Source organism: Oligoflexus sp., from assembly GCF_035712445.1.
In the GTDB taxonomy this organism is placed as follows: Bacteria; Bdellovibrionota_B; Oligoflexia; order Oligoflexales; family Oligoflexaceae; genus Oligoflexus.
The window spans coordinates 57,672-115,342 of the sequence record NZ_DASTAT010000126.1 but is presented as its reverse complement, the minus strand read 5'-3'; the positions used below and the strand labels follow the sequence as shown (position 1 = coordinate 115,342).

Sequence of the window (57,671 nt, the reverse complement as noted above, 5' to 3'; positions counted from 1 at the left end):
GGCCCAGTGCGTCGCGAGCATCGGCATCCACGCATCGGTGTTGGGATGCAACGTGACGAGCGACATATCATTGTCATCGAGGAGCGTCCGAAATGAACTGGGCGAATCCGGCCCCACCTGCCGCAGTGTTAACGGAAAGGCATCAATCGAAGCGACAATACGGCCGCCCGTTACGGCCTCAGGACTTGCAATCAGCGGAGGATTGGCATTGGTTTCCCAGCGCAGCGCAAGGGGAGGCTCAGCCGCCAGCAGGGGATTCATCCCGCTCGCGAACGCGAAGCTGAACGCGAGTGCATGGCAAAAGGCGACCCACTGGAGCATCATGATCTCACCGAGAGTTTTGTGTTTGCCTGGGATTCTGCTTGTTTCGGATAGCTTCGCCGATCACTGTCACTGCTGTCAAGACAACAAATAGCCCAAGCAGGACAGGCGCAGCGATCCACCATGCGTGAGGTCTGTCAAGAGCCTGCTGCAAAAGATCGCCCCAACTGGGTTCGGGCGGCGGCAGGCCAAAGCCCAGAAAATCAAGTGATGTAAGCGTGACCAATGAACCCGCCAGAAAAAAAGGCAGAAACGATAAAAGGAACGGCCAGATTTCCGGCAGTATGTGGAAACACACAATGCGATGCCGCGCGAGTCCGAGGATGCGTGCGGCCTGAATATAATCCTGTTCCTTCACCTGCAGAATCCGGGCTCTCAGATAAAGACTGAGGGTGGGCCAGGAAAAGAAACTTAATATCAGTATCAGTAAAAATTTATCGAGGGCCACAAGACTGACCAGAGCGATCGCGACATAAAGAAAGGGAATCATCACCCAGATCTCCATAAGCCGCTGCAGAAGAAGATCGACCCAGGTAGGCCCCAACGCTGACATGAGAGCAAGAATCAAAGCCAGAATGAAAGTGAGCGTGAGATAGGCCAACGACATGAAAATCGCCGTGCGAAATCCGTAAACGAAGCGTGCGAGCACATCACGCCCCGAACTATCTGTGCCGAGCCAGTGCAAGGCATCCGGCGCGGCAGGCGGACTCTGACTCAGGTCGATGGTCAAAGGGCCTACGGGAATCAGTGGCATGACGAGCCAGTTGTCGGATGATGCGGCCTCCCACTTTTTCTGAAGCTTCAGGTAATCCGTTTCCCAGGCGTAATCCTCGCCGAAGAATTTGCCGGGCCGCATAGCGGAAAAAACCGGCGCATAATAGGTGTTTTCAAAACGAAGCAGGAGCGGACGTGATCCTATCCAAAGTTCGGCTCCGAGGCTCAGCAGCAGAAAAAGGCCCAGCGTGCCGATCCAGAATTTCTTCATCGGCGCTCTCCATACAGCCGAATTCGCGGCTCGGCCCAACCAAGGCAAAGATCGGACAGTAGATTGCCCAGGATATGCAGAAGGCCGGCCACCGTCAAAAGCCCGATGACCAGAGGATAATCGCGCTCATGCAAGGCTTCAAAACTGAGAAGGCCAAATCCATTCAGGTTGAAAATCCGCTCAATCAAAAACGAGCCGGCCAGAACCAGACTGATTTGATGACCGATCTGACTGATGATCGGAATGATCGCCAGTGGCAGCGCGTGGAAAACCAAGGCCTCACCCGTGCTCGCGCCCTTGGCCCTTGCCATGCGCACGGCCTCGCCGGCGAGTTCATCCTGCAGTCCATCCCTTAAAATAAAGGTGAGAATGGCAAGATGATGCGCGCAGTAGGCGACAAGGGGAAGGGTGGCATGGGCCAGCAGGTCCTGAAATTTTTCCCAGGCATTCAGGTCCGAAAAATTTTCGCTGGTCAGTCCACCCAGGGGAAAATAGCCTTTCGTAGCCACCAGGAAAAAAAGCAGCATGGCCATGATCGAAGAGGGTATGGCATTGAAGAGAAGCAAAAGCCCCTGCAGGCCACGCACTAAAATATGTCCGGGCTTATAAGCGCAGATCAAGCCAAGGACGATGCAAAGCCCATAGCTGGAAAAAAGACTCGCCAGCCCAAAGAGCAGCGACACCGGAAGGCGGTCCCGCATCAGCTGCCAGACAGGTTCCTGATAGCGAAGGGAGGTGCCGAGATCCCCTTTTACAAGCGCAAGGAGCCATAAGCCATAGGCTTTGAGCAGGGGCTCATCCATTCCATAGTAGCGTTTCAAACCGAGCAGCTGATCCTCGCTGAGCGAGGGCATGGGCATTTTACTGGCCTGGGCCGCTTCCTGGGCCAGATGCCGATCCAAAGGGCCGCCGGGCAGAAAGCGCGTGATGGAAAAGATCAGAAGAGTGAGACCCAGCACGGTCACAGGCACCAGAAGGAGCCGGCGAAGCAGGTAACCATACATAAGGAGTCCTTGGCTTTTTATACCATGATCCCTGTTTTCCCGGCATCCGACAAGAGCTTTCACCGCGTCTTCATCTTTTCTTTCCATTCGCGCTTTACTCTGCTGCTTGAAATGTCAAGTTCGATAAAAAAGGAAAGGAGTTTCCATGCATACCTGGATTCGCTGGGCTTTGCCTCTGCTGCTTATCCCCGCCGCGACCCTGCACGCCGACATCCGTATCGCTTTTGGATCCTGCGCGAAGCAGGATCGTGAGCAGACGATTTGGACAGCCATCGAAGCACAGAGTCCTGATACGTTTCTTTTCATCGGCGATAACATTTACGGAGACACCGAAGATCCGGCCGTGCTGCGGGAAAAATATAAACAGCTGGGAGCGCAGCCCGGTTTCGAGCGCTTCCGTCGCCGCGTTCCCATCCTCGCCACATGGGACGACCATGATTACGGCCGCAACGATGCCGGACGTGAATACCCGATGAAAGTTCAGTCGCAGGATATCTTCCTCGATTTCTTCGAAGTGCCGGAAGATTCTCCACGGCGTCAGCGCGAAGGGGTTTATCATGCTGATCTGCGGACGATAGACGGCCTGCGGATTCAGACGATCCTTCTCGATACACGCTATTTCCGAAGTCCCTTGGATTCGGGGGGAAGCGGAACCATCCTCGGCGCTGCGCAGTGGGATTGGCTGGAATACCAGCTGAAGCAAAGCGCCGACCTTCGCATCATCGCGAGCAGCATTCAATTCCTCGCGTCCGATCATCCTTATGAAAAATGGCAGAATTTTCCGCAGGAATCCCAGCGCCTGCTGCAGCTGATCGCGCAAACCAGAGCCGAAGGCGTGGTCTTTGTCAGCGGTGATCGTCACCTTGGGGAAATCTCGGTGCTGCCCAGCTCAGCTGTGCCCTATCCCATTCATGATCTGACATCGAGCGGCATGACTGATCCCTTGGGTGATGACGCCGTGAGTGAACGCAATCGCTTGCGCTATCCCGGAACCCATGCGCATACCACGCAGCAGTTTGGAATGATCGAACTCGTTCGCAGCAAAAATCCGACGGATCCCTGGGAGATTTCGCTGCAGCTGCGGGATGGCCGCGGGCAGATGCTCGAACGGCTTCAGTTTCCTTTGTCGCGTTTGCGTGCGCCCGCGCGCTGACGCTTCACGTTAATTGTGTTGACAGCGGATGGAACGTCCCGCTATTCAAGTGGAAACAAATTTAACAAACTGATGATGAAGGACATCCCCGATGCTACGAATCCTTGCGGCGACGTTTCTCGCTTTCACCGCTGCGTCCTCAGCTTATGCCGCCCAGACCTGGGAAGTTGTGACCTTGAATCTTCGCCTGCCCTTTGGCAGCTCGTATTATGACTATCAACTGCCGAAACCGCAGAATATCAGCCCCTTTCAAATCTTCTACACCCCGACGCTCAACTGTCGCAATTTCAGCATGAACGTGGCCGTGTGGTATCCCGGAGGTTCGGCCTGGGATCCGGCTGCCTATGATGGTTCGGTTTTCACAACCAAGGACCGCGAGACCTACAGCATCAAGTTCAATTTTGAGACGGCGTCCCCTGGACAGGTTTGCGAAATCTCGCTCGTGACTCTGCGTGATCCCGCCACGCCCGCGCCGCAGCCGGAACCGAAACCTCAGCCCGAGCCTGAGCCACAGCCCGAGCCCGAACCGGAGCTGCCCGGGGTCTGGATGGATGCCGGAACTTTGAACTTTCCGGGTGGCGCGAACAAGCAGGGCAACCTGCAGCTGAATTCCGCTTACTATGCCCGCGACCTCTCGATCAGCATTCCAGACGACTGCAAGGACGTGCGTGTGGATGAGGCCGGTATCTTGCGTCAGGGCGTCTTCACCAAGGCGCGCCCTTTGCCGAACAAGCCCGGCATCTTCCGTCTTGATGAGATTTCGTCCTTCCGCCAGGCCCGTGTTGTTTTAAGTGGTCCGGAAGGAAAGAGCTGCCTTATTCATGTGCAGGTCTACGATCACACGTAAAACCTCACGCGCGTTCTTCCTTCCAACTCAAGGTAAGCCGTGGCTCGCCGATATGAGCCACGCCTACAGTATGTGGGTCCTGGTCTCCGCGGCTGATTTTGCTGGCAAAATGAGCAGCGCGAACCTTGGGAAACGGAAGGGATTTCAAATTTCCGCCCATCCCGAGTGGCAAACTGAAATCCCTTCAGATCCTAGGAAGGGAGTTCCTTGTGGTTCATGTTCTGAACGCAAAAACGTGCCGATTCCTTGTGCTTCTTCCTCTCCTCCACCTGTCCGCCTGCGGTGACAGAAAATTTCGGGGCTCCACTCCCGAAGGTCAAACGCCTATTTTTGAAGCAGATGCCTCGGTCGCGCCTCTGGAAGGTCGGGAAGGTACACTTCCAACGCAGGTGGGCATGGAAACAGGAACGCTGATGGGCGTCTTTCCCGCAGCGGATGTTGTGCCTGATTCGTTTCGCTTTACGATAAATACGCAGTTGATCAGCACGGAATTTGAGCTGAAGGATATTTTTCAGGAGCAGAGGCAGGTCTATCAGCAGGTGCCGCGCGATGATCGCACGGAAAACTTTCAGCAGGGACGCCCCATCCAGGGACGGCAGGATGTCTTCGATCAGCAGGCTAAAAAGGGTTCGGTCGATATACTCGTCGTGATCGACAACAGCATCTCGATGACCGAAGAACAGAGGAACCTGAGCGACAAGATGCACGAGCTCGTGGCCTCGCTTGGGAACAGCGACTGGCAGATCGGTGTGATTTCAACGACGGCGGTGATGGAGAACGGCGAACCGCAGTGCGATATGAAAGTGATTCGCTCCACAGAAGCCGATGCCGCCGAAAAATTCCGCCTTGCGGTGCTCGCCGGTACATCGGGTGATTCCAATGAGCAGGGCATCCTGCAATCGGTGGTGGGGCTTTCGTGTCCCGCGCGTCCCTGGCTCCGGTCTTATGCATCGGTTGCCGTCCTGATCGTATCGGATGAAGACAACTGCAGCGCGGACGGTGCGGACTGCCGGGGCAGCGTGGCGGAAAACGAAAACTATCTGATTCAGTATGTCGAAGGCACGCTCGGCCGCGAAATTGGCAAAAATGCCGGTTTTTACGGCATTTTCTCACCCCCATCCAGTCCCTGTCAGACCTCGCCCAACGTCGGTCTTCAGTATCAGCGCCTCGTCGATTACAAAGCCCAGGGCATGGTGAACCATGGAAATATCTGTGACGCGAGTTACAAGACGACCTTGAATCGAATCTCGGATAACATTGCCATTCTTTTAGGCAGCGAATTCGAACTGAAAGAAAAACCCTTGCCTGGCAGTCTGAGGCTGAAGCTCGTTTTGAGCAACGCCAGCGAGCGCGTCCTTGATGCGAGTGAATACAGCCTGGATGAAAGAACGATACGCTTTTCCGCAGGGCACGAGCCGCCTGCCGGAGCCAGGCTGATTGCGGATTATCAGGTGGCCGGTCAGGCGCTTTGGAAGACTGTGACACTGACGGAAAAACCCGCGGCGGGCACCGTCGAGGTTCGCATCAATGGCGAAATCCTTCCCGCACGGCATTACCGTGAGAATGGCAAAGTCCTCGAATTCGAAGACATGCCGCCTGCCGATGCTCAGGTGCGCGTGAACTATGCCGCGGATAGACCTTTGACGCGAACGTTCAGCCTTGCGTCCCCGGCCGTGGATGATTCTCTGGAAGTCACCGTCAATGGCCAGCCTACTGAAGCCTATGCCGTGGACGCGCGCGGCCTTGAAATTACGATGGATCCCGCGCCTTCCTATGGTGCCGTCATTCAAATGAGCTGGACGCGCCGTGTGGGGCCGCAGCTGAGCTATGCACTGCCGCTGACTGCGGACGGAAGTGATTATCAGATCATGGATGGAACTTTACCTTTGCCCTTCACCGAAAACGCCGGTGTCTTTACAATCCCGGCCGCCGTGCATCGGCCCGGTAAAACCCTGACGCTTCGCTATCAGGTGCCTGATGCCCGCATGCGCACATTCTCGCTCGGTCATGTGCCGATTCCCGGGAGTGCTCAGCTGGATTGGGAAGGCAGTCCTTGCCTTTTCGGGGCCGGGCTTGAGGTCGAAGGTGATCAGCTGATCAGCCGCTGCGGAGTCAGGACTCGAACGGAATTCGTGGTTCATTACCAATATTACGAGCCTCGCAGCGAATTTACCCTGGCTGCTGTGAAAAATCCCGAAGCTGGTCAATGGACAGTGTGGATCAACGGGGTTCCCACCGTGATCTATAAACGCGAAGGCGCGACCTTCACCTTTCCCACGCCTTTGGACCCAACAGCCCAGGTCGGACTTGAGTACAAAGGAAGCGTGCCATGAAGCGCCTGCTTTTGAGCACTTTCATCCTTGTGCCGCTGCCGGCCTGTCAGGACAGAAAGCAGCCTCATGTGCCGGATGAAAAGGCTTTGGCTCCTGTGCATGAGGCCGAGGCTGAGGCGGCGCTGCCTGCTTATGAAGCACCCGAGGCTCCGGCGCAGGAGATTTTTTATCCGAGGGATTGTCTGGCTTTGAAAAAAGCGGATCCTGCTCTGCCCAGCGCTATTTACAGTATTTATCCCTTGGGCGCGGATGCTGACAAAGCCGTTGCGGCCTCGTGTGACATGGACACAGACGGCGGCGGCTGGACCTTGATTTTGAACTATAATCACCGGGCCGCCACGAATCCGGAATTGGTCGTGCGTCTAGATAGTCTGCCTTTATTGGGCAGCGATAGCCTCGGTCGTGATGAGTCCCTTGAGCCGGAATTCTGGGGGCATGCAGGGAATGAACTGCTGCGCTCGCTTACGGGTTTCCGTGAGCTGCGCTTTCAGTGCCGCTCGTCAGAAAACACGCGCATCATGCATTTTAAAACGGCGGATGCCGACTGCATATCCGCGGTTCAGCTGGGGCGCGGCAGTTGCGCGAATATTGGCAATGCCTTTGTTCCGATGAGCGATCACACCGCCCTTCTGCCTGCTGCCATGGATAGGGCGGAAGTGGATCGACTTGATGTTACGCTCACCTACAATACCTTCGGCAAGACTGAGGTCGATACGCCGGCGCGTATGTGGAGCGTGCGCGCGGAGCCGAGTCAGCAGGCCTGGGAATGTGATTACGGAACGAACGATTTCATGTTTGATACGCTGCATCGTGTCTGGATACGGTGACAGCAGAATGCATCAGACTGAGTTCTGCTGAGATCAGAGACCCGCGCAGGGTCTCCCGCCTCGCTTAAACCCCTTATTTTCCCTTGCAACCTGAGTTTTTCGGCGACGCATACTGCGGCGCATTTTCCTGTCACATTGGAAATTTTCATTTGTTTTTATTTGCTGTACGATGGCTCCCTAACCTTACCTGGAGTTTGAAGTGAAAGTACTTTCGTACACTTTCGTGTCCGTACTTATGTTTTGCAGTCTCGGATCCTCAGCTCTTGCTGAAGGCAACAGCGTGCGCACCTATCCTGGACCTCCCGGTCCGCAGGGGCCCAAAGGCGATAAAGGCGATCCGGGTGAAAAGGGTCCCAAAGGTGACAAGGGTGATAAAGGCGATAGCGGTTGGCAAGGAGCACCAGGTCCGAAAGGTGACAAAGGCGACAAGGGTGAAGCAGGTCCTGCCGGTCCTGCTGGTCCTGCCGGTGCAAAAGGTGAGAAGGGCGATAAAGGCGACAAGGGCGAAACAGGTCCCGCAGGCCCTGCCGGTACAAAAGGTGAGAAGGGTGATAAAGGCGATAAAGGCGAAGTGGGTGCCAAAGGTCCTTCAGGTCCCGCGGGTCCTGCCGGTCCTAAAGGCGACATAGGCCCCATGGGATATCCCGGTTACGCTGGCCCTGCCGGTCCTAAAGGTGACAAGGGTGATAAGGGCGACGTGGGTCCGCGCGGACTTCCTGGTCCCGCCGGTGATGAAGGACCCCGTGGACCTGCTGGCGCTCCTGGACCTGCGGGTGATGAAGGACCCCGCGGAGCGCAAGGGGAACGCGGGCCTGCGGGACCTGCCGGAATCAGCTGCACGCTGGTTGATATTGGCAATGGGACAGGCAAGATTACCTGCGGTGATATCACCCTGCATGTTGTGCTGGCGTCCATTACGGATCTTGCGCCTGAGGCTGTATCCGAACCTGCGCCCGCTTCCGAAGACGAATAAGGGAACCCGGCCGGCGTGATTTTGAAAAGGGAGTTTTCCAATCCTGTGCTATGTTAGGAAGCATGTGAACTGAGGTTGGAGGCCCCCTGGATGAATCATCGCAAATCAACATTCCCCGATGCCGCGGCTCTGGGCGAAGCCATCGCCTATGCCCGGGGCGAAAAAAAAGTCCCGCTTGTCATCCGTAACGCCCAGTGGCTGGATGTTTTTTCCGGACAATTCCGCACCGGCGACCTTGCGATTGCCGGGGGCATGATCGTGGGTGTGGGCGAGGATTATGAAGGGGACAAAGTCCTGGACGCCCAGGGCCTTTATGCGGTGCCGGGCTTTATCGATAGTCATGTGCACGTCGAAAGCAGTCTCATGACTCCTGCGCGTTTTCAGGAAGCCGCCCTTCCAAGCGGGACCACGACGGCGATCTGGGATCCGCATGAGATCGCCAATGTCCTGGGAATGGAGGGCATTCATTGGGCGCTCGACGCAGTGAATGATCTTCTGATCGATATTCACGTGATGGTCCCGAGCTGCGTCCCCAGCACCAATCCCGAACTCGAATTCGAATCCAGCGGCGCGACCTTGAAAGCGGCGGATATTCGCAGTCTCGTGGGGCATCCGCGCGTTCTGGGCCTTGCGGAAATGATGAACTTTCCCGGTCTTCTGCATCGCGATGCGGACATCATGCAAAAGATCATGGATTATCACGCGCTCCGTTTGGATGGCCACTGTCCAGGACTCAGCGGCAAGGATCTGAACGCCTATGCCGTCGCGGGGATTCATAGCTGCCATGAAAGCACGAGCCTCGCGGAAGCCCGTGAAAAACTGAGCAAGGGCATTCATGTCCTGATTCGTGAAGGCTCCTGCGCAAAGGATGCCGATGCCCTTCTGCCTTTGCTCGATGCCTACTCCTCATCCACCGTGGGTCTTTGCAGCGACGATCGCAACCCGCTCGATATCCTCGAAGAAGGCCACATCAGTTTCATCATCAATAAAGCCCTGCAAAGCGAAAAGCATCCCGCGGATATTTTCCGCGCGGCCAGTTACGCGACCGCAAGGCTCTATGGTCTGCATGATAGGGGAGCCCTTGCTCCCGGATATCTGGCCGATATCTGTTTAATCGAACCCAAGGGCGAGCACTGGCGTGACGGCATGCGTTTGAAAACGGTGATCAAACGCGGTCACACCGTGAACGCGGCCGAGCTGAAAAAACAGCGTTCCCCGCTGCCCACGGGCGCGCGCAAAAATTTGAATCTGCCCGCGCCGCGGCTCCAGGATCTTGTGATCCCGGCCTCTGGATCGGAAGCGCGGGTTCGCATCATCGAAGTGATTCCGCAGCAGATCCTGACCCGGGAAACGCAGGCGACGCTGAACGTTTCGCAGGGGAAGGTGCAGGCCGATCCCGCTCGCGACATTCTTAAGATCACCGTTCTGGAACGCCATCATCAGCGCGGTTACAGGTCTACTGCGCTGGTCCAGGGCTTTGGCATCAAACGCGGTGCGATCGCGACCAGCATCAATCACGATTCGCATAACATCATTGCGGTCGGGTCTCATGATGAGCTGATCCTGGCGGCCATCGAGGACCTGATCCGCATCGACGGTGGCATCGTGGTGCGTTCGGACCGGGGCGAAGAGGCTCGGCTCGCGCTGCCGATTGCCGGCCTCATGACTGATAGCAGTCCGGACGCGGTGGCCCATGCGCTCCGCGGGCTCAAGGCCCTGGCGCGAAGCATCGGCTGCGTTCTGAGCGAACCCTTCCTCCAGCTTTCATTTTTGGCGCTTCCGGTTATCCCCAGTCTGAAGATCACCGATCGGGGATTGATTGATGTGCAGGCCTTTTGTAAGGTGCCCGTGGTTTTTGAGAGTCCCTGAGTGCGAAAGGTCCACGCATGAATATACTTGTGATTAACTGCGGCAGCTCGTCGCTTAAATTCCAGCTGATTGATATGGAAGAAAAAAGTGAACAGGCCCTGGCCCAGGGCGTGGTCGAGCGCATCGGTGGTGAAGCTCTCCTGACTCTGCGATCCGGTGCCCGTCGCATACGCAAGACGGCTCCGGTTCGGAAACAGCGTGATGCCCTGGCCCTGGTCCTGGAATGGCTGGTCAGTCCGGAAGCGGGCGGGCCTGTCATACCAAGCCTTGCGTCGATTCACGCGGTGGGGCATCGGGTGGTGCACGGTGGTGAAAAATTTCGCGCATCGGTGCGCATCAACGCCAAAGTCATGACCGGGCTCGAGGACTGCATCGACCTTGCGCCTATTCATAATCCGGCCAATATCAATGGCATTCGTGCGGTTCAGGAAATTCTGGGAACCGAGATTCCGCAGATCGCTGTCTTCGATACCTCCTTTCATCTGACCATGCCGGAGCCGGCGTGGATGTATGCGATTCCTTATTCGCTTTATCGTCGGCACAAAGTCCGGCGCTATGGTTTTCATGGAACCTCGTGCCGCTTCGTGGCCCAGCGTTATCGAGAGATAACAGGTCGCACCGAAGCGCAAACCAATCTGATCCTCTTTCATCTCGGCAATGGCTGTTCCGTGACGGCGATCATCGGCGGCTTGTCTGTGGATACATCCATGGGCATGACGCCTTTGGAAGGCCTGATGATGGGCACGCGTTCGGGTGATATTGATCCTGCGGTGCTGGAACTGATCGCCGATAAGGAAGGGATGAACATTCACGAAATGGAAGCCCTTTTGAATAAGCAGTCGGGGCTGCTCGGCGTTTCGGGTTTGACTCATGACATGCGGGATCTTTTGGAAGAGGTGCAGGATAACGGCGATCGTCGCGCGCAGCTGGCGATTGATATGTTCTGCTACAGGGCCCGGAAATACCTGGGGGCCTATCTGGTCGCGACCGGCGGTGTGGATGCGATCGTTTTCACCGGCGGTATCGGCGAGAATGCCGATGTCGTGCGCGAGCAGATCCTGCGTGGTCTTCACCGTTTTGGTATCGAGGTCGATCCGGAAAAAAATAAGGAAACCGTGGGAAGTCGGGAGGGGAGGATCAGCAAGGATGGGCTCTCACCGGAAGTCTGGGTGATCCCGACCAACGAGGAACTCATGATCGCCCGCGATGTCCTGCAGCTGGTTAGCGGCTGATGGACAAGGGTTTCCCCGTCCTTTATGAGGACGACGCGATGATCGTCATCCATAAGCCCGCGGGCATCCTCGTGCATCGCGGGGAAGCCACCTCGCGTCGTGAGCCGGCTGTTTTGCAGATCATGCGGGATGCGTGCGGTCAGCATCTTTATCCTGTGCATCGACTGGATCGACCGACATCAGGGGTCCTGGTCCTGGCGCGGAGTTCCGAGATGGCTTCGATTTTAAGCAGACAGTGGATGCAGAAGCTCTGTCGGAAGACGTATCTTGCGCTCGTGCGGGGTTGGGCTCCTGAAAGCATGACCATTGATCTTCCCCTGAGCGATCTGGATGATCCCACGGCCCCAGCCCAGGATGCTGTGACGCAGATCAAACGCCTCGCGACGGTCGAACTCGATCAGAGCGTCGATCGTTATCCAAAGGCCCGCTACAGTCTTTGTGAACTGCAGCCGGAAACAGGCCGTAGGCATCAGCTGCGACGTCACATGAAGTCCATTTTTCATCCCATTATCGGGGATACCGTTTATGGGCATGGCGTGCACAATCGTTTCTTCCGCGAGCATTTTGCGGTGAGTCGGCTGATGCTGCATCATCTTCGATTGGAACTTACGCATCCCGTGACGGATGCTCCCCTGCATCTGGAAGCCCCGTGCGATGAAGCCTGGCAAGGCTTAATGGTGCAGCTGGGGACCGAGCTTCGGGCCTGGAAGGGGTGATTGCGACGTATTGACAGTGCGAGAAAGAGTCGCCTTTACCCTGCGGCCTGAACTGTGGTACATCCCGAACCTGGTTAATTTCGCTCGTTCCACCTTGAGATGCTGATGAAAGTCTTTATCGTTCTGCCTACTTATAATGAGAAAGCCAATATCGGCAGAATGATTGCCAGCCTCGATCAGGTCTTCGCGACCCTGAAACACGACATGAATATTCTCGTCGTCGATGACAATTCTCCCGACGGCACGCAGGACGTGGTGCGGGCCTGTCAGGCCACGCGTCCGCATCTTCATATGATAACGGGTCAGAAGCAGGGACTTGGCAAGGCTTACATTCGCGGGATGGAAGAGGCCCTGCGCCTCGGCGCTGATGCTGTCTTTGAGATGGATTCGGATTTTTCGCATGATCCGTGGGATGTGCCGCGGCTTCTTTCCGCTTTGGAACAGGGCGCGGATTTTGTGATCGGCAGCCGCTATGTTCCGGGTGGCTCCATTCCTTCGGAGTGGAGTTTCTATCGGAAGATGAATTCCAAGTTTGGCAATATCGTCGCGCGTTACGTCGCCGGGATCTATCCTGTTCGTGATTGCACGGCCGGTTTTCGCTGCATTCGTGCCAAGGTTTTGCAGGATGTGGATCTCTCCACGATCCGCACGCAGGGCTATGGCTTTCAGGTTTCCCTTTTGCATGCCGCCTACGTAAGCGGAGCAGTGATCAAGGAAATCCCCGTGAAGTTCACCGATCGCGTCGAGGGTGAGTCCAAGCTTGGGTTCAAAGACATCGTGGAATTCATCCTGAACGCCTGGGCCATCCGCCTGCGTGGAATGGAAACCTTTGCCAAGTTCGCGGTTGTGGGGCTGTCCGGTGTGGTCGTGAACCTGGGTGTGTTCTCGGCGCTTCACGCCCTGGGACTGTCCAAATACATTGCCTCACCTTTGGCCATCGAAACGTCCATCATCTGGAATTTCAGCCTGAATCATAAATGGACCTTCGCCCAGCGGCAGAACCAGCGGCGCACGGCGATCAAGGGTCTGCAGTTCAATCTTGTCTCGCTGGTCGCTCTTGCGATCAGCTTTGGAACCTTCGTTCTGCTTTCCCATCTTTATCCTGAAGGCAGCCCGCATCTATTTCAGGTGATTGGAATTATTCCGGCCACGGCTGTGAATTACTTTTTGAATTCCTATTGGACCTTTGCCAGGGCGCGTTAACTACAGCCAGTCATCTATTACGGCCGCAAGGGCGAGTTCCGCTGAACGACGGACGGGACGGCTTTGGAAGCCGCCCCGCCTTTGAGTATCATTCTCCACTTTTTCCGTAGTTTTTCAGAACGCGTGCACTCGGATCATTCACCGCGCAGCCTTCCCAGGATGCATTCGGCATCCAGTAAGCGGGGATAAGGTCGGCGCGGCCTGGATAATGTTTTTCAAAGATGCGGCGGTAGAGGAGCGCTTCTTTTGTGAAGGGGGTATGAAGGGGGAACTCGCGGGCGGCAAGAGTCAGCTCAGCGGAGCTGATGACTTTATCGGCGAAGTCCTTCAGAGTATCGACCATGCTGTGACCGACGGCATCCGAGAAAGCGGCTTTTTCCCGATACAGTATGCTGTCGGGAAGCAGGCCGGTGCCGGCGAAGGCTTCGCGCAGAAGGGACTTGCCCACGCCGGTTTTATTCAATTTCATTTCCGGATCAATCGACATCACAGTATCCACAAAGGCCAGATCACCGAAAGGCACACGGGCTTCGAGTCCATGCGAACTGATACTGCGATCCGCGCGCAATACATCATAGTAATGAATCTCTTGAATGCGCTTCTGAGCCTCGGCCTGGAACGCAGCGGCATCCGGTGCGAAGTCGGTGTATTTATAACCGAAGAGCTCATCACTGACTTCACCCGTCAGAAGCACTTTCACGGAAGACTGCTTCCGAATCGCACGGCACACGATATACATCCCGATCGCCGCCCGCACGGTGGTGATATCCCAGGTCTCCAGCTGACGAATCACCTCCTCCAGGATCGCGACGGCTTCATCCAGCTCAAAATAAATCTCGTGATGATCTGAATCTATATGCCTTGCAACCTCGGCCGCATATTTCATATCAATCGGACCGACCGTACAGCCCACCGCAAAGGTCTGAATCCTATGCCCTGCAAGTTTTGTAGCGAGTGCAGCCACCAACGAGGAATCCAAACCGCCACTCAAAAGACAGCCAAGCTCCCGATCGGAATGCAGCCGCTTCCGCACCGCTTCCGTGAGCGTTTCCCGAATCATCGGCAGAGCATCCTCACGCTTCGCATGGAAGCGGGGCGCCTGATCAGTCATCGAGCGATAAGGCCGGAAGGTGTAACCATCAAAGTAATGCCCAGGAGGCACAGGCTTCACGTCCGTGCAGATGCCATGAAGCGCCTTGACTTCCGAGGCAAACGCGATTTCACCAGGAACCTCGGTCGTGCCGTAGAACAAAGGCCGAATTCCAATCGGATCCCGCGCCGCCCAAAGCGTCTGCCGGTCGCTGTCGTAATAAACAAGGGCAAACTCGGCATCAAGCTCCCTCATGGCCTTCGCGAAACCATCGGCGCGAATCAAAGGCAGAAGGACCTCACAGTCGGAATGCGAATGGAAGGGGAAAGAGCCTTCCAGACGGGCCCTCAGATCGTCCGCATTATAGATCTCGCCATTACAAATCAGCGCATCCTTGTTCTCTGGATGGTGGAAGGGCTGCTGGCCGGCCTCGGACAGGTCCATGATGGCGAGGCGGTGAAAGCCAAACCAGACCCCGGGGCGGATATTCTCCACGCTGGATTTGTCGGGCCCGCGATGCTGCAGGGTGGCGAAAGCAGTTTCCAGTTCCTGAGGCGAGCGACTATGGCCGAAAAAGGCGAAAATTCCACACATACACGTTATTCCTTGCTGCAGTTCCTGAGTGTGACCCGCATCGCTGGGCATCGGGCGTCCTACAGGTGTAAGAAATGTGGTCTCTTTCTGCAAATCCAATCAAGTTAGAGGCTTATATTTTGAAAATGACTTCAACCCATGGCTATAAAAATGAATGAAACTATAAAAAATATGCGGTAAATTGAATCCTATTATGATGTGAACCCGGCTTTCAGGCGCGATTTTGCCCTTGCCGCCTGCCTCCTGGCTGCTTCACAATACAAAAACCTTCACAAAGGAGTTCTTTGTGACTTTGCGTGATGAACTTGATGCCACCGATCGACAGATCCTCATGGCTTTGCAGCATGATGTAAAGACCCCTTACCAGGATATTGCCGAGCGTCTGAGTATTTCCACGGGTACTGTCCACAATCGCATCAAACGGTTGACGCAGCTCGGCGTGCTCGGAGATGCGCGGGCCGAGATCCATATTGATAAATTGGGTTATTCCCTTTTTGCCTTCATTGGTATTTCCTTGAAGGAAGCCTCGAAGATGGAGGCGGTCCAAAAGCGTTTGGCGGCGATTCCTGAAGTGCTGGAGAGTTACTTCACCACTGGGGAATTTTCACTGATCGTGAAGCTGGTCGTGAGACAGACTTCGGAGCTGTATCACATCCTGACCGAAAAAATTCAGCGAATCCCTGATATCCAGTCCACCTATACCTATGTTGTGCTCGAAACTCTGATGCGGCGTGATCTGAATCTGACGCGCGTGGATAAAACCTGAGGGGGTCCTTTGGAAGATCAGGTGTTCGAATGGATCTTGAATTACTGGCCCTACGTCTTCACAGTGGTGACCTCGGCACTTTCCCTTTGGGCGGCGATCCATGCCGTCCTTTGGAAGCGCGATGTGCGGTCGGCCCTGGGCTGGGCTGGTTTGATCATCCTGTCCCCCGGGGTCGGGGCTGTTCTCTACTTCCTGTTCGGCATCAATCGCGTGCGGCGAAAAGCGATGGCACTGCGGGCCACGCGCGAAAAATTCCGCCTGAGCCTCTCCGCTTTCACAACACCAGTCGAACAGATCGAGAAGAAATTCCAGCCGGAAGGGGAGGCCCTCAGACAGATTGCGACCGCGATCAGCTGCGTCGTGAACCGGCCGCTTCTGGGCGGCAATCAGATCGAGATTCTGGAAAACGGCGAAGAAGCGTTTCCCGCCATGCTGGAGGCGATTCGGCAGGCGCAGCATTCCGTCACGCTCGTGTCTTATATTTTTTCCTACGATGCCCTGGGACGCGCGTTCGTCGATGAACTGGCCTTGGCCGTTCAACGCGGGGTTGCAGTCCGGGTTCTGATCGATGCGGTGGGCGTGCGCTATCACTTCCCTTCGGTTTATCGCGTCCTGAAAAAACGCGGCGTGCCGGCCTCGCTCTTCATTCCCATTCATCACATCAGTGTCTTCAACCTGCGAACGCACAGAAAAATCTGCGTCGTGGATGGCGAGGTCGGCTTCACGGGCGGCATGAATATCCGCCTGAATCATGTGCTTTCCGCGCCGAGCGCCTTGCCCACGGCCGACGTTCACTTTCGCCTGGTCGGACCCGTGGTCGGCCAGCTGCAGGAGGTCTTCGCCGAAGACTGGCTCTTCAGCACGGGGGAAAGCCTGCAGGGAGACCGCTGGTTCCGGCCTTTGCGTGTGTTCGGTGATGTCATCTGCCGTGGAATTGCGGATGGTCCTGATGAAACGAGTCATGCGCTCGCCTGGGCTCTGCAGGCGGCTATCTCATCGGCGAAAAAACGCGTGCGCATCGTTACACCTTATTTCCTTCCCGATATGGCTTTGGCGACAGCCCTGGGTGTGGCGGCGACGCGCGGCATCGAAATCGATATCATCATCCCCGGAAAGAGCAACCTCAGGCTCGTGCAGTGGGCGTCGGTGGCTCAGCTGTGGCAGGTCGTGAGCTTTGGCTGCCGGGTCTGGGTCACGTCCCCACCATTCGATCATGCAAAACTCATGACTGTGGATGGACAGTGGAGCCTGATCGGATCCACGAACTGGGATCCGCGTTCGCTCCGTTTGAATTTTGAATTCAACTGTGAAGCCTATGATGCGTATTTCACGGAAAAGCTGGATGCGCTGATCGAAGAACGCCTCGCCCGCGCCAGGCGACTGAACCTGGATGAGCTCAGCGCCCGGCCCCTGCCGGTGAAAGTGCGGGATGGACTGGCAAGACTCGTCTCGCCTTACCTTTGATTTTGCGTTAAACTGCCTGCATCGTGGAACTGATTCAATAGGTGATGGTTATGACCCTCAAGCTCGCAAGCACCAAAACTGCTCAGAAAGCCTATGGCCTTGTGCAGGATCTTCAAAATAAACTCGTTCAAAGGCTCGATGCCTTGCCTCCTCACGCGGGACGCACGCGCTTTCGTCCGGTGGAATGGCTGCGCGCTCAGGGTGAATTTGGGGGCGGCCTGCGTTATATGGCGACCGATGAGGCGCTTTTCAATCGCGCCTCGGTGAATATCTCGCAGGTTCAGTATGAAAGCGATCCCACGAAAAAGCTGGGCTCGGCCACGGCGATCTCCACCATCGTTCACCCGCGCAATCCCTATGCTCCGTCGATGCACATGCATATCAGCTGGACCGAAATGAAATCCGGCCATGGCTACTGGCGTATCATGGGGGATCTGAATCCCAGCATTCCCAATGCGGCCGATACGGCGACTTTTAAGCAGATGCTCCAGAATGCATCGGGTCCGCTCTTTCCAAGTGGACAGGAGCAAGGCGAACAGTATTTTCATATACCGGCTCTCGGACGGCATCGAGGGGTCGCCCATTTTTATTTGGAAGAGTATAACAGCGGCAACCCGGATGCCGACTATGCTCTCGCCAAGAATTTTGGCGAGCGGCTGATTGAAACCTATGGGTCCATCATCGACGCGGCCATAAAAAATCAGAATTCGATCAGCGACGCGGCGCGCCGGCAACAGCTGGAATACCACACGCTCTATTTTCTGCAGGTGCTGACGCTGGATCGCGGTACCACATCGGGGCTGCTGGTGCATGATGAAAACGACACCGGCATCCTGGGTTCCTTGCCGTCGCACGTCGATCGACAGCTTCTGGATTCCTGGATACCCAAGCATCCTCCCTTGCAGCAAAAACTCATGAGGGCTTTGGTTTCCGTGCTTCCGGATCAGGCGCCGAGTGAGGTGGACGATGCGGTCAAGGTGATGATTGCGAAGGTGACCCGGAATTTCTATCAGCAGCATCCAGAAGCCCAGGAACTCCTGGCCAAGGGTAAGACCGTTCCGCCTACGGTGACGAATCATCAGTCCTAGTCGTCAGGTTCCGTCGGTCTGGAGTTCCGTCTTGCGCAGGGCCAGGAATTTGGAAATGCTGTTGAAAAGGTCGCTCACGTTCAGAGGTTTCTTCAAGAAATCATTCATGCCCGAGTCAAGGCAAAGATTCATGTCGCCTTTCATGGCATCAGCGGTCAGGGCCACGACGTAAGGTTGCCGATCACGGGGGCACTCGGCCCTTATTCTTTTCGTCGCATCATAGCCGTCCATTACGGGCATGTGAACATCCATGAAGATAAGTTCATGGAAATCGCGCTTCACAGCTTCGACGGCAGCCAGGCCGTTATCCACGATATCCGCGGTGAGGTTGAACTTCCGAAGGAATTGAAGGGCGATCGCCTGATTGACTTCGTTATCCTCAGCAACCAGGATGCGGATGGGTTCCAAGCCGGATAGCGGGAGCGGCTCCCGCCATGGCAAAGCATGGGTATGGACAGGGGCCAGCCCATCGCCGACAGCCGCCGCGATTCGAAAAGAAAACGTCGAGCCTTTCCCCAACTCGCTCTGCACTTCGATGCTTCCTCCAAGCAGGGTGCAGAGCTGCTTGCAGATGGCAAGACCGAGTCCAGTCCCTCCATGTTTTCGGGTCGTGGAGCCATCGACCTGCGTGAAGTCTTTGAATAGCTTCTGCTGCTGCTCGGCAGTCAGTCCAATGCCCGTGTCCGCAACGGAAACAATAATTTGCGTCTGTGATTCCGAGACGAAAACCGGGCTGACCTCCACTCTTATCGTGCCGGCCTCTGTGAATTTCACGGCGTTGCTCAGAAGGTTCAGGAGTATCTGCCGTAAGCGGAACTGGTCACTGATGATGATGTCGGGTGTTGTCTCGTTCATGTGAAGTTCGAGCGTGAGCCCCTTGTCCGCTATGGGACCTGAAATCACTTTAACCGCATCCATCACGGCTCCTTTCAGGTCAAAAGCTTGCAGTTCGATATCCAGCTTGCCGGCTTCGATCTTGGAAAAATCAAGGATGTCGTCAATGAGCTTCAGGAGATCCTCACTGCTGCTTTTGATGACTTCGGTCATCTCCCTCTGCTCAGCTGTCAGGCTTGTATCCATAAGCAGAACCGTGTTGCCGACAATACCATTCAAAGGAGTTCGGATCTCATGGCTCATGGTAGCCAGGAACCGGGATTTTGTCTTGGTCGCGGATATCGCTTCTTCACGGCTTTGGACCAAAGACATCTCCATCAATTTAAGACTGGTGATGTCCTGAACAGTTCCTGATGCAGAAACCGCCTGCCCGACCTCGTAGTGAACCGTCCCGTTTGCTTTCACATAGCGGATTTCCCCGGACTTCATGAGCACCCCATAGTCCGTTTCGAAGACAGATATCGCGCCCGTCACCATCTGCCGGTGGATTTCCGCCATCTTCTCGCGATCCCCGGGGGCGAGGCGGGACAGGAATGTTTCGAATGTGGGAGCATCATCCTCGGCGTCGAAGTCAAGGATGAGATGCAGACCCCGTGACCAATGGCATTCACCCGTTTTCAGATTCAGGCTCCAGCTTCCAAAACGTCCCGCGACTTCCGCTTCTTCGAGTCGTCGCCTGGCTTCCTGCAATTCAATTTTCCTTCTTTCATGAGCCGTGATATCCAGATGCGTCCCGGTAAATCGAATGGGTTTGCCATCGTGATCCCAGGCGGAAATTCGACCGCGATCCAGAATATAGACCCATGTGCCGTTTGCATGCTGCAGCCTATGAATGCTTTCGTACCAGGCTGTTTCGCCTCTTATATAGGCGTGGATCTCTTCATACGTCCGCTTGAGGTCGTCTGGATGAACCAGCTGCTCCCAGGTCTTGAGTTCCATCCGGGTCTGCTTATGGTCCAGTCCCACCATTTCGCACCAGCGATGGTCGAAGTTCACAAGATCTGTTCGCAGATCCCAGTCCCAAACTCCGACCGAGGCACCTTCCAAGGCCAGGTCCATGGTTCGTGCTCTATTCTCCGCTTTCAGGAGGGCATCATAGAGCTGCTTTTCAGACTCGGTAGGCTCGATCGTGCCTCGCCTGGCCTGTGGCGCCGTCCTGAGCTGAAGGCGGTTTGCAATCTGTCGGGATAGGCAGAGGAGGGCTTGATTCTGGTCCTGACTCAGATGACGAGGAGCATCATCCAAAACATTCAGCGTACCCAGGCATGGATTGTCCGCGGTCGTCAGACGAATGCCAGCGTAAAATCGAATATAGGGCCGGCGGGTCACCCAGGGATGGATATGAAACCTCGCGTCCTGACTCATATCGGCAACGACCAAAACGTCAGTTTGGGAAAGAGCAGGCGCACCCAAGGAGATCATCCTTCGCCGGTTGTCCATAGTCATTCCATAGGAGGCATGGGACCATTGTCCATTTCCGTCGAGAAAGGAAAGAATAGCCGCTGAAGCGCCGCAGATCTGCGTGGCAAGGAAGACAAAGTCATCCAGGTCGGAAGTGGTATGCGTCTGAACGATGCCGCCGTGATGGAAATGCTTCAGTCTGGTAGCTTCTCGACCGAATATGGAAGCCATGTTCATGAAACTCCTAATGCCAGAGTAGGTGGATCCCTTCGCTGCAACTTGGCTGCAGAATCCCAGGTCTATCAACAAAAATCAAGAATGAGCCGTTGCGGAAAGAATCTTTATTCCGGGGATAATTTCTGGCCTTTGGAATTCCAAACACGCGTCAAAGGTTTTGATATCCGCCTCTTCTTTTTTCGAAATGCATCCCATCCTTGTGTGGGGCTTCATGGCCGTGTGGGCACATTCATGTATCGCTGTCTCATCCGTCTCGGAAAGTTTGCGGCCTTGCGACACCTGGTGGACAGAGGGCCGAGAGGGCGAAGCCCTCTCTCCGTTCACCAATAAAGGCGTTGGTTGTCGCCGAAATACCAGTAGTAACTATCCGTGTTATAGGTAAGCGGTTCCCGTGAACCGTCGATAATGATAAATCCGTTTTCCACAGGATAGCGCGAGCCCTCGAAGATCGCGTAGCCTGGATCGAAGATGATGAGCCTGATGTCGGTGCCTGCGCATTGACTGCGAATGAATCCTCCGCAGATAAAGCACTCGGAAAGGTGAAAGGCCCGCCGGGCAAACTTACGACGGTAGTATTCCCGATTCAAGCCTCCTGTCCAGGCTTGATCAAACTGCTGCTCGTAAGGTCGATAGGTTTGCCGGCCCTGATTGATGTAATGAGATAATAGGTCGTCGGCATAGGTTTGGTCACTGCCAGAATCATAGCTGGTGTGGTCGTTAAAGACATCCGCAACGTTTCCATAGACATCGTTGACGTCGTATTCAGGAATCGCGCCGACGTTGCTGGCTGTGATGTTTGAGATGGATTCCTGAGCATAATCCTTCACATCATCCGCATTCAAGGTCAGCTGTTCGGCTCGGCTGCGGCCGGCGATAAAGAGAAGAGGGCTGGCAGCCGCACCCAGCAGAAGCGAGCGTCGGTTGACATCCCATGACCCTGATCGGGGCAAACGATTGGAAATGTGGCATTTTTGAGTGATGACTTCCAGGTTCATAGTGTGACTCCTTACAAAACTTTGTAAATTTGGTTTACAAGGAACAACGTTAAAAACGGCCTGGGACAGTCGGGAGGTCTTGCCCATTTTTTACCCGATGCCAAACGCCTTGGAAATCGGAGAGTTTATTGCCGCGCTTTTCCCCATCTGCTAGAGTCTGCTGATGAAGTCTAACACATGCTTGCGGTTGGCTCCGGAAGCTTGTTTTTAGGCAAAAATCTTCACGGAAAGCGCGCACGCAGTGAAAGGATGAATGCGTCGCGTTGGATTCGAAGGGGGACCCTGTTGGTTTTGACTGTTGATTTCCATCTGGCCTGCACAGACATGCATGAACAATCAGCACAGCAAGAAAAATCCGCGATTATCAATTCCCTGACCGAGCGCTACCTTGAGCCTTCTCTCAAGGACAGGGAGCCGATAGCGGGAATATCGTTAGCTGTGTACTACTATCTCCTGGGAATGGTCATTGAAAAAGTATCGGGTGAACGATACGAATACCCGCTATTGCCCACCCGAGCAGAATTATCCACTGGCTGCCCAGGGCTATAGGAACGATGAACAAGGTCATATGACCCTGGCCGAACCTTTGATCATGGACCACGCATTCGCATCGGTTGCGCTATGCTCCACGGCTCTGGACCTTGTGCAGTGGACAAAGCCTTGTCATGGCGGCAGCAGCAACGGTTTTGCTAGCCTCACGCGTAGGTCTTGGATGGGATGCTGCCGGGAAAAATTAATTTTTCCCTCTCATCGGTATTTTCATGGGCTTTATTTTCTCTCCTTTCTTTGATATCCCTCACCCTGAGTGAAGAACGACCATTCAACGCATAACCTTCTTGGAAAAGCCAGCCACCCGAAAGTGAACCTCATCAACGTCAGAATCATTCATTCCGAAGTTCAGGATTGCACCGAGCTATGGCCTCTACAGCTTAGCATTTTCATACTTCGGCTCGTCGCCCTTCATCGCCATTGGCTAGTAAACGGCGATGGAGAACGAACATGCGTTTTCGGCCAATCCACTTGTTCCCGTAGCGGCTGAAGACCTCGTGATCATCGACGAAGACCAAGACGCAACGGTTGACCCGACAGATGATTCGAATGATGAGTTCCGACATTACGGAGGTTATTGGGACTACTACGGTGGCCGCCACGGCTATTATGGTGGTCACCACGGCCAGTTGGTGGCGCGTTATCGTTATCAAGTTTCTGGTGTGAGTCTGATATTCGCTGGTGTCTGGGGAAAAATCTCAGGACAAACACTCCAATTTTCAAGGCATATTTCATCAGGTAGAAAGAAGGAAAGTGAGTGCGTAGATGGGGAAGCAAAATTACAGAGCAAGGAAGAGAGCATGAAAGCGGGCGCGCGTCGGACAGCCAGTCGTCGCTTCAAGGTCCGAATGAGTCCCTGGATTTCTTTGGAAAGACTGAGGAAACCCAATAAGTCTCCTGATCAGGTGTATCATGGATGCACCTGATCAATTCGATTGAAATACGCTCCACTCACAGAGTTTTCCGTTAGTAGGTAAAAGTCTTTTCCACAGATGATTGATTCGTTATGAGGCGAACTTGCAATCAACTTGATCTCAAAGGCATGGTGCATGAGCCCTGTGCCTTTTTTCTTCATGCCTCCAAGCGAATAGCAGACCATGGAGGTCTGTCACTTGCAAGCTTATCCCTATGCATACGAAAGAGAGGTTTTTTAAACGCATAAGAAGCATGTTCAAGAAAATGGAGCGCGCGTGGTTTGGATTTTGCTTGGACGAGCCGCAAGACCGAAGGGTCTTGAAAAACTTTATCTCATGATTAAGGAGAACCAAAATGATGACGCAAACAAAATGCCTTTCTGCTGTCGCTGTTGCTTCTGCGCTGCTGCTTTCAGGTTCCGCTTGGGCTGAAACTTTGACCGGCAAACTCGTTTACAAGAGCGCGGATGAGAGCCTTCAGGTCAAAGAGGGTTCCTTGGAAGTTGACATGGAGAACGTCTCCAAAATCAAAATCGCCCTGAAGGGACAGGCTGAGCAACTGGCTCTCAAGGCTCGTGTCAAGCGCTTCGAAACCGAGGAGCGCACGGTCGTCATCGCGGCCTTCCGGAACGTCGGCAATCTGCCCGAAGACACGTCACTGATCATCAAAGCCAACGTTCTTGAAGGGAACAATGGGAAGGTCATGTACGGGGATGTCTTCACCCGGTCCTGCGAGACTGGCCTTGCTTCCGAGCTCAGTGATCAGGACAGCGCCCTGGAGCGTCTGCTCTACGGTATTCGTGAGCGTCGCGGTTGTGATTTGAAGTATCGAGGCGGCATCCTTCTTTCTACAGTGCAGGCGGAAGGGCAAGAGGAATCCAAGCCATAAGCCTGGAAACTTACACTCCATGACAAGATAGGGGTCGGTGCTATCCAGCACCGACTTTTCTTTTGGGTGAAGAATGGTGGAAGATTCGGAAAATACCCTTGAAGCATTTTAAAACAGTGGAGCCATTTTCATACGGCTCTTGGTTCAAGCGCATCATCCTCGCGCGCAGCGGCCTGCCCTTCGCGGCTAATGATTAGGAAGGCGACATCATCCTCGGGAGCCCTGTTTTGCCAGAGTATCTTCACGCGATCCAGAATCACGTCTTTGACTTCGCCGGGCGTTTCGGTCCTGGATAAAACTTTCTTCAATTCCCGGGATGCAAACTGTTCACCATTGGGGCCCTGATTTTCTATCAGACCATCTGTGAAGAGAAAGAGAAACTCATTCTCTTCCACGCGGAATTGCCTCGTGCCGAATTCAGGCTCCGCGCTCATACCTAAGGGTGTTCCTGGAGCCAGTATGGCCTGAGCGCTATGGTCGGCGCGAACGAGGTAAATCGGGTTGTGGCCCGCGTTTAAGTAACTGGCCTGGCCAGTGACTCGATTCAGGCTGACTAGCGCCAGCGTCATGGATTTTTGCAGAGTATTGGAAATACGCAGCATCATTTTGTTCAGGGTGTCCGCGACAAAGCAGAGTTCGCCATCCTGCGAATAACGATCCCCATCCTGACTCAATGTCTCAATGATGCCACGCACGGCACCGGAAATCACCAGAGTTGCCAGCGCCGATGTCGTGCCATGGCCGGTCACATCACCAAGCAGGATGTACATGCGGTCGTTTTTGGCATTTTGGAACACACCAAACCAATCGCCGCCGGTTAGCTCGGCGCTCTGGTAGTGATGAATGATGGAGATATCACGCAGGTCGCGACCTTGCGCTTCGTTCTTAATGCTCATTTCCTGCAGCTGAGCCAGCGAAGCTTCAATCAATTCCCGCTCCAGAGCCGCTTGGGTCAGTCGCGTGCGTTGTATCATATTCCGCACCCGCAGAAGCAGCTCTTCGGCAACGATGGGCTTCGCCAGATAGTCATCGGCACCGAGGTTCAAACCGAAGATCTTATCATCATCCGAAGCGCGCGCTGTAATCAGAATCACAGGAATGCTGGCCTTCTTCATGTCCTGGCGCAGAAAGCGCAGCACTTCTTCGCCCGACATCTCGGGCATCATAAGATCGAGCAGGATCACATCGGGACGATAGCCTTTGTTCAAAAGCTCCAGTGCCGAACTGCCCCGCAGGCAGGTCTTCACCTGATAGCCATCCTGCTCCAGAATATGCTGGAAGACCTCGCAGTTGGTCCCGTTGTCGTCAATGACCAGAATATGTTCCTGGCGGCTTTCGGCGGAAGCAAAGTCCGCTTGAGCAGGCGAGGCTGCGAGACTATTCTGTGCAGCAGCGGGGAAGGCCAATTCAGGAGCCCGCTGCGCGCTCACGGAAGCCGCCGCGCCCGCCGGCAGGGTCACGCGGAATACACTGCCCACGTTAGGCTGGGATTCGACGTCGATTGCGCCACCCCATTGTTCGACGAATTTTTTCACAATCGCCATGCCAAGCCCTGTGCCTTCATACTGGCGACGGGCATCGGCCTGCACCTGATAGAATTCTTCAAAAATGCGGGGGATCTGTTCGGCGGAAAGCCCGATCCCCTGGTCACGGACGGTCAGCACCAGATTCTGCCCGTCGGTGAAATCCATGGACACCTCCACAGCGTTGCCCGCGCCGGGTCTTTCGAACTTGAAGGCATTGCCGACGAGGTTTCTCATGATGGTCAGAAGCTTTTCCCGATCGGCTATATAGCTTGGAGTCCTGGCATGGTCGCGTGACCACGAGGTATCAAGGCTCCAGCTGGTGGCGGGGTATTTAAAGCTCAAACCTTCCATCAGATAGCGGATTTCTGAGGAGACGCTATCAAGGTCTATATATTGCCAGTTGATATCCTGCTGACCCTTTTTGCTTTTGGCGAGTTCCAGGATCGTGTTCACCTGATGCAAAAGGGAGAGGCCTATGCCATGGACTTTTCGCAGCTGCTGACCCACGTCCTGGCTGATCTCACCAAAGCGATTTTGTATGATGAGCTGCACGAAACCAAGGATGCCGTTGATCGGCGTCCTGAGCTCGTGCGAAGTATTGTGGAAGAAAGCCGTGCGGGCCTTTTCCTTTTCAATCAGCTCCGCGTTCAGCTTTTGCACCTCATTCAGGGATTCTTCCAGCGACTCGTTCAGGCCCTGGATTTTCCGCCCTGCTGCCAGCTGCTCATGACGAATCTTATGACCCAGGGCCATGCTCAGAAGGATGACCTCCAGAGCCGAACCGATTTGAATCGCATACTCGGAAAAGAAGGTCTGGGGCAGAACGCCAAGCTGTTTCAGGGCGTTGACGACTATTCCAAAAAGAAACATGGAAAAGGCCAGCATATAGAAATAGGCCGGCTTATAGGAACGCTTCAGAAGATAGATACTGCAGCCCAGAAGATAAAGGCCGGAGACGAGAGCCGCGACCGTACCGAGCCGCACAGCCACGGCGTAGCCGACGAAAAGGGCCAGCAGCATGACGGTCAGCGAGATCATCATCAGCACCAGGATCACCCGATCCCCGCGTGGCAGCTGGGTTTTGGTTTCCAGGAAATCACGGGTGAAGACGCACATCCAGAAAAGGGAAAGCCCCAGGAAAAAGGCCACGCAGAGGTTGGCCCAGCCCGGAGAATTCGGCCAGAGCAGCGGGAAAGTGAAGCCATGCAGCGAGGCCTGGAACATCACAAAGCCGCCGATATAAAGGCAGTAGTAAAGATAGAAGCGGCGCCGTGTCGTGATCAGGAGAAAGAAGTTATAGGAGAGCATGGCCAGGAGAAGGCCATAGTAATAACCTGCGAAATGATCAGCCTGGGCCCTGGCCACCATCATGCCCTCGGGCGTCCAGAGTTGGATGGGGAAGAAAAGGGGGCCGGATGTACGGCAGCTGATCAGCACCTCGATTTCGCCCTGGGCGGGGACGGTCACGGGTACGATAAAATTACGAAAGGGTATGAGGCGCTCGGAAAATTTTTTCAGGTCACCCATCTGAAAGATCCGGGTGTCCGCTCCTTCCCGCACATAGAAGTCGATCTCGTCATAATGCGAATACTCCGCCTCCAGATAGCGGAGCGCCGCCTGGGACGTTGGATTGCTGATCCGCATTTTCAGCCAGAATCGTGATTGGGTGAAGCCGAAGGTCGGCGTATTCTGGGTCGAGCTGCGCCAGGCCTCAGAGGTTTTCGCCTGAATGGATTCGTAAGTTTCCTGGCCTGTGGGATCTTCCAGATAAAGGATCCTATGACCTAAAAGCTCAGTCGGATCCAAAACGGAAATTGGTTCGGATGCGAGCCCGCGGGTGGCGACAAGCCCAAGGAGAATCCAAAGTGTGCAGAGTGCAAGGCGCATGGTTTTCCAACTTTACGTTAGGAAAACCTATCGGACTGCGCAAAGGAATCGCGAACTTATTTCCGGGAAAGATTACGAAAAACGCAATGCACCCAGGGGGTGCATGCTTTGGATTCTTACAGTTTCGGCACGCTGCCGAAGACGTTTTGGGAGCGAATTTTTTCAGGCAGGTAACGATCGCAGCGGCCCATGGCCCAGGCCAAGGCCAGGATGATGATCAGGGCCAGCGTTCCATAGAAGCGCCAGGGACGCTTCTTTTCCGCGTAGGGATCCTGCTTGAGCATGCCGGCATGCAGCGGAACCTCACGAATCGAGGTCATCGACGCGGCGAAGGGCACGTTGATGCGAGCCACAGTGTTGATCGCCCAGCCGTTGGCATCCAGGATGGGTCCAAGGTTACGGCTTTTGAGCTTGAGCCAGGCCATCACCATCGAAGGGCCCGAGATCAAAAGAATCAGCGCCAGGATCCCAAACGGCATCAGGATACCCAGGTTCAAAAATTGACTGAAAAGAACTCCGAAGAAGGTGCTGATACTGCCCAAGGCCACGCCCAAAGCCGCGACGGTTCCAACATCTATCTTTTTGCCCAAGGCATTTTCCGGGACCTTGGCCTTGTCGGCATTGGCCATGGCCTGCGTCGTGGTCGAAAGCTGCGTGACGTTCACCGCATCGGCCGCCGCCGCCCGCTTGGCAATCTGCTCTTCAAAAAAGCGGGCGACTTTTTTATAGGGTGTCCAGAAAGCTTCCCGCAAACTGATGGGATTGGCGACGATGCGTGTGATCGTGGCTTCCCAGTCCCGTCCCAGACGATCGTAGAAGACTCCATTGCGTCCGACGGAAATATTATCGCTGTCACCATCCGTGAGAAGGGCGACGACCGCGCGATTCTGCTGACCCGCACGCAGAAGATCGCAGTAGGCGAGGTAGGCTCCTGAGAGACCAGCCATCGTTGTGTGCTTGGTGGGGTTGCTCACCTCGATGCAGAGTTCCGCGGCACGTCCATCTATGAAGAGAGTTCCAGCCTGGAAAATGGACTTTTTGCGGCGATAGAAATCCGAGAAGTTCACGAAGTTGCGCAGAACGAGGCCGAGGTCGCGGCGATAGAGCAGAAGCCGCAGCACATCACTGAGGCTATTGTATTCCGGGGCGATGGCAAGATCGAAACCCAGAAGTTCATCCAAAGCCTCGCGTGAGCGGCTGGCCCGGATCTCTTTGATCTTCTGCATATCAAGAAGCGATACCCTGCTCTGAGGCTCGCGTCCGCGCCAGGCGGCATAGGGCTGCAGGCTTTTTTGAATCTGCCGCCACTGGGCCTCGGTCAGGACCTCGGGGCGGACTCCCAGCGTGGTCTGCACCGCGGTTTCGACAAAATACTGCATGGGTTTATGCCAGGCCGGATTCAAGCGATCATCAAGCGGCAGTGCGAGATCCCTCGTCACATTTGCCAGGGGCAGCTGAGCCAGTTCTTCGGAATTGGGATTCAACTGCTGACTGGCAATGGCGGCGAATTCCGCTTCCGAGCGATTGGCTGCGGCGCTGGCTCGCGCATCAAAGGCCACCCAATGGCAACGCGTGAAAAAATCCTCGATCTTATTGCTGACCGCATCGGTGGCTTGGAAGGCCAGGGCTGTGCCTGCCGCTCCCAGGGGAACGAGCTGCGGCTGCTGCTCAAGTTCCGCGAACCATTGTGCGCGCGCGTCGAGATCCTTGAAGAAATTTTCCACGATGGTTTTATCAATTCCAGGATGACCGCTGCGGTCCGGAACGGACGCATAGTGCTGAATGATGTGTTCGATCAGCCCCTTGACCGCCGGCTCCTGGCCCGCGTCGGGAATGATGATGCCGTCGCCGTTGAAAATCTCGGCGCTCAGTTTGCTGACAGCCAGATCGAGTTCTTCGAGCTGAATGCTGGTTTCGCCCTGCTTGCCGAGCTGCACAAGAGCCCTTTCGGCGCCGGCTTTGAGCGCGGGATCCTTGATTTCGGCCAGGCTCACGCTCCCGCCTTCAGTCAAAATAATTCCGGGATCAGTCAGCATCTTATCGAGCCATTGAATGGCTTCAATCAGCTCTGGAGGACGAATATGTCCATCCTTGTCAGTGTCGATAAGATCCAGAGTCCTCGTATCGCAATGCACGCCTCGGGTCGGCATGGAGAGCGCCATCCAAAGTTTCTGATCGAGTTGACTTAACTGCAGCAGATCGGCTTTGGTTTTCAACTCGACCTGCACCACGCCACCAGCGCGGAAGTAATTCCAGACATGCGGTTGATCAGTCATGATAAGCTCCTAACAGGTCGGGCAAAGGGGCGCAGAATGGCGATCCCGGCTGTGGCATCCTAGTCAGCGGGTCTGTCCGCGACAAGGAAAATTTGTTGCGTCGTCCAAGGGAACAGAAACGTCATGCGTGGAAGATCCGAAGATGGGCAGATGGATTTTTTTAGGGCACAATGGGGGGCATCTTCTAGGGAGTCTTGAAAAGTTTGTCAGCGAATCCTTTGCTTAGCCTATGGAGCTATATATCCGAATCGGGCCTGCGCACGACCATCAGCGAGCGCGAGCAGCGTCGTATTCGCTTTTCCAATCAGAATACCGCCATCATCGCAGTTCTGATTCTGGTATCCTTCCCGCCGGTCTTCTGGATGGTTGGACAGCCGGCACTGGCAATCGTGACACTGCTCTCGGCCCTGCATTTCGGCTGCATTTTTTTGATCAACCGCTGGAGCGGGTCGCTCACGTTCGGACGTCTCTATACAATTTTCAACTACAACGCCGTCACGCTTTTCTATGCCCTGGCCCTGGGGCGTGGGTCTGGCGTTCAGTACGTGTTCCTGACCTGCGCGTCGGTGCCTTTTATTCTGCTGGATTACCGCCGTCGCCTCAGTTTTATCCTCTGCAGTCTGGCGCCTGTGCTGCTTTATTTTTTCGTCGAGCTCCTCGGCCAGGACCTTGTGGAACCCTTGCCCCTGACGGCCGCTGAACAGCGCATGATCCATCTCGCGACCATGCCGTTTGTGTTCGCGACGGTCTTCATGTTTTCAGGTTATTTCTATCTGAACAGTCAGAAAAGCGAGACGAAACTCCGGCGAACGATCGTCGACCTCAGGACCAGCCAGAAGTTGATTGAAGAGCAGCAAACCATGCTGGTCGCAAGTTCACGGCTGTCGGCTATCGGAGAATTGGCGGGAAGCATCGCCCATGAAATCAATAATCCCCTGGGCATAGTCAAGGGTTACAGCGAGCAGCTGATCAAACTTCTGAAGCGTGAGACCTGGGATCGCGACCGCATTCATTATGCCGGTCAGAAAATATCGGAGACGATTGATCGCATGTCGCAGATTATCCTGAGTCTCAGGCGACTTTCCTATGAAGGGGAGGGGGAGCCGTTCGAAAGCCTCGACCTTGTGCAGGTGGTGGATGATACGCTGGCTATCTGTCGTCAAAGCATTGAACAGCTTGGGATAGAGCTGATCTTTGATCGACCGGACCGATCCTTCCATACCCGCGGCAGGCCGCTTCAGATCGGCCAGGTCCTTTTGAATTTAATCCAGAATGCGCGGGACGCCGTCGAAAAACTGCCCGAAAGGTGGATCCGGATTTCCTTAAGGCAGGTGGGCTCTGAACTGGAGCTGGCGGTTGAAGACAGCGGCGATGGCCTGAAGCCAGATATCCTGGCCCGAATCGGCCAGCCCTTCTTCACCACCAAACCCTTTGGCAAGGGCACGGGCCTCGGCATTAGTATTTCAAGGAAAATTATGGCGGCCCATGGCGGCAGTCTTGATGTCGATGTCAAGCACCCCAATACACGCTTTGTCGTTGTCATGCCGCAGACCCTGCTGCACCGGGCCTAGGCCGGCAATTCCAATTCAAGGAAAATGCAGGAATTTACCTTGCCAATCAGCCCCCGGCAAGGCATGCTGCCAGCCCAGTGGGTCGCCTTGAATATGTAAAATTGGTAGGATTGAGGTTTTTATATGACACAGCGCTGTGGATATTGTGCCATCATGGGTAGACCAAATGCCGGGAAAAGTTCCCTCTTGAATACCCTTGTTGGTCAGAAGATCGTCGGCGTCAGCGCCAAACCCAACACGACACGGAATCGCATCCTGGGCATTCGTATGGAAGACAATGCTCAGCTGTTGTTTTTGGATACGCCTGGTATCCATCGCAGCCATAAGAAACTGACTTTGAACTCGCTCATGAATCGCGAGGCCTGGTCGGTGCTCGCCGATGCGGACATGATCCTTTATGTGATCGATGTCCAGGACGTCGGCAATGCCGAAGACATCAATTTCCTGCGCAACGTGGTCAAGGAATCCAAGGGCCGCGTCCTCGTTTGCCTCAATAAATGCGATAAGCTGAAAAAGGTCGAACTGCGCCTCGCCGAAGAACGCCTGCTCGGTATCATGGCCATGATACGCGAAGAGCTGCCGCCCGAGGCCGCCGCGCACCTCGATGACCGTCATCCCTGGCTGATCAGCGCCAAGCGCAAAGAAAGCCTGACCGAACTGGTGGCCGCGATCGTGGAAGGCCTACCCGAAGGTCCCTGGCTTTACCCCGATGATGACCTGACCGATCGCCCACAAAAATTCGTGTGCGCGGAACTCATTCGTGAGCAGGCTTTCCGGCATTTGGGGGCCGAGCTGCCTTACCAATTGGCCGTGCGGGTTGATACAATGGAATTTGCCCCGACCATCGTGCGGATCGAGGCCTATATCGTGGTCAGCCGCCAGGCGCACCGCGGTATCGTTTTGGGCAAAAACGGGCAGAAAATCAAGGAAATCGGCATGGAAGCCCGGCAGAACCTCGAACTTCATTTCCAAAACAAGGTCTACCTCGGTTTGGAAGTGATCGTGGACGAGGACTGGGTCAACGATCCGATTTCCATCGCTGATTACGCCGAACTCGACCCCAAAGATGACTAAGAACGTCCCGCTTTAAAAGATAAAGGAGTCAATGGAAATGACCCAACCTCGCCTCAGGATCGTTGGCGGTAAAAAACTTTCCGGTGGTCGCATCTCGATCGCCGGCAGTTCCAATCAGGTCACCAAATGCATCATCGCCTCGATGCTGACGGACGAACCCGTGATGATCAAAGGCGCCCCGGATGTCGACGAACGCAAGATCGTCGAGGGGCTCTATCGTTACCTGGGCGGTCAGGTGATCACGCATGAATCCGATGTGATCGAAGTCTGCGCGAAAACCATGGATCGCTGGGCTATTTCCGAGGAAATTTGCCGGAAGAACCGCATTTCGATCCTGTGCGCCGGACCGCTTCTGCAGCGCTTCGGCAAGGTCAGTTTCTATGGGGCGCTCGGCGGTGACAAGATCGGCCGCCGCCCTGTGAATTTCCACATCGAAGGCCTCGCCATGATGGGCGCGCAGGTCGAGCAGAACGGCAATCAGTATCACCTGAGCGTCGATGAAAAAGGTCTGCACGGCGCGCATATCAAGCTGCCCTTTCCCTCGGTCATGACCACGGAAAACCTTATTATCGCAGCCTCCATGGCCCGCGGCCGGACCATCATTGAGAACGCCGCGATCGAGCCCGAGATCTTCGAGCTTTGCATGATGCTGCAGAAGATGGGCGCGGATATCACCCAGACGCCGAATCGTACCTTCATCATCGAAGGCGTGAAGAAGCTGAACGGCTGCGAACTGCGCTGCATGTTCGATCGCAACCAGGTCGTCTCCTTCGCGGTGGCGGCTTTGGCGACCGGCGGGGACGTGCTGATTGAAAACGTCACGCATGGTCCTGTTTACAGCTTTTTGAACTTCATCCAGCGCATGGGTGCCGAGTTCACGGTGAATTCCAAGGGTCTTTATGTGAAAGCCCCGATGGGAAAACCTTTGAAGGGCGTGCATATCGAAGTGGAAGTGCATCCCGGTTTCATGACCGACTGGCAGCAGCCGTTCATGGTGCTCTTCACGCAGGCGGAAGGGGTTTCCATTCTGCATGAAACCGTATTCGAAGAGCGCCTCGGGTATACGTCCTTCCTCAATAACATGGGCGCCAACATCCATGTGACGAGCAAGTGCCTGGGTGAATCGCCCTGCCGTTTCCGGAATCACAACTTCGTGCATTCCGCGATCATTCAGGGGCCGACCCGCCTGCAGGCCCGCGACTTCGAACTGCCGACCGATATCCGCGCGGGCAAGTGCCTTGTGGTGGCCGGTCTGGTGGCGGAAGGCGTCACCCACCTCAGCAACATTCACGAATTGACCCGGAAATACGATAACCTTGTGCCCAAGCTTCAGGCCATGGGCGCAGAGATCGAGGAGCTGCCGGCGACGCCGTGAGTCGGTAAAGGCCTAAAAGCCCCGACGATTGCGGACTTTCGCGGCGCCGGGGTACAATGGAAGAACCAGGATTCAAATTGAGGTTCTTCCATGCGGTTTCTTTTGCGCTGGCTTGTGTCGTGCTCCGCCTGCTTCACCTTATCCCACAGGGCTGAGGCTGTACCGGAGAGCATCTTTGAGCAGGAATTCGCGGGTCGTATCCTGCCAGCTTTCTGGGCCAATGGCAGCTCGGCTTTTCTTACCACAGCGGATGGCCTCAAAATCCATTATCGCTCGTATGTGAAGCCGGGGCAGGATCGCGCCTTGGTCATCCTGCCAGGCCGCACGGAATCCACCTTTAAATTCGCCGAATTCTTGGATGACATCCAGGATCTGAACCTGGCTGTCTTCATCATGGATCACCGTGGGCAGGGAGCCTCGGGTCGCGAGACGGATCAGCCCGAGATGCAGTATGTGCGGGATTTCTCCTTCTATCGCGATGACCTGGGGCAGCTCATGAAGGAAGTGGTGACGCCGCATGGATTCAAGGAAGTCTATGGCCTTGGTCATTCCATGGGGGCCAATATCCTTTCGCTTTATATGGTGCAGAATCCGAATGTGTTCGCGAAAGCTGTCACGTCCTCGCCGATGCTCGATATCAATCCCGCACCTTTTCCCTTCCAATGGATGGGCTATTCGTTCGCGACTATTGCCTGCTGGCTCGGTTTTGATAAGAGTTTTGTTCCCGGTCATGGTCCCTTTCACTTCGACGAACCCTATCGCGGGACCGGCAGTGCGGTGCGCTACAAGGCCTTCAACCAGCTGCGCTGGGATCGCAAGGACGAACGTGTGGGTGGGGTGAGTTTCCGCTTCGCGCAAAAAGCACTGGAGGCGACCTGGGATATGCGCGATGATGCAGAAAAGCTTATCGCTCCGATCCTGATGTTTCAGGCAGGCAATGATGATGTGGTCATGACCGGAGGGCAGGATTATGTGTGTCAGCGGGCGAAGCAGTGTCGCAAGCTCACGTTCCCGGAAGCCCGACATGAAATTCATGTGGAAGTCGATGCGATACGGAATCCTTGGCTGCAGGAAATTCGCCAGTTTTTCAGCCGTCCTTAGTCTGATTCCTGGTTTGACCGCCTGCTCGGAATCCTCGGCCTCGCCTCCGCTCTATTCGGTTGTGGATGGCTCATGGGCCACGGCCTGCATTCCGCGCCAGGATCTTTTCACATCGTATCGGATCGATCTGCGGCTTGAAAACGCGCAGGATGTGACAAGGCGGGAAACATATTTCGCGGATGCCCACTGCGATGAGTCGCTGGCTTTCCTTGAGTACCAGGGCACTTATGAATTGATCGTGACCAATCGCGATTTCATCTATGCGGTGGATTTGAATTATAGTGGCCAGGCGCTGGAACCCATGAATGCGGAAGGGCAGGCTCGATTGGAGGCCGCTGCATTCTGCGGGCGTCAGGACTGGCCTTTGGCCGAGGCGCAGTATCCTCTGAGTTTTGATCCGGGGAACTGCACGGCGGTGGGGCCGGTGCCTTTGAAGAACCTGAATCTTTTGCGCGTGAGCCGCGGTTTCAGTTTGGAATTCGGTGCGGACCTCGCTCATGAAAACGAACGTCCGGTTGAGATCGTAACCGCGCCCCAGCTGGTTTTTCTGTCTCAACCTTTGCCTTGAGTCGTGCATGATACCAAGACGTCTTTGTTATCCAGGTCCGCAGCAGGGAAAACGCTGGCTCATCAGCATCATCCTGGGTGGGCTTTTGCTGGGTGGATTGATCTGGCAGGCAAGGCAGACCCAATCCCTGCAGGCGATCAGCCAGGCGACTTTGGAAGCGGAAAAACAGCTTTTGGATGTGGACGCGACGCAGCGTGCGCCTCTGACTTTGCGTAATCCGGATCGCTGGGAAAGCCACGAGGCCACGCAGCAGCTCCGGCTTTTGAAGCAGTGCATCAGCGCGAGCGAGGGACTTCATGCCTGCCTTGGGAGATTGCAGGCGGCATGGCGTCATACCCCGCATCAGCTGGGTGGATTTTTGGAGGCGCTGCGCTATCAGGAACGTCAGCCCGGACATGAAGGGGATCCAGGACAGATCGTCGAACTGCTGCAGAGAATGCTGCCGGAATCGCGTGAGCGGATCGAGCTTTATAGCTTTTGGTTTCAGACCCACAGGCGGCGCAGCGAGAGTTTGAGCGCCCGCGCGCTGCGCTCGGTGCCGCGCTTTCAGCCGCGATACCTCGGGCTCATGCTGCAGGCAGAGCAGGCTGCGCGCCAGGGGCAGCGGGAAGTTTCGCTCGCGTTTTATGAAAACGCGGTGGCTTCTTTCATGGAGAGCATGCTGGAGAAAATGCGAAAGAGTGAATCCATCGCGATCGAGGCCTATAATCAAAGCCATGATCAGAAGGATCTGGCCCGCCTTTATCTGCAGCTGGGGTGGTGGACGGAAGCGGAAAAAGTCCTCTACCGGCTGGCTGAACAGGAACCTGCCGACCAAATCGTCCTCAGCCTTATGGAACAGCTCCGTCGTCGATCGAAGCAAACCCAGGCGGGTTAAGAAGTTCTGCCTGCCCGTCTTCGGCCTTGCCAAATTTCAATGAATGTTTACATTATAAAACGTGGTAGAGTCTGCAGGCTTATGATGCCGAAAGCATAAGGCCAAACGAAGGAGTTTTTGCATGCTACGTATTTTGAGTCGGACAGTCGCAGGTTTGCTTCTTATGGGAGCCATGACGGGCTGTGGTTTGCAGTCAATTCCTCAGGCCAGGAATAAGGTGGAAGCGGCGCTGGCGGAAACCACGAACCAGTATAAAAGACGTGCTGACCTGATTCCCAACATTGTGAGCGTAGTCAAAGGCTATGCGTCGCATGAGCAGGAAACATTGACGGCCGTGGTGGAAGCGCGGTCGAAAGCGACACAAACCACGGTGGATCCAGGGTCCATGGATCCGAAGAAATTGCAGGAATACATGGCCTCGCAGGGCAACCTGAGCCAGGCATTAGGTCGCCTTATGGTCGTTGTGGAAAAATACCCAGACCTGAAAGCCGATGCTCAGTTCCGTGATCTGAGCGCGCAGCTGGAAGGCACAGAGAACCGCATCGCCGTTGCGCGTCAGCGTTACATTGAATCCATCAACGAGTTCAATAACCTGATCACAGTACCTCCGACAAGCTTCACCAACAGCCTGATCTATCATCACGAGAAGATGCCGCAGTGGACCGTGACTGAAGCGGAAAAAACCCAGATCGAATCGGCTCCCAAGGTTGACTTCAAGTGAGGACTGGCGTGCAGCGACTTCTGCTGCTGATACTTTGGATGGTGAGCGTGACGCCGGTGCTGGCGGTCACGCCCATACCGGCTCTGACCGATCCAGTCATGGATACGGCCGGCATACTCTCCCAGAATACCGAAGCGTATCTGGATCAGCAGCTGCGTGGCCTTCATCAGGCCGGCGGCAGCCAGATCGTGATACTCACCATACCCAAGCTGGAAGATGAAACCATCGAACAGTATGGGATTCGCGTGGCGGATACGTGGAAGCTCGGAACCGCGGAAAAAGACAATGGCGCCATACTTCTGATCTCGGCGCAGGATCGCAAGATGCGCATCGAGGTCGGCCAGGGACTCGAAGGGTCGCTTACCGACCTTTACAGCAGCCGCATCATCCGTGAAAAAATCACGCCCCTTTTCCGCGAAGGTGATTACGATGCCGGTGTCATCGCCGGCGTCTCGCATATCGTCGCGTATACCGACCCCGATTTTAAATTCGGTGTCGATGCACCGCAGCGTTCGCGGCAGGTCCGCGGAGAGCGTCGTGGTGGAGTGGGTTCGCTCTTTTCCCTCTTCATTTTCCTGATCGTCATCTTCATCATAGCCGCAGCCAATCGCGGGGGACCGCGCGGTCCCTTCAGCGGAGGTCGGCGTGGAGGCTTTGGCGGCTGGGGTGGTGGCGGTTTCGGTGGCGGCGGTGGTTTTGGTGGCGGCGGCTTCGGCGGCGGTGGTGGTGGATTTTCAGGAGGAGGAGCATCCGGATCATGGTAAAGGAGATTCCTGCCTGGCTCAGATCGTATTTAAGTTTGGAAGGCGCATCCCGCATTGAACGTGCGGTGAGTGATGCGGAAGCCAAGACCAGTGGTGAGATCGTGCCGATGCTCGTGTATCGGTCCACGGTCTCCAGCAACAGCGATGTACTCGGCGCTCTGCTCGCACTGCTTTTAGCGCTTTGTATCAAGCATATCCTCGTGCTCACGATGGGGTGGGCCGGCCATGATCTTCTGTGGTCGATCGGCTTTGTCATCGCGGGGATGAGCGGCTATATGCTGGCTCGTCTGCCTGCGGTCGAACGTCTTTTGATTCCACGCAAGGATCAGAAGCTGGAAACGGAACGACGCGCGATGCTGGCGTTTTATGAAGCCGGTCTGTCGGCCACGGAAGGTCGCACGGGTATTCTGCTCTTCGTTTCCTTTTTTGAACGTCAGGCCGTGGTGCTCGCCGATCAGGGTATCGCGCGTCACTGCAAACCTGAGGATTTTCAGGAATTGATTCATGACCTGGTGCACGGGGCCAAGGAGCATAAGCTGGTCGAAGGTTTTGAAAAGGCCATAGCCCGCTGTCAGGGAATCCTGACTCCGCATTTTCCTCCGTCGGCCAGTAATCCGAATGAACTGAAAGATTACCTGCGGATCAGCTGGTGACCATGAGCTTTCCCCAAAACATGGATCCCGTGGACTTTGACCGCCGCTTTCGGCTTGAACCCGAGAGCTGGCGTCAGCCGTTTTTGGAACTCTGGCGGGCTCATGGGCCCGATGCCTCTTTGGAATCCGCCTTTTCTCCTTTTCGTGATGGCAGCAATCTGATCGCCGCCCTGGGATCGGCGTGGATCATGAAGGTTTTTCCGCCTTTTCTGCGACATCAATGGGTGAGCGAGTGGCGCGTGATGCAGCATCTGGATGGGCAGCTGAATCTGCCTATTCCCCTTTTCTATAAGGCGGGTGAAGATCGAGGCTGGACGTTTATCATCATGAGTCGCCTGCCCGGCGTGACGTTGGAAAAGATCTGGCCTGAGCTTTCCGCTGCGGAAAAGACGTCTGCGCTTTCCGATATAGGCCGCATCATGGCCCGGGTTCATGCCGTGCCGCTGGGACAGCTCCATGATCTGCCGCCGTCCTGGTCCGAATTTTTTCCCAACCAGATTCAAAAATGTCGAGCTCGTCATGAAAGGCTCGGCATGCCGCGCTGGTTCGTGGATGGGGTGGATGAGTTTGTGCAAAAGAATCTGGTGTCCCTTCCCACGGACTTTGAGCCTGTGATCCTGACCGGAGAATACACGCCTTTCAATCTGCTCGCGTCGGAACAAAGGCCTTTGACCGCCATCAGCGGGATGATCGACTTCGGGGATGCGATGATAGGCTATCGTGAATACGATCTTCTGGGGCCCTGGCTCTTCAGCTGCGAGGGTCGCGCGGATTTCGTCACGGCCCTGCTCACGGGTTATGGCTATGCATCCACAGCCCAGAACGAGACGCTGCGTCGCCGCCTCTTTCTTCTGCAGATTCTGCATCGGTACAGCGATTTCAAAGCGCAGGTGCGCATCCCGTCATGGGAGCAACGCGTCGGAAGTTTTGAAGAATTGGAAGAGATCCTCTGGCCCATGAAAAAGGCCTGAGCGCGATCAGGCGCTTTTGGCTTTTTTCCAGGAACCTGCCACACGCTGATAATAAAAATCCTGAACGGTCTCATCATCCCGGATAAATTGCTGCGAACGATCCAGCGCGAAGCGTGTGAACTGTTTTTGATAAGTCGCCGGCAAAGCATGATAAACGGTCGACTTCATGCAGATCAGGTGGCCCTGGCCGGGAATCGCATAGACTTTGCGCAAGGCTTCATAACGTGAGGCCAGCACGATGCCCTTGCCGAAGAGTTCATAGCTTCGAATACCGGAAAGAGTAAAGAAGCCTTCAATCGGCCCCTCCGCAATCCCTATGGAAAGAAGGGGTTCGGTCCTGCCATGAAAGGGATGCTTCACCAGAGTCTCTTCAAACTTCGCCACGAAATCAATCGCCATATCGAGGGCGATTTCCCGCAGGCCGAGGTGCGAAGGCGGCGAGAACGGAAAACCGATCGAGCAGAGAAAGCCGTCTCCCATTTCCTTGATACGAAAGCCATAGGCCTTGAGACCTTCGCCCTGATACCCGCGATTCATGATGATATCGCATTCATCAAAGAAGGCCCGGAGGAATGCTTTCAGCTCATGGATATTCTGCTTCGAGCTATTGATCATATCCACGCAGATCACGCAGGCCTGTCCTGTCGCCAGCGGCATGGTGTCTTCGAGCTGCCGTCCGTGCTGCATCATATCGAGCTGATGCGGATACACCATTTTTTCCAGCTGGGAAAAGGCGTGTTTGCGACGAACCATCTCGTCCGTGCGCTCGCGTTTCATTTTATAGGCCAGGGCATAGGAAATCAAAATCGCTTCGACCGTCGCGCCGATGAAGTTCGCCGAGCGCGTCAGCGGTGTGCTTTCGATGAATCCCGAAAGCGCAGAAACCTGGATGATGGTTCCGATCAGAAGGAGCAGCCAGGCCAGAAGAAAAAGAGGCGCCATGGGATTGCCATGCTTCAGCGCGTAGGCGCCATAGATGAAGGCCAGGACCGAGCCCAGGCCCGAGAATAAGAGGCAGTTCTGAGCCGCGATGGAGAAGGGCCCCACGGTTGTGAGCAGGAGATTGCTCAGGCTGATGTAGGCGAAGACCCAGAACGTGCGGGCCATCAGCCGGGGGAAGTGTTGAATCTCCAGGAGTTTCCCGACGAAGACATAGGCCGAGAACATGCTGATCACGATGGAGCTGGTGCCTATGCGACCCAGCAAAGGTCCAATATCGGTCAGGAAATGAAGCTTGAGAAAGCCGGTCATGAACATCTGAACCCAACCGTAGGTGCTCAGATAAAGGAAATAATAGAAGTGCAGAAGGTCACGGCTGACGGCGAAGATCACAAGGTTATAGAGGGAAAGGGCCAGACAGATCGAGAAGAAACCGCCGAAGAGAATATTTTCCCAGTTGACGGCCATGTGAAAAGCCTTGGGTTCCCATATTTTCCAGTCCACTCCAGTGATGTCGCGGCTGGTCTGGTAGATGCGCAGAGTGTTGACGCCTGGCTCCAGTTTCAATTCAAACGTCGGTGCCCTATAGTGCACGGGCCAGCGACTGATGGGGACGTCGTTGCCCGCGTGACCCAGATCATTCCAGGTCTGACCATCCATCGTGTGAAAAGCTCGAATGCTATCCGCTTGCGTCAGACCATATTCAAGATAGAGCAGTCGCGGCTGGTCATCATCGAGTTTCAGACTGACTTCCGTCCAGCATGCACGCTGTTTCAGGTAGCCAAGGTTGATCGGACCTGTGCGCGGTTCCAGAAGATCGGTCCGCACCATGGAAGGTTCCGCAGTTTCCGGCGGACGCGCCTCTTCACAGTAAAAGGAATATTCCGAAACCGGAAGGGACTGAAGCTCGGGCGTCCACACGAGTGCTGCCCAGGACTCCCGAGGCCAAAGAGAAAAGAGCAGCCATAGCCCAAGGAACCCTAAATGGTTTTTAAGGCGAGACTTTCGGAATGTGCTGACAGCGACTCGCATGAGACCCTTCATAAACTCGTCCTTCGTTATCGGTGCGCATTGCGTAACCCTGGAGACAGAATGTGAAAAAGGGGCGGGGCCCGGGGCCTTGCTTTTTGAATGAAGGGGGAGGGATCATTGGAAAAGACTTGCGTTATCCGTGATTTTTATGGTTGATCCCAAAAGCGTGAGCACGCGTTGCTTGCCGTCTTTCCCTTCACGTTTGATAAGGAATTCCCTTCATGCGTTTCACTTCCTTCGCCTTTCTTTTGTTAGCCGGCCCTTGGGCCTGCAGCCCGGGGGCATCCGATAGCCGGGTCCTGGGTCATTTTGAAGACAGCGATGCCGCGACTTTGGAACCTTTCCGATCGGGACAGATCGCAGTGCCGGAATATCATCCGAGCGCAGCGGTGCTGGTATCATCGCAGATGCTGGTCGAGCATCATCAGGAACGCATGATGCAGGCGCTTCTGGGCAGCGGTATTGATAGCCTTTGGATCACAGTCCCGCATGGATACACGGCAGATGAGGAGCAGGAGGATTTTCAAGATCTTTATGATCTTCTTCAAAAGGACAGCGCGAAACTGAAACTTTTGGAGCAGCCAAAACCAGGACGCCAGCGGGAGTGGTCGCGTGATTACGGCCCTTGGATAGCCAAGGCAGCGGATGGTTCGCGGCGTCTTCTTGAGTTTAATTATTATCCAAGCCGCGCCTCGGATGACAGCGTGCCAGCCGCGCTGGCGAAAGGTTTGAATGTACCTCGCTTGAGCCTTCCGATCTATATCGAAGGCGGGAACTTCATGAATAACGACAGCGGCGCCTGCCTCATGACCGATAAGGTCCTTGAGGTCAATGCGGAAGAAAGGGTCGACGGTGATCTGATTTTAAGTAGGGACGAGATCATCGCGTACTTCAAAGACTTCGCCGGCTGCAAGGACGTGATGATTTTTCCCAGCATGCCTTATGAAGGAACGCGGCATCTGGATCTTTGGGCAAAGTTTGTGGATGATCAGACCATACTCGTCGCGCAGATCGAAGATGAAGTTATGAATCTTCCTGGTTATCGTAAAGACGACCTTGTGCGGGTGCGCGAGGTTCGGGATTTTCTGGATAGCCGTGCCGCTGAATTGAAAGAGCAGGGATTCAAAATCATTCGGCTGCCCATGCCTGCGCCCAACTTTGCAGAGGATGGCTATAATCTTTTCCGTTCTTACACAAATTCCCTCTTGCTGAATGGGCATGTTTTCCTGCCCCGTTATGTACGACCCGCGAATGAAGCCGACTCGGTGAAGGGTGGGTACATCGATCTTCCCTTGATAAAGAAATATGAAGAAAGAGTGGAGCGTCTTCATCGGGATCTTGGTTTCACTGTCCATTGGATCACATCGGATTCGATGATAGCCAAAGGTGGGGCTGTACATTGCACCACGATGCAGATCGCACTTTGAAAAGACTTCAATAGGTGGATGGTGGCGTTGCCTTGACATCCGAGCCTTAGCTTTTCATGATGGGCTCCATTGAATGGAGAACATTATGAAAAATTTTCGAGGCTATGCGTTCGTCAAGTCTTTGCTGCTGGTTGCTTCCGTGGGTTTTAACGGATGGGCACTGTCTCAAACCACCGACGGTGGCACACCGGTCCCTGCTCTTGCGTTAAGTTGGGAAGCCGATATCAAACCGATTGTCATCGACACTTGCGGTGGGTGTCACAACGCTGCCGATGCAAGCGGTGGCGTGATTTTGGAAACACAGGATCAGGTCGTGAAATTGAAATCCAGTATCATCACGGTTCTGAATGAGGGCAGAATGCCGCTCGGCGATCCCGGCTTCGGCAGCAGCGAAGAGGGAAAAAAATTCCTCGAATGGCTGTCCGCACAGCCCGATCCCGTTTCCTATTACGACAGCACCATTAAACCCATCATCACCGCGAACTGTCTTAAGTGCCACACCAGGACCAAAGCCAAGGGCGGCTATGCGTTTGATACTCAGGCGCAGGTGGAAGCGGCTCGACGTATCATCGCGTCGGAAGTCAGCCGGGGAAGCATGCCCCAGGGAAATCGAAACTTCAAAAACTCACCGGAAGCCAAATTGCTTTTGAATTGGATCAAGGCGCTTGAGACGAGCCCGGGCAGCTGATACGGTCTCCTTGTTTGCGATCATTCAAAAAAGGAGCATCCATGGCCGCGCATAAGCATCCCGAACGCCATAAAGCGGAACGGATCGGATGGCTTCGCGCTGCGGTCCTGGGTGCGAACGACGGCATCGTATCCACGGGCAGTTTGATCGTGGGCGTTGCCGCGGCGCATGCCGGGCGCTCCGAAATTTTACTGAGTGGCGTTGCCGGTCTTGTGGCCGGGGCCATGTCCATGGCCGCGGGAGAATATGTATCAGTCAGTTCCCAGGCGGATACGGAAAGCGCGGACCTGGAACGTGAATCGAAGGAATTGGCCAATGATCCTGCGCTGGAGCACGAGGAACTGGCTCAGATTTATGTGGAGCGCGGTCTGGATCCCGTGCTGGCGTCTCAGGTCGCTGCGCAGCTGATGGCTCATGATGCGCTCAAGAGCCATGCGCGTGATGAACTTGGGATCACCGATACGGGAGCGGCCCGACCGATACAGGCGGCTCTGGCATCCGCCGCCACGTTTTTCGTCGGGGCCGCGTTGCCCCTTGGTGTGGTGCTGCTGGCCCCTTATGAAAGCCTGGTCATCAGCGTCCCGGCCGCATCGCTTTTTTTCCTGATTGCCCTTGGCATGGTCGCCGCGCATACCGGAGGAGCCAGTCTTTTGAAAGGCGCCCTGCGGGTCGGATTCTGGGGGGCTCTGGCCATGGCCGCCACGGCTTTGATCGGCAAACTCTTCGGTGTCGTCACAGGCTAGGGGGGCATTGCGGGTTCAGGCAATTATCGCCTTGTGACCCGTGCTAACATAGGAAAAGTTGGAGTCATTCCCTGACGAGACCTGGGCACCTATGAAAAGCATCTGGCGGCGGAACATCGAGCAGGATATTGATGAGGGACGCTTTGTCTCGCATTTTTTCCTTATTTTGCTCACGCTGGCCGTCTCAGCTCTGCGAGGGGAACGCCAGGGGCCTGGTTTTCTGGGGACTTTCCGACTTTTTTTCGTGAAAGACGCTGACTTTCGCGATGGCCTGATTCGCTTCGCCCATCTTTGCCTTTTCCTTTTGCCCATTTTCGCCCTGTTTTTTTACCTGGGGATCGCCTTTCACGCCCGCGACCCTTGGCTGACCTTCAACATCAGCTGGTGCAGTGCGGTGATGATGGGGCTTGCGATCCATTATTCAAGGGTCGAGTCACGGCAGGATTACAGCACAAGGCTCCGTGGTTGCCTTCATCTGGCTCTTGCGACCATCATGACTGTTTTCGTGATTGGGTGCACATCCAAAGAATCCTTCGATGCCCATATCGAAATCTGGCTTTATATGGTCCTGACGGGCTTTACGATCGTTCTGACCTTTCGCATGGGACTCATGCTGGCCATCCTGAGCGCGCCCATGCCGCTTCTTTTCATGATGATTCACTATGGTTCCGCTGATTTCGGTGGGTTCATGGAGCTGTTCGGACTGATCAGCACCTACCTCCTGGGATCTTTACTGAAGTGGGTCTCGGACTCCTATGCTTTTCAATCCCGAAAGAATGAGGACCTCGCGCGCCGTCGTCAAAAAGAGATTCAGTTCCTGCTTGATACCATTCCGCAGGGGCTTTTGATGATCGATGAATCCGGCTGCATACTCCCGAACTACTCGGATCATACGCGCGGTATCCTGGAACAGGAAAGCATCGTGGGACAGAGTCTTTATGATGTCCTTCTGAAGCCCTGCAGCATGCATGCGGATAAGAAGGATCAGGCCTGGCAGGCTGTGCAGGCGATCCTGGGGCAGACGGTGCTTTCCTTTGAATTGAACGAGGATTCCCTGCCGCGTGAAGTTTCTTTCAAAGAGAAATTCCTGAGCATCACCTGGACGCCCAAACTCAATGACCAGGGGCTATGCTTTGGTCTGCTTATCACCATCCTGGACGTGAGTCAGGAGAAAAAGAATGAGCGCATGCTCAATATCCAGAAGCAGCGCATCACGATTATTGAAGAATTGCTGGCGATTCAGAGCGAGCATAAGGTTCAGCGCAATCTGGAACGCTGCATTGCATCCTTGGCAGGCATTCATGGTTCTCTGGATGAGTCGCGGGATGTTCAGGCGATCCATAAGGATCATAAACTCACGCTGCATACCATCAAAGGGGAAGCACGGACTCTGGGTCTTCGGGAACTCTCCAGCTCGGTGCATCTGGCGGAAGGTTTTCTTTTTGAACTGTCGCCGGGCTATTCCAAGCAAATCGAGGAGTGTCTGGCCCTGGCCCGGGAATATTTGAACTGCTGGCAAAGATTCCATCGGCATATGAGCACGATCGTGCTGCTCTATGGAGGGCAGAAGATCCTTTTGACTTCAGATGAACTGGTGACGGCCATGGGTGATCGTGAGGTTCAGAGCACATCCTGCGTGACCCAGCTTTTTCAAAGTAAATTGAGACAGGTCAATCGCTGCTCCCTGGTCAAGTTTCTGGACAGCTATCGGGTATCGGCCGCCAACATTGCCAAAAGGCTTGGCAAGCTCGCGCCTCGAATCGAAATTGAAGGGCCTTCACTCTTAATCAGTCAGGATACGGAAATTATCCTGGATCAGATTCTTTCTCATATTCTGGCCAATCAGATTGATCATGGGATCGAAGTGGGTGAGGAGCGGGTGAGGAAAGGGAAGAGTGATCAGGGCGTGATCACATTCAGGATCGCGGCGCATAGGTCCCGACTGGTTCTGGATATTCAGGATGATGGTCGCGGTCTTGATCTCGCGAAACTGCGATCCCTGGGTATGGAGAAAAAGGTTCTGGATTCCGATGCCAGCGCCGAGGACGTGGCGGAATTGATCTTCCGTGGAGGTTTCTCGACTGCGCAGACGGTCACCGAGACATCAGGTCGCGGCGTGGGGATGGAAGCTGTAAGGGATATTTTGAGCCGGCATGAGGGGACGATCTGGGTGAGGTTGATGGGGCGAGTGGATGCCGATCTTCGGGATTTTTCCTTCCATATTGAGATCCCTGACTCGGCTTTAAATGAAGAAGAGGAAACCTTGAGGCTTCCTCCGCTTTCGCATGCTTCGTAAACCCTTAGGGAGTGGCTCGACCGAGGTTCACGCGGTCGCCGGGTTGTCGGATCAGATTTTCGAAGTGTTTCAGAAACCATTTTCCGGCTACCGGCGCGCCGTCGAGCGGGTCTATATTGGTCACTTCGTGATAGGCGCAGGTGGAATCAGCGCGTTTATTGCGATCGGCAACGGGCGCATTCTCTGGAGCTTTCTCCGAACTGCCATCTGATTCTCCCGGGGGCTTCACCCACACATAAGCATCGACCTCGGGACGAGGCTGGCTTCGTGGTTTCTCGCCAACGCGGGCTCGCGCTATGTTACACCAATTCCCCCAAACCGAGCGCGATTGTGGTTCTCCGTTGCGCCCCGTATCAATAATAATCTGCGCATAGGGAAAGCCAGCCTCTTTCATGAGTTGCGATAATTCTGTTGCATATGGGTGCTCGCTCTTAATCATATTATCTTCAAAGTACTTTTTGAATGGAGCGCCTGGTGGGAAAGGCAGAGCCTCATGGCTATCGAGCGGGGTATAGTTGGCAACATTGATCGCGAGTCCGCGAATTAGATTCAGACCTCCTGCCTTTGTGGCAACCTCTTTAAATTTTGTGATCATGGCCTGGCGTGCTTCGCGCGTATATCCCAGCCAACCGCTGTGTGCGGCATCCAGATAGAGGGCTGTTTGAGGCATAGTTAATTTTTGAATCGCGTAAGCGATGCCATCTTCATAACCCTGAAGGACCCTATCGGAACAACCTTCACCATCAATGGTTTGCTTCTTGCCGCGATTGGTAATGGCATTGGGCAAGGAATCGGGTTCGATAATGGCTGCAATGCGCACATCGGGATACCGTTGAATGATTTTTACGATGGGGTCTATATACTCTGTCTTGTAAATATTCAGTCCGTCATTCGCAAGCAGGAGTTCCCCGTTCGAGGCCAAAGCATAGCAATCACGATTCGGCAGATCATAAATTACGAGTGGAACGACCACGCTCTTTCCGCTTTTTTGCCCCTGCTTCCGCGCCTCTTCCATAACCGGCACGAGCCGTGTTTTGATCGCCTCGCGCCCATCGAGCCAGACGCCGGTTCCGCCCCAGCTTTTCATGGTTTCAATACGCGCCGCATACTGAGGCAAGGTTGTCGCGGAACGCGTGAGGTTTTCCACAAAGCCGCTATCAATATAAAACGCGGCCCCCTCAAAAATGTTTCCCTTGTTCCCCAGCGTGTAAGCCGGCACAGGCTTGACCGTCCCGCCGGTCGATCCACCCGTCCCAGTACCTGTTCCAGTACCTGTTCCAGTACCCGTTCCAGTACCGGGCCTTGTACCCGGTCCAACACCCGGCCTTGTACCCGACCCGGAGCCTGGTGTGACCGCGCCCGGCATTCCCGCGGGAGTTTCGGGATTCCGCGAATCGGGATCCAACTGATCCTGATCCATACGGTAGCGACGTTTGTTGGCATTGGTGGGGGCGCAGGCGATTCCATAGAGGGCCAGCATCAGAGCAGCCCCTATACGATATTTCATTGCAGCTTCACTCCTGTCAGAAAACGATCCCTCCAGGATAGCATTTTTTCAGTTCACGCGCAGATTCACACCGAGGCGCAGATGCGTGGCCGGATTCAAATTGATTTCATCCGCCATCCAACCCCGGGTCTTGGTCATGATTTCACCGAAGATCCGGGCATGATCGTGAATATCCTGCTGCAGCTGAAGAGCGAGGTAGCCGCCCGCTTTCCAGTGCTTGCTACGATAGAGTAGGTCCTTGGGCTGAAACCACAGCGCTGATCGCAAATCGAGGGCGCGACCATTCCCCAAGGCCTGACAGCGAAAGCATTGCCACTCGAAACCGGGAAGGGTGGCTTTGTCATTCGTATATTGCCGCGCAATAAAAAGATGCCCGCCTTCCCGTGCATCCTCAGGTTTTACGAAAATATTCTGCTCAAAGCTGTGACCAAAGGGAGTCAGATGATGCCGAAGAGTGGCCGTCCAGCGGTAATCCCCTAGCTGCCAGCTGTTCACGGGAAACCAGAAGGGGTCCACCAGATTCACCCAGCTATAGATCGCCATGCGATGCAGGTATTTCTTTTCGGTGGACGTCAGATCATCCCGACTCCGATAGCGCGCGATGCCCACACCGGAAGGATGCGGACCACGCGCTTCATACGCTTCATCGGGGCGGAAAAGATCGTAAACATAGGACACGCAATCGTAACCGGTAAAATCCCGTTCGAGTTCATCGGGACCCTCGCGCTTCAGATCCTCGCGGGTCGCCTCGTCCCCGCTGCGACTGTCGCAGAAATTGCGATAGCCGATGGGCCCCAGATGGGACAGGAGGATGAGAAAGCGCTGGCGCGGCAGCGCACGATCAAAAAACTCCGCCTTTTCCAGATTCAAAGCGAACTGACTCTCCGCCTCCATCCCCGCCGTGGAAAGACGCACAAAGTCAGCCGGATGATCCCGCTTCAAACGAATCAGGTCCGCATCCGTAACCTCATCAACGGGTATGCTGCTATCACTCAAGCTCGCATCATAAACACCATTGTGACTACGAATCCCATACTGATTCAATACCGAACGGTGCGCCTCCTCATGAAGCCAGGACAGGCCAAGCGGTGTGATGCCACTTACATAATCAAAGGCCAGTAGCGCAAAACCTTCCAAAGGATGCGCCATCTCGCTATCCGCAGAATCAAAAAGTTCCGCAATCAGTCGATGCGAACCCAGGTAATAGTCCTGCGTAAGGGCATGCGCCTGCATGAGGCTCGGGGAAAAACCGGAAACTTGTTTCGCGGCACTATCGTAAAGGGGAAGCTGCAGCGTCAGCCCATAGGGTGATTCTGCAGCTTCTGCGTAAGACGTAACTATCAGAGCCAGGAGCAAAAGCCCTGCTTTCATAGGGTCACCTCAAGGTGGATATCCATCCACCTTAGGGTCAAGCGGCTTCCTTTTCAAGCCCTTTGGCCCTATGAATTCCGGGCAGCTGCGCCCCCCAGCGATAGAGCGCGAAACCACCCAGGGGTAAGAGCAGAAGGAGCAGAGAGGCCAGAGCCTCTGGCACCATGAGAAGGATGGTCGAGAACAGCGGCGCCAGCACCTGGCAGAGCGTCATCACAAAGGTGATGGCACCGGATGCAAGACCCGGCTGGGCATGCCCGAAAAATTCATAGAGCTTCACCTGTTCCCAGGGAATGAATATCATCTCGCCCAGGGTCCAGATCAAAGTCACACCGACCAAAGCCGCAGGACTTGAAACGAGCGGCACCAGAGCGAGGCCGATCGCAATCAAGCCCGCACCTAAAGCCCCGCGTTGACCGTCGCTCAACTTTTGCGTCAGGCGTCTCAGAAAGCGCATACCGGCCACGATCGTCACCGTGTTCACGATCAGCACGAGAGCATTCCATTCCACGGCCGGGAGACCGCGTTTGGTCAACTGCAGCGGCAGATAGGTGACCTGAGCCATGAAGCCGATCGTGATCAAACAGATCCCGGCAATCGGCAGACCATGCAAGCGAAAGGCTTCGCGCAGAACGACCAGACTGCCCGCGCTGCTGACCGTGCTATCCTTTTGCTTCCGATGTTCTCTGACCAAAAACCAGGTCAGACCGGAACCCAGAATCAAAGTCGTGAGAAGGTCGACGCTCAAAAGCAGCGTGCGATGCGTATGAAGCCATTGAAACGCGATGGCCGCCGCCACGCCCAGAGCAAAGTTGGACACGAGATAGCGGATTCCCGCCATGTGCGCACGCTCTTCCCCTTGGAAGCGGCCAACAATCGCCAAGGCTGTCAGGGTCCGCAGCGTGGTCATGGCCACCACCAAAGCGAGCGCGCCGCCGACGATCGCAAGCGTTGACGTGCTGTTCAGAACGAAAGCGAAAATACCAGACGCATAGGCAGTGGCGATGATGCTGAAGGCGATGAGAAAGCGCCCCTCATCCAACCAACGGCCCATGAGAGGCTGCCAAAAGCCGGACATCAGTGAGGCCAGAGCCAGGACAAGGCTGGCCTGAACGGGCGAAAAAAGCCCGGTTCCTGCCAGAAGATTAGGCAGCAGCGTCACGGCGAAAGAAAACGCCTGAGACAAAAACACCAGGGATAACAAAGTGATACTAGATTTTGACAGAGACATGGAAACCTCAGGCGCTCAGGGCTTGATACACTATCTTCCTCACTCTTTCATCAAGACCTATGCCAGGACATGGGAATACCAGGTTGCGATGCAAGACGTGATTTTTTGCGGTTTCCTAACCGGCTTCTCCTTGCTAGGTTAGGGCAAAATTCTTTTCACGAAGAGGAGTCGTTGGTGAAAAAGTTTCGGAACCCCCTGCTGGTCATGGTCCTTGGAGGACTGACAGGTTCGGGCGCTTATGCCGTGGAAGGTATGTGGCAGCCAGAACAGTTGCCGCTGATCGAAAAAGATTTGAAAGCCAAAGGCCTGTCCATCAAGCCTGAAAACCTTAATGATTTGACCGCGTTTCCGATGAACGCCATCGTCAGCCTCGGTGGCTGCAGCGCTTCGTTCGTTTCGGACCTGGGTCTGGTCGTGACCAACCATCACTGCGCCTATGGCTCGATCCAATTTAATTCGAGCCCTGAACGAAACCTTCTGGAAAACGGCTTCTACGCCAAAACCCTGGCGGATGAACTGCCTGCGGCTCCTGGCTCGCGAGTCTTCGTGACGGAGAGTATTCAGGACGTCACCAAGGATCTTCTGCAGGGCCTCGACAAAACCACGGGCCTCAAGCGTTACGAAGCGATTGAAAAGCGTCGGAAAGACCTTATCAACAGCTGTGAAAAAACGCCAGGCTATCGCTGCCGTATCGATTCGTTCCTCGGCGAAAGCAGCTACCGCCTGACCCGTCAGCTTGAAATCAAGGATGTGCGCCTCGTTCAGGCTCCTCCTTCGGCCATCGGCAAGTTCGGTGGTGACATTGATAACTGGATGTGGCCACGTCACACAGGTGACTTCTCCTTCTATCGCGCCTATGTCGATAAGAAAGGTGCGCCTGCGGAATTTAGCAAGGACAACGTACCCTATAAGCCCAAGGGTTTCCTGAAAGTCGATACCAAAGGCGTGAGCGACGGTTCGTTCGTGATGGTCGCTGGATATCCCGGCCGCACCAACCGTCACCGTCTGGCCAACGAAGTGGAATTCTCGTTCGAAGAATCCAGTCCGCAGATGAAAGAGTACCTGGATCGCCGCATTGCTTTGATTCAGGACTTCAAAGCCAAGGACGCTGACCTTGGCATCAAGTATGCGGCGCAGCTCGCCGGTATGAGCAACACCAGCAAGAATATCGAAGGCAAACAGAAAGGCTATGAAGCCATGGGCCTTCTGAAGCAAAAGAAAGCGGAAGAAAAAGCTCTGCTCGATTTCTTCAAATCGCAGAAAAACAAAGCCGCTTTGGATAACGTCACCGCCATGAATAAGCTTTTGGCTGAAGATCAGGCTGCTGACCGTTATTCCATGGTCCTGCGCAAGGCCACCGATTCGGACCTGCTCCGCACCGCGGCTCGCCTTTATCGCCTGGCGCGTGAAAAACAAAAACCTGATGAGCAGCGTGAAGCCGGCTATCAGGAGCGCGATCTGGAAATGATGAAGCAGGGCCTTCAGGCCATGACCCGCCGCTTCGATCCTAAAGTGGATCAGGCGCTGTGGGAACTGGGACTCGGCGATGTCCGCAAGGCCAAAGCTGAATACAAAAAGCGTCTTCCCAAACCCATCCAGGCGATTGCCAACATGGATGCAGCAGCTCAGAGCAAGGCTTTGGCTGGATATTACGCGAAGTCGATCCTGGCCGATGAAAAGCAGCGCCTGGAATTGACGAACGCCGATCGCAAGGTCTTCGAAAGTTCGCAGGATCCTTTCATTCAGCTGGCCGTCGCCACCTATGACGACAGCATCAAGCTGGAAAACGAAGGCAAGGATCGCTCGGGTCGCTTCCAGCAGGTCCGTTCGCAGTACATGCAGAACCTGGCCGCTTACAAAGCGAAGAAGGGCGAAGTCCTTTATCCCGACGCCAACTCCACCCTGCGCATCACCTATGGTACCGTTCAGGGCTATAAAAACCGCGCTGGCGTCGAACTTCCTTCGTTCACCAAGCTGGAAGAAATCGCCGCCAAGAACACCGGCAAGGAACCCTTCAACGTTCCCGCGAAGCAGATGGAGCTGATCAAGGACAAGCGCTATGCGAACTATCAGCTGGAATCTTTGAAGACCGTTCCTGTGAACTTCCTCGCCGATCTTGATATCACCGGCGGCAACTCCGGTTCGGCGACTCTGAACGACAAGGCGGAGCTGACCGGCCTCGTCTTCGACGGCACCATTGATGGCGTGATCTCGGATTGGGCCTTCGATCCAGCATTCACCCGCTCCATTCATGTGGACGTGCGGTATATGCTGTGGGTGCTCGATCAGTATTCGCAGGCCAATCGCATCCTGGATGAGATGGGCGTGAAATACGACAAGCGTTCGACGCACTAAGCGTTCTGTTTGCAAGAGGGCGGTTCCGAAAGGGAGCCGCCTTTTTTTGTTGGCTCATGGGATGGGAGTTGAGGATGAACGAGAAAAAACGGTGTGCATGGTCGGGGGATGATCCTCTTTATTGCGCCTATCACGATACGGAATGGGGCGTGCCGGTTCATGATGATCATCGGCTTTTTGAATTTTTGATCCTGGAAGGGGCGCAGGCCGGGCTGTCCTGGATTACCGTTCTCAGAAAGCGGGATAATTATCGCAAGGCCTTTTCCGGATTCGATCCGATCAAGGTCGCCCGATTCGATGAGGCCCGCCGCGAGCGGCTCATGCAGAACGAAGGCATCATCCGCAACCGACTGAAGATTGAATCGGCGGTCATAAACGCCAAAGCCTTTTTAAAGGTCCAGAAGGAATTCGGCAGCTTCGATGCTTACATCTGGAGCTTTGTCGGTGGCAAGCCCCTGATCAACTCCTGGGCTACGCTGAAGGACGTGCCGGCCTCGACCAGGGAATCGGATGCGATGAGCAAGGATTTGAAAAAGCGCGGCTTTAAATTCGTCGGCAGCACGATTTGCTATGCCTTCATGCAGGCCTGTGGGCTGGTGAACGATCATGTGTCGGACTGTTATTTGGCCCCGCAGGGCGCGGGGTCAATCGGGAGATCCTAGTGACTGCTGGGGCTGATGATGATGTCGGGCTGTCCGCCTCCACTGAACGCTTCAAATTTCCACAGCTGATTGGGTTCGCCGCTGCATTCCCAGAGCTGGACGTTGTGCTCATAACGCCAGCCGTTGTTCACATTCAGGTCGATGTCGAGGCAGCGGCCGTCCAGCATCGAGCGAATCATAAACCAGCCGCTGCCGTATCCTTGCAGCGTGAACTGCTGGTTGAGGCCGCCATTGCAGGGGAAGAGCTGGACGTTGTTTTGATGGGTCCAGGATTCCGCGTAACCCATATCCACGTCCAAACACTTGCCCAGAGCCTGGATGGTGAAAGTGGAAATCACGGCCGATGGATCCGAAGGCCTGAGATAGAACTGCTGATTCTCCTGACCGTGGCAGGCCCACACCTCGATATTGGTATTGTTCCTCCAGTTTGATGAATCACTGCGATTCACATCCATGCACAGATTGGATTTGTAAGCGCTTTTCACTGTCATGGCCGCTGCGGATTGATGAAGACCAAGCACAGCGATAAGTCCGATGATGAATTTCATAAAAATCTCCAAAATTCGATGATGAACAATTCCCAGCGACCCTATCACGTGTTCTGATATTGATCAATTACCTGGGGTTTTGTGATCACGTCGCATTGTTAGTAAAGAGCTACAGTCCGGCTAGCATGCAGAACTGCACCCAACACGGTATTTACCGATAGTTTTGTATGTTTGAGGAAAGATTCGCTGCGAGACTTGTGAGCTGAGAGTTAACGGTTGTATGCTAGGTGTTATTTCTCAAAGACTCGTGAGAGACCTCTATTAGAAAGGGATTTTCATGTTAAAAGGAGCGCGTATGCCTTTGAAAAAGCAGCCTCTGGAACTACGCAAAGCCATGGATATCCTGCAGCATGAGATCGTCAGCTTCGGCGTCACGCTGGTGATCCCGCGCGGCATGCGCTTAAGGATGCGTGGTGACGAGCCCGAGAATTTCGTCATGGCTTCGCAGTCAGACAGCGCGGATGACAGCCGCGTGGCGGCGAACATGATCAATTGCCGGGAATGGGTTTATTTGGATCGTTTGCTGTAATCGTGTCCCCTTGGGGCTTCAATCTCAAGGGGGCGTTGATCGCTTTCCGCTACTCAGGGCTCACGGCCTTATGCAGGGGCGAGGACTCACTCTCCAAAGCATGAATCAGATTCATGCTGGCCACCACGTGACGGATGGTATCCGGGCGAAACGATATTTTCACCTCCGCCTTATCCAGATGAATCAAATTCCAGGCACTGGCGCGCTGCAGGACATGAATGATGTGCTGACGGCTGAGGTTTTGGGCCAGGCGATTTTCACATTCCGCCAGCGTCATGATCAGACGCCCGCTCTTATCGAGAGGCTCGGCCTTCGCCCACATCGCAAGCTCCAGCAGTGCTTTGCGTTCCCCGACGGCCAGGGTCGGCGGCGCTTTTCTATGCGGCGTGGTCCCGCTCAGATGCTGGGTGGCCATATCATAGAAGGTCTGCAGTCCCGCCAGCTCTTCCTTGGACAGGAATTTTCCCGCCTGGCGCAGCTCCTTCAGCTCGAGCAGGCGATATTCCAGGAAAAGATTATAGATTTTGAGGAAGAGATCCTTTTCGGCGAGAAAGATGTCGAGCAGCGGGGAAAAGCTGGAATGCAGGTCCACGACGGTCGTGCCGTCAATTTCCTTTTCCTGCACACGAGCGTTAGCCAGAATTCCCTTGGCCAGTCGCGTGGCGGCCCGCAATAGATCCTGATGCGTCCGGCTGCTGAGTTCCGCGCTTACCGATTGGATATAGATTTCATTCATGAATTTCAGTCGAAAGATCAGGTCCTTGATTAAAATATTCGCCCAGGGTGGAATATCTTTCAGGAGCTTTTCCATATCCTTGCTGCTGATCATCGTGACAACTGTGTCGGTCAAGGCTTTGACAGAAGCTGTGCGCGGCGTCCCCGTGGTCGCGGTCATGGCACCCAGAAGTTCGCCCTGACCCAGCTGAGCCAGCAGGATTTCACTACCGCCGCGTGCCTGGTAGACTTTGACTTCTCCGGACTTAATGATATAGATATCACCGCCAGGGTCGCCTTCATGAAAAATAACAGCACCCGCGGGGAAGGTTTTTTCAACTTTCGTCACAGAACCTCCTCGATGACTCGGAGCAGGACTCGAAACTTTCTTGTATTCAGAGTAAACTTGCAACGGAGCCATGGTCAAGATTTGCCTGGAGGTCAACGGTTCCGCTATGGGCTACACCCCACATCTGAAACTGAGGACACCGATGAAGGTCACGCCGCTCCTGTCCGGACTGATCGTCGCGACGACCCTTTTGGGATTGGGCTATGCTGTGGCGTCCCGCTGGTGGATCTTCGCGCATCGTGAAGCCGACGCCTACGGCCAGATCGCGGAACCGGAACGTTGGACGGATGAACCTGAAGTGGGCGCGGTCTGTCAGCGTTGGGAAGCGGATTGGCCGCCGGTGCAGCCGGTTTCTGAACTGCGTGAGATGAGCGGCATCGTCAGCTCGCGCCTTTACAAGAATATTCTTTATCACGTGGTGGATTCCGGCAACGAGCCGGTGATTTTAGTTACCGATCTGAAGGGTCAGCTCCTGCATCAGATTCGTTATGCGGAAAGCAGCACCGATCCGGAAGCTTTAAGCCAGGGCCCATGCCCCTGGGGTGGACACTGTCTCTACATCGCCGACACCGGGGACAACTTTCATATCCGGAGCAAAAAACGCATCCACGCGATTGACGAAGCCACGCTCTTCACCAATGCCCTGCATTCAGCCGAGATGGAATTTCAATTCCCGAAACAGGATCGGCTTGATGTCGAGGCTTTGGCGGTGCATCCGGAAACCGGCGACATGTTCCTTTTCAGCAAGGAACCCAAGCGAAGCCTCGTGTTTCGTCTGCCGGCCAAAGCCTGGCGCAAGAATGATGGCGAGCAGGTGGCGGAAGCGGTCGGGTTTTTCCTTTACGATATGGTCACCGACGCGTCCTGGAGCTCGGACGGCAAACGCCTGCTCCTCATCAACTGGCAAGGCATCTTCGAACGGACCGGCCAGGCCGATAATGAACACTCCGAGCGCGAAGGCTGGCTGCCTTACGAACGCAAGATCCGCCTGCCACAGCTGGTCCAGCAAGAAGCAGTCGCATTTCTGCCAGATCAAAGATCCATTATTTACACTTCTGAGAAAAAATTTTTCAAAAGCGGCGGCTGGGGAATCATGACGGCGCGCTGTATTCACGGCCAAGGTTGATCCTCCATTAAATTCGTCCTCACTCCCCGACCTTCATGCACTTTTAAAGGCTGCTTTAGGAGATTCCTCTTCCCTCCGATAGGTTTCCCATTATAATGACCAGAAGTCGAATGTGGTCAGCTAGTCAGAACCACCTGAGGTTTCGATGACATACGAGAACGAGAAGAATGATAAGGAAATCAGGATCCTGGGAGCGGCCCAGGATCTTTTCAGCCGGTATGGATTACGGAAAACCTCCATCGAAGAGATAGCTAAGTCAGCTGGACTGGGTAAGGGGACCGTTTATCTCTATTTCAAAAGCAAAGAAGAGATCTTCGATGCAGTTGTGCAGCGTTTCAGTGAAACGATGACGGAGCGTTTGAGGACGGAAATCGCCGACGTCCATACTTATTCCAGGAAGATCGAGCAGTATATTATCACCCGTCTGTCCTTTATGAACGAGATGA

The 57,671-nt window shown here is 54.9% G+C and carries 48 protein-coding genes (2 of these 48 cut by a window edge); 34 read left to right on the top strand and 14 right to left on the bottom strand.

Annotation, left to right across the window (positions count from 1 at the left end; genetic code table 11):
• The 3 genes in view from VFO10_RS26740 to VFO10_RS26730 are tightly spaced (at most 4 nt apart) and all read right to left on the bottom strand, a layout consistent with a single transcriptional unit that may run on beyond the window.
• Nucleotides 1–324, bottom strand: the beginning of a protein-coding gene (locus VFO10_RS26740; RefSeq protein WP_325145075.1) for an extracellular solute-binding protein. It extends 1,497 nt beyond the left edge of the window; only the first 324 of its 1,821 coding nucleotides appear in the window; the start codon lies at nucleotides 322–324; its stop codon lies beyond the left edge, outside the window.
• A 4-nt stretch (nucleotides 325–328) separates the two neighbouring features.
• Nucleotides 329–1,306: an ABC transporter permease subunit gene (locus VFO10_RS26735; RefSeq protein WP_325145074.1), complete on the bottom strand. Its 978-nt coding sequence runs from the start codon at nucleotides 1,304–1,306 to the stop codon at nucleotides 329–331.
• On the bottom strand, nucleotides 1,303–2,310 hold the full coding sequence (locus VFO10_RS26730) for an ABC transporter permease (protein ID WP_325145073.1): 1,008 nt from the start codon (nucleotides 2,308–2,310) through the stop codon (nucleotides 1,303–1,305). The genes VFO10_RS26735 and VFO10_RS26730 overlap by 4 nt, the downstream gene beginning before the upstream one ends.
• Before the next feature lie 145 nt (nucleotides 2,311–2,455).
• Between VFO10_RS26730 and VFO10_RS26725 the strand changes: the two genes are divergently transcribed.
• The 9 genes from VFO10_RS26725 to VFO10_RS26685 all read left to right on the top strand — a co-directional run bounded on the left by VFO10_RS26725 (nucleotide 2,456) and on the right by VFO10_RS26685 (nucleotide 13,463).
• Nucleotides 2,456–3,463, top strand: a complete 1,008-nt coding sequence (locus tag VFO10_RS26725) for an alkaline phosphatase D family protein (RefSeq protein WP_325145072.1) — start codon at nucleotides 2,456–2,458, stop codon at nucleotides 3,461–3,463.
• A gap of 91 nt (nucleotides 3,464–3,554) precedes the next feature.
• A complete protein-coding gene (locus tag VFO10_RS26720; protein ID WP_325145071.1) occupies nucleotides 3,555–4,310 on the top strand; it encodes a hypothetical protein in 756 nt (251 codons plus the stop codon).
• Nucleotides 4,311–4,558: 248 nt separating this feature from the next.
• Nucleotides 4,559–6,643, top strand: coding sequence for a hypothetical protein (locus VFO10_RS26715; protein ID WP_325145070.1), 2,085 nt, complete (start codon nucleotides 4,559–4,561; stop codon nucleotides 6,641–6,643).
• A complete protein-coding gene (locus tag VFO10_RS26710) occupies nucleotides 6,640–7,470 on the top strand; it encodes a fibrinogen-like YCDxxxxGGGW domain-containing protein (protein WP_325145069.1) in 831 nt (276 codons plus the stop codon). The genes VFO10_RS26715 and VFO10_RS26710 overlap by 4 nt, the downstream gene beginning before the upstream one ends.
• Before the next feature lie 199 nt (nucleotides 7,471–7,669).
• Nucleotides 7,670–8,443, top strand: a complete 774-nt coding sequence (locus VFO10_RS26705; protein ID WP_325145068.1) for a hypothetical protein — start codon at nucleotides 7,670–7,672, stop codon at nucleotides 8,441–8,443.
• Nucleotides 8,444–8,533: 90 nt separating this feature from the next.
• On the top strand, nucleotides 8,534–10,312 hold the full coding sequence (gene ade, locus VFO10_RS26700; protein ID WP_325145067.1) for an adenine deaminase: 1,779 nt from the start codon (nucleotides 8,534–8,536) through the stop codon (nucleotides 10,310–10,312).
• Between the two features lie 17 nt (nucleotides 10,313–10,329).
• Nucleotides 10,330–11,544: an acetate kinase gene (locus VFO10_RS26695; RefSeq protein ID WP_325145066.1), complete on the top strand. Its 1,215-nt coding sequence runs from the start codon at nucleotides 10,330–10,332 to the stop codon at nucleotides 11,542–11,544.
• Nucleotides 11,544–12,260 (top strand): pseudouridine synthase, encoded by a 717-nt coding sequence (locus VFO10_RS26690; protein ID WP_325145065.1) that lies wholly within the window; start codon nucleotides 11,544–11,546, stop codon nucleotides 12,258–12,260. The genes VFO10_RS26695 and VFO10_RS26690 overlap by 1 nt, the downstream gene beginning before the upstream one ends.
• A gap of 105 nt (nucleotides 12,261–12,365) precedes the next feature.
• Nucleotides 12,366–13,463 (top strand): glycosyltransferase family 2 protein, encoded by a 1,098-nt coding sequence (locus VFO10_RS26685; protein WP_325145064.1) that lies wholly within the window; start codon nucleotides 12,366–12,368, stop codon nucleotides 13,461–13,463.
• A gap of 88 nt (nucleotides 13,464–13,551) precedes the next feature.
• Here VFO10_RS26685 and asnB read toward each other — a convergent pair whose 3' ends face one another.
• Nucleotides 13,552–15,147, bottom strand: coding sequence for an asparagine synthase B (gene asnB / locus VFO10_RS26680; protein ID WP_325145063.1), 1,596 nt, complete (start codon nucleotides 15,145–15,147; stop codon nucleotides 13,552–13,554).
• A gap of 286 nt (nucleotides 15,148–15,433) precedes the next feature.
• On the opposite strand from asnB, the gene VFO10_RS26675 reads away from it, so the two are divergent.
• The 3 genes from VFO10_RS26675 to VFO10_RS26665 are packed head-to-tail and all read left to right on the top strand — an operon-like array spanning nucleotide 15,434 to nucleotide 18,465.
• On the top strand, nucleotides 15,434–15,913 hold the full coding sequence (locus VFO10_RS26675) for an Lrp/AsnC family transcriptional regulator (RefSeq protein ID WP_325145062.1): 480 nt from the start codon (nucleotides 15,434–15,436) through the stop codon (nucleotides 15,911–15,913).
• Nucleotides 15,914–15,934: 21 nt separating this feature from the next.
• Entirely contained in the window at nucleotides 15,935–17,377 is a 1,443-nt protein-coding gene (locus tag VFO10_RS26670) for a phospholipase D-like domain-containing protein (protein ID WP_325145061.1), read from the top strand.
• Nucleotides 17,378–17,427: 50 nt separating this feature from the next.
• Complete coding sequence (locus VFO10_RS26665) at nucleotides 17,428–18,465, top strand: coproporphyrinogen III oxidase (protein ID WP_325145060.1); 1,038 nt, start codon at nucleotides 17,428–17,430, stop codon at nucleotides 18,463–18,465.
• Nucleotides 18,466–18,468: 3 nt separating this feature from the next.
• On the opposite strand, the gene VFO10_RS26660 is transcribed toward VFO10_RS26665, so the two are convergent.
• Entirely contained in the window at nucleotides 18,469–20,991 is a 2,523-nt protein-coding gene (locus VFO10_RS26660) for an ATP-binding protein (protein ID WP_325145059.1), read from the bottom strand.
• A 326-nt stretch (nucleotides 20,992–21,317) separates the two neighbouring features.
• Nucleotides 21,318–21,992, bottom strand: coding sequence for a hypothetical protein (locus tag VFO10_RS26655; protein WP_325145058.1), 675 nt, complete (start codon nucleotides 21,990–21,992; stop codon nucleotides 21,318–21,320).
• A 177-nt stretch (nucleotides 21,993–22,169) separates the two neighbouring features.
• Here VFO10_RS26655 and VFO10_RS26650 point away from each other — a divergent pair, with 177 nt between their 5' ends.
• The 3 genes from VFO10_RS26650 to VFO10_RS26640 all read left to right on the top strand — a co-directional run bounded on the left by VFO10_RS26650 (nucleotide 22,170) and on the right by VFO10_RS26640 (nucleotide 24,344).
• Nucleotides 22,170–22,541, top strand: a complete 372-nt coding sequence (locus VFO10_RS26650) for a hypothetical protein (RefSeq protein WP_325145057.1) — start codon at nucleotides 22,170–22,172, stop codon at nucleotides 22,539–22,541.
• Nucleotides 22,542–22,978: 437 nt separating this feature from the next.
• A complete protein-coding gene (locus VFO10_RS26645; RefSeq protein WP_325145056.1) occupies nucleotides 22,979–23,467 on the top strand; it encodes a hypothetical protein in 489 nt (162 codons plus the stop codon).
• Nucleotides 23,468–23,810: 343 nt separating this feature from the next.
• The gene (locus VFO10_RS26640; protein WP_325145055.1) at nucleotides 23,811–24,344 is read left to right on the top strand and encodes a hypothetical protein; all 534 of its coding nucleotides are present in this window, start codon (nucleotides 23,811–23,813) and stop codon (nucleotides 24,342–24,344) included.
• Nucleotides 24,345–24,472: 128 nt separating this feature from the next.
• On the opposite strand, the gene VFO10_RS26635 is transcribed toward VFO10_RS26640, so the two are convergent.
• Nucleotides 24,473–27,757 carry a 7TM diverse intracellular signaling domain-containing protein gene (locus VFO10_RS26635; protein WP_325145054.1) on the bottom strand — a complete coding sequence of 1,095 codons (3,285 nt, stop codon included), beginning with the start codon at nucleotides 27,755–27,757 and terminating at the stop codon, nucleotides 24,473–24,475.
• A gap of 116 nt (nucleotides 27,758–27,873) precedes the next feature.
• A complete protein-coding gene (locus VFO10_RS26630; protein WP_325145053.1) occupies nucleotides 27,874–30,033 on the bottom strand; it encodes a hypothetical protein in 2,160 nt (719 codons plus the stop codon).
• A 194-nt stretch (nucleotides 30,034–30,227) separates the two neighbouring features.
• Here VFO10_RS26630 and VFO10_RS26625 point away from each other — a divergent pair, with 194 nt between their 5' ends.
• The 10 genes from VFO10_RS26625 to VFO10_RS26580 all read left to right on the top strand — a co-directional run bounded on the left by VFO10_RS26625 (nucleotide 30,228) and on the right by VFO10_RS26580 (nucleotide 39,708).
• Nucleotides 30,228–31,604: a sensor histidine kinase gene (locus tag VFO10_RS26625; protein WP_325145052.1), complete on the top strand. Its 1,377-nt coding sequence runs from the start codon at nucleotides 30,228–30,230 to the stop codon at nucleotides 31,602–31,604.
• A gap of 123 nt (nucleotides 31,605–31,727) precedes the next feature.
• On the top strand, nucleotides 31,728–32,678 hold the full coding sequence (gene era, locus VFO10_RS26620) for a GTPase Era (protein ID WP_325145051.1): 951 nt from the start codon (nucleotides 31,728–31,730) through the stop codon (nucleotides 32,676–32,678).
• A 37-nt stretch (nucleotides 32,679–32,715) separates the two neighbouring features.
• Nucleotides 32,716–34,053 (top strand): UDP-N-acetylglucosamine 1-carboxyvinyltransferase, encoded by a 1,338-nt coding sequence (murA, locus tag VFO10_RS26615; RefSeq protein ID WP_325145050.1) that lies wholly within the window; start codon nucleotides 32,716–32,718, stop codon nucleotides 34,051–34,053.
• Nucleotides 34,054–34,143: 90 nt separating this feature from the next.
• A complete protein-coding gene (locus VFO10_RS26610; RefSeq protein ID WP_325145049.1) occupies nucleotides 34,144–35,154 on the top strand; it encodes an alpha/beta hydrolase in 1,011 nt (336 codons plus the stop codon).
• Nucleotides 35,099–35,722 carry a hypothetical protein gene (locus VFO10_RS26605; protein WP_325145048.1) on the top strand — a complete coding sequence of 208 codons (624 nt, stop codon included), beginning with the start codon at nucleotides 35,099–35,101 and terminating at the stop codon, nucleotides 35,720–35,722. The genes VFO10_RS26610 and VFO10_RS26605 overlap by 56 nt, the downstream gene beginning before the upstream one ends.
• Before the next feature lie 7 nt (nucleotides 35,723–35,729).
• The gene (locus VFO10_RS26600) at nucleotides 35,730–36,599 is read left to right on the top strand and encodes a hypothetical protein (protein ID WP_325145047.1); all 870 of its coding nucleotides are present in this window, start codon (nucleotides 35,730–35,732) and stop codon (nucleotides 36,597–36,599) included.
• 121 nt (nucleotides 36,600–36,720) lie between these two features.
• Complete coding sequence (locus VFO10_RS26595; RefSeq protein WP_325145046.1) at nucleotides 36,721–37,320, top strand: LemA family protein; 600 nt, start codon at nucleotides 36,721–36,723, stop codon at nucleotides 37,318–37,320.
• An 8-nt stretch (nucleotides 37,321–37,328) separates the two neighbouring features.
• Entirely contained in the window at nucleotides 37,329–38,084 is a 756-nt protein-coding gene (locus VFO10_RS26590; protein ID WP_325145045.1) for a TPM domain-containing protein, read from the top strand.
• Complete coding sequence (locus tag VFO10_RS26585) at nucleotides 38,078–38,737, top strand: hypothetical protein (RefSeq protein WP_325145044.1); 660 nt, start codon at nucleotides 38,078–38,080, stop codon at nucleotides 38,735–38,737. Before VFO10_RS26590 ends, VFO10_RS26585 begins: the two co-directional genes overlap by 7 nt.
• A 2-nt stretch (nucleotides 38,738–38,739) precedes the next feature.
• Entirely contained in the window at nucleotides 38,740–39,708 is a 969-nt protein-coding gene (locus VFO10_RS26580; protein ID WP_325145043.1) for an aminoglycoside 3'-phosphotransferase/choline kinase family protein, read from the top strand.
• 6 nt (nucleotides 39,709–39,714) lie between these two features.
• Here the strand turns inward: VFO10_RS26580 and VFO10_RS26575 are convergent, their stop codons facing one another.
• The gene (locus VFO10_RS26575) at nucleotides 39,715–41,568 is read right to left on the bottom strand and encodes a 7TM diverse intracellular signaling domain-containing protein (protein WP_325145042.1); all 1,854 of its coding nucleotides are present in this window, start codon (nucleotides 41,566–41,568) and stop codon (nucleotides 39,715–39,717) included.
• Nucleotides 41,569–41,900: 332 nt separating this feature from the next.
• On the opposite strand from VFO10_RS26575, the gene VFO10_RS26570 reads away from it, so the two are divergent.
• The 4 genes from VFO10_RS26570 to VFO10_RS26555 all read left to right on the top strand — a co-directional run bounded on the left by VFO10_RS26570 (nucleotide 41,901) and on the right by VFO10_RS26555 (nucleotide 46,833).
• Entirely contained in the window at nucleotides 41,901–43,106 is a 1,206-nt protein-coding gene (locus VFO10_RS26570) for an agmatine deiminase family protein (RefSeq protein WP_325145041.1), read from the top strand.
• Nucleotides 43,107–43,191: 85 nt separating this feature from the next.
• The gene (locus VFO10_RS26565; RefSeq protein WP_325145040.1) at nucleotides 43,192–43,794 is read left to right on the top strand and encodes a hypothetical protein; all 603 of its coding nucleotides are present in this window, start codon (nucleotides 43,192–43,194) and stop codon (nucleotides 43,792–43,794) included.
• 41 nt (nucleotides 43,795–43,835) lie between these two features.
• The gene (locus VFO10_RS26560; protein WP_325145039.1) at nucleotides 43,836–44,537 is read left to right on the top strand and encodes a VIT family protein; all 702 of its coding nucleotides are present in this window, start codon (nucleotides 43,836–43,838) and stop codon (nucleotides 44,535–44,537) included.
• Nucleotides 44,538–44,628: 91 nt separating this feature from the next.
• Nucleotides 44,629–46,833 (top strand): ATP-binding protein, encoded by a 2,205-nt coding sequence (locus tag VFO10_RS26555; protein ID WP_325145038.1) that lies wholly within the window; start codon nucleotides 44,629–44,631, stop codon nucleotides 46,831–46,833.
• 4 nt (nucleotides 46,834–46,837) lie between these two features.
• Here VFO10_RS26555 and VFO10_RS26550 read toward each other — a convergent pair whose 3' ends face one another.
• The 3 genes from VFO10_RS26550 to VFO10_RS26540 are packed head-to-tail and all read right to left on the bottom strand — an operon-like array spanning nucleotide 46,838 to nucleotide 50,942.
• Nucleotides 46,838–48,340: a glycoside hydrolase family 6 protein gene (locus VFO10_RS26550; RefSeq protein ID WP_325145037.1), complete on the bottom strand. Its 1,503-nt coding sequence runs from the start codon at nucleotides 48,338–48,340 to the stop codon at nucleotides 46,838–46,840.
• Between the two features lie 48 nt (nucleotides 48,341–48,388).
• The gene (locus tag VFO10_RS26545; RefSeq protein WP_325145036.1) at nucleotides 48,389–49,711 is read right to left on the bottom strand and encodes a hypothetical protein; all 1,323 of its coding nucleotides are present in this window, start codon (nucleotides 49,709–49,711) and stop codon (nucleotides 48,389–48,391) included.
• A 37-nt stretch (nucleotides 49,712–49,748) separates the two neighbouring features.
• Nucleotides 49,749–50,942 carry an MFS transporter gene (locus VFO10_RS26540; protein ID WP_325145035.1) on the bottom strand — a complete coding sequence of 398 codons (1,194 nt, stop codon included), beginning with the start codon at nucleotides 50,940–50,942 and terminating at the stop codon, nucleotides 49,749–49,751.
• 174 nt (nucleotides 50,943–51,116) lie between these two features.
• Between VFO10_RS26540 and VFO10_RS26535 the strand changes: the two genes are divergently transcribed.
• Complete coding sequence (locus VFO10_RS26535; protein WP_325145034.1) at nucleotides 51,117–53,297, top strand: S46 family peptidase; 2,181 nt, start codon at nucleotides 51,117–51,119, stop codon at nucleotides 53,295–53,297.
• A 74-nt stretch (nucleotides 53,298–53,371) separates the two neighbouring features.
• Nucleotides 53,372–53,959 (top strand): DNA-3-methyladenine glycosylase I, encoded by a 588-nt coding sequence (locus VFO10_RS26530; RefSeq protein ID WP_325145033.1) that lies wholly within the window; start codon nucleotides 53,372–53,374, stop codon nucleotides 53,957–53,959.
• Here VFO10_RS26530 and VFO10_RS26525 read toward each other — a convergent pair.
• Complete coding sequence (locus VFO10_RS26525) at nucleotides 53,956–54,507, bottom strand: RICIN domain-containing protein (RefSeq protein ID WP_325145032.1); 552 nt, start codon at nucleotides 54,505–54,507, stop codon at nucleotides 53,956–53,958. The two genes, VFO10_RS26530 and VFO10_RS26525, sit on opposite strands and share 4 nt — an antisense overlap.
• A gap of 295 nt (nucleotides 54,508–54,802) precedes the next feature.
• Between VFO10_RS26525 and VFO10_RS26520 the strand changes: the two genes are divergently transcribed.
• Nucleotides 54,803–55,036, top strand: a complete 234-nt coding sequence (locus VFO10_RS26520; RefSeq protein WP_325145031.1) for a hypothetical protein — start codon at nucleotides 54,803–54,805, stop codon at nucleotides 55,034–55,036.
• Between the two features lie 49 nt (nucleotides 55,037–55,085).
• Here VFO10_RS26520 and VFO10_RS26515 read toward each other — a convergent pair whose 3' ends face one another.
• Nucleotides 55,086–56,099 (bottom strand): cyclic nucleotide-binding domain-containing protein, encoded by a 1,014-nt coding sequence (locus tag VFO10_RS26515; protein ID WP_325145030.1) that lies wholly within the window; start codon nucleotides 56,097–56,099, stop codon nucleotides 55,086–55,088.
• Nucleotides 56,100–56,169: 70 nt separating this feature from the next.
• On the opposite strand from VFO10_RS26515, the gene VFO10_RS26510 reads away from it, so the two are divergent.
• Nucleotides 56,170–57,225, top strand: a complete 1,056-nt coding sequence (locus VFO10_RS26510) for a hypothetical protein (RefSeq protein WP_325145029.1) — start codon at nucleotides 56,170–56,172, stop codon at nucleotides 57,223–57,225.
• Between the two features lie 145 nt (nucleotides 57,226–57,370).
• A protein-coding gene (locus VFO10_RS26505; protein WP_325145028.1) for a TetR/AcrR family transcriptional regulator crosses the window boundary here: on the top strand, nucleotides 57,371–57,671 show its 5' portion. The gene runs 299 nt beyond the window's last position; 301 of the gene's 600 nt are visible here — the first part of the coding sequence; the start codon lies at nucleotides 57,371–57,373; its stop codon lies off the right edge, out of view.

Coding starts and splice junctions, on each gene's coding strand:
- VFO10_RS26735 (WP_325145074.1), bottom strand. CDS start 1,306: ATGAAGAAATTCTGGATCGGCACGCTGGGCCTTTTTCTGCTGCTGAGC.
- VFO10_RS26730 (WP_325145073.1), bottom strand. CDS start 2,310: ATGTATGGTTACCTGCTTCGCCGGCTCCTTCTGGTGCCTGTGACCGTG.
- VFO10_RS26725 (WP_325145072.1), top strand. CDS start 2,456: ATGCATACCTGGATTCGCTGGGCTTTGCCTCTGCTGCTTATCCCCGCC.
- VFO10_RS26720 (WP_325145071.1), top strand. CDS start 3,555: ATGCTACGAATCCTTGCGGCGACGTTTCTCGCTTTCACCGCTGCGTCC.
- VFO10_RS26710 (WP_325145069.1), top strand. CDS start 6,640: ATGAAGCGCCTGCTTTTGAGCACTTTCATCCTTGTGCCGCTGCCGGCC.
- ade (WP_325145067.1), top strand. CDS start 8,534: ATGAATCATCGCAAATCAACATTCCCCGATGCCGCGGCTCTGGGCGAA.
- VFO10_RS26695 (WP_325145066.1), top strand. CDS start 10,330: ATGAATATACTTGTGATTAACTGCGGCAGCTCGTCGCTTAAATTCCAG.
- VFO10_RS26690 (WP_325145065.1), top strand. CDS start 11,544: ATGGACAAGGGTTTCCCCGTCCTTTATGAGGACGACGCGATGATCGTC.
- VFO10_RS26685 (WP_325145064.1), top strand. CDS start 12,366: ATGAAAGTCTTTATCGTTCTGCCTACTTATAATGAGAAAGCCAATATC.
- asnB (WP_325145063.1), bottom strand. CDS start 15,147: ATGTGTGGAATTTTCGCCTTTTTCGGCCATAGTCGCTCGCCTCAGGAA.
- VFO10_RS26665 (WP_325145060.1), top strand. CDS start 17,428: ATGACCCTCAAGCTCGCAAGCACCAAAACTGCTCAGAAAGCCTATGGC.
- VFO10_RS26660 (WP_325145059.1), bottom strand. CDS start 20,991: ATGGCTTCCATATTCGGTCGAGAAGCTACCAGACTGAAGCATTTCCAT.
- VFO10_RS26655 (WP_325145058.1), bottom strand. CDS start 21,992: ATGAACCTGGAAGTCATCACTCAAAAATGCCACATTTCCAATCGTTTG.
- VFO10_RS26650 (WP_325145057.1), top strand. CDS start 22,170: ATGCTTGCGGTTGGCTCCGGAAGCTTGTTTTTAGGCAAAAATCTTCAC.
- VFO10_RS26645 (WP_325145056.1), top strand. CDS start 22,979: ATGGAGAACGAACATGCGTTTTCGGCCAATCCACTTGTTCCCGTAGCG.
- VFO10_RS26640 (WP_325145055.1), top strand. CDS start 23,811: ATGATGACGCAAACAAAATGCCTTTCTGCTGTCGCTGTTGCTTCTGCG.
- VFO10_RS26635 (WP_325145054.1), bottom strand. CDS start 27,757: ATGCGCCTTGCACTCTGCACACTTTGGATTCTCCTTGGGCTTGTCGCC.
- VFO10_RS26630 (WP_325145053.1), bottom strand. CDS start 30,033: ATGACTGATCAACCGCATGTCTGGAATTACTTCCGCGCTGGTGGCGTG.
- era (WP_325145051.1), top strand. CDS start 31,728: ATGACACAGCGCTGTGGATATTGTGCCATCATGGGTAGACCAAATGCC.
- murA (WP_325145050.1), top strand. CDS start 32,716: ATGACCCAACCTCGCCTCAGGATCGTTGGCGGTAAAAAACTTTCCGGT.
- VFO10_RS26610 (WP_325145049.1), top strand. CDS start 34,144: ATGCGGTTTCTTTTGCGCTGGCTTGTGTCGTGCTCCGCCTGCTTCACC.
- VFO10_RS26605 (WP_325145048.1), top strand. CDS start 35,099: ATGCGATACGGAATCCTTGGCTGCAGGAAATTCGCCAGTTTTTCAGCC.
- VFO10_RS26600 (WP_325145047.1), top strand. CDS start 35,730: ATGATACCAAGACGTCTTTGTTATCCAGGTCCGCAGCAGGGAAAACGC.
- VFO10_RS26595 (WP_325145046.1), top strand. CDS start 36,721: ATGCTACGTATTTTGAGTCGGACAGTCGCAGGTTTGCTTCTTATGGGA.
- VFO10_RS26585 (WP_325145044.1), top strand. CDS start 38,078: ATGGTAAAGGAGATTCCTGCCTGGCTCAGATCGTATTTAAGTTTGGAA.
- VFO10_RS26580 (WP_325145043.1), top strand. CDS start 38,740: ATGAGCTTTCCCCAAAACATGGATCCCGTGGACTTTGACCGCCGCTTT.
- VFO10_RS26570 (WP_325145041.1), top strand. CDS start 41,901: ATGCGTTTCACTTCCTTCGCCTTTCTTTTGTTAGCCGGCCCTTGGGCC.
- VFO10_RS26565 (WP_325145040.1), top strand. CDS start 43,192: ATGAAAAATTTTCGAGGCTATGCGTTCGTCAAGTCTTTGCTGCTGGTT.
- VFO10_RS26560 (WP_325145039.1), top strand. CDS start 43,836: ATGGCCGCGCATAAGCATCCCGAACGCCATAAAGCGGAACGGATCGGA.
- VFO10_RS26555 (WP_325145038.1), top strand. CDS start 44,629: ATGAAAAGCATCTGGCGGCGGAACATCGAGCAGGATATTGATGAGGGA.
- VFO10_RS26550 (WP_325145037.1), bottom strand. CDS start 48,340: ATGAAATATCGTATAGGGGCTGCTCTGATGCTGGCCCTCTATGGAATC.
- VFO10_RS26545 (WP_325145036.1), bottom strand. CDS start 49,711: ATGAAAGCAGGGCTTTTGCTCCTGGCTCTGATAGTTACGTCTTACGCA.
- VFO10_RS26540 (WP_325145035.1), bottom strand. CDS start 50,942: ATGTCTCTGTCAAAATCTAGTATCACTTTGTTATCCCTGGTGTTTTTG.
- VFO10_RS26530 (WP_325145033.1), top strand. CDS start 53,372: ATGAACGAGAAAAAACGGTGTGCATGGTCGGGGGATGATCCTCTTTAT.
- VFO10_RS26525 (WP_325145032.1), bottom strand. CDS start 54,507: ATGAAATTCATCATCGGACTTATCGCTGTGCTTGGTCTTCATCAATCC.
- VFO10_RS26520 (WP_325145031.1), top strand. CDS start 54,803: ATGCCTTTGAAAAAGCAGCCTCTGGAACTACGCAAAGCCATGGATATC.
- VFO10_RS26510 (WP_325145029.1), top strand. CDS start 56,170: ATGGTCAAGATTTGCCTGGAGGTCAACGGTTCCGCTATGGGCTACACC.